Raw genomic sequence first — 57,671 nt, forward strand, 5'->3', positions numbered from 1 at the left:
TCGCAATCACATGGGCCTATCGATGTGCAACCCAAACCATGGGTATGAAGGCCATCAAGCGAAAGGCCCACGGCCGATGCGAAAAGTCATGGTTCCGCATCGGACTAGACGCCCTCAGGGCATGGATCAACTTCTCACCCCAAAACGCGCTAACCGCATGGCTCAGCACTTTCCCTAAGACCATCAAAACCCAATGAGTCGTGTACTGTGGAATCCGCTTCAGCGCGACACGCTTTAAGCCTTTGTTTTCATGCATGTCGTTATCGCAAAACCGCTGCACACTTTTGCGCGACATGCATTAGTTCCTGCTCCGGTCTGTCGAGCGGTGCGTAACGCTCACCTTCGTGTCGTCAAGCCTCAATGCTGTCGGTCCATGCTCAGGCGGTAGACCTGAACGTCGGTCACCTCCAGTACGAGCGTTGCCGGGGTCGAACTGTCGTAGGCCGTGTGCCAGCCAGACGCGCTGCTGTTGGCGATACTCAGACTAATGAGCAGGGTCATGGCACCGGCCGGCACGTTCTTAGTGACGGTTCGCTTGAGCACACCATCGAAATAGAACTTGATTGACACGCCCGGTATGTACTCCATGCCCCAGACGTGATAGCCGGCCGACAGGTCCACACCAGCATCGAAGAACCGCTGCTCGTTGGTGGCAGCCAACAAAGCGTTTGCCAGCACTGCGTTGGCCGACACGGAGCTGCTGAGGAACCCGCCCTCCTGCGTGTCGATCTCGGCCCCGCCCTCGAGATGCCAGAAGCCTGGCCATCCGCCAGTGCTGACGTCCGGTTGCTTCATGCGTATCTGGGCGTAGCCACCGGCAAACGTGAACTTGCCGTGCGTGCAGATAGCGCCCGACTTCCACGTGTACCCCGCGAACCGGTTGCTTCTCGTCGCAACGATCTTCAGGCCTGATGGACCAGTGCTGATCTGAGCCGGGTCGAAGTACTCGGCGTCGAACCCGCCAGCGTTCATCGCGGAGTACGGCGACGGCACGCTCTGCTGCCAGATACCGTTCTGGTCCGCGATCGCAGGTATCCACTTCGTGGAATCGAGCGAGTGCCCCGTGAAGGTGTCCTCGAATATCAGCTGACTGGTAGTGTACCCAGCTGGCGGTGGCAGCGACGACCCACCGCCTCCACCACTCGTGTCGCACGAGACGATCATGAGCGTTATCAAAGAAATGTACTTCGAGATACTTTTCATATGCCCCCCTCGTAACGAGGGCTTGACCAGGATGCGATTGCAATGGTCACCGCCGCTCACCAATCCTAAAGCGAAATGACGAGGACCGGATAGTCGACCGTGACCAAAAGAGGATACCTCGACTATATTGCGGCGCGGCAGATGGGCCTCGATGCGACCATGGGGCCACGCCAGCCGGTGATGCGAGGAAGTGCTCCTGATGTTCGTAGTTGGGAAACTTCCGGCTTGTGGCGGTGGCGGCATTATCCAGCCAAGTGGTCTTGGGGCGGCGTGTCGATGCTGATCTTCGGGGTGGTACCTCTTTAATTCCGCGATCAGACCTTGATCGAGTGATAAGGTCTGCAAAACTGAACGAAGATCGTTGTGATGCCGCCGTCCGAGCCGCCTCCTCCGAGCGGGCCCCTCGACAAGCCACTGGCAATAAATCCTGCACCGGTGTCATTGGATGGTTTCTGAATGCTCATAGTTTTGCTGAGAGATTCGGCTATCAAGCTGTATGTGCTGACCGCCAAGCTCGGCCTGCAGCGTCTTCCGATTTTCCACCGCGCCTATCTTGCGCTTTATCCCCCTACAAAAGGTATTTTGAAGCAGGCCCGATCGATCAGCTCAGGGAATTCGTGCCAGGCGGATCGCTGGTCATCGACGTCGGCGCCAATGTCGGCTTCTTCACGCTCCGCTTTGCCGAATGGGTCGGCGACAGCGGAAAGGTGATCGCCATCGAGCCGGAGGATCAGAATTACAGCGGCCTGATTTCCGCGATCGAGCACGCAGGGTTCCTTGGCCGCGTTGAGGCGCTGAGGGCGGTCGCCGCCGCCGAGCCCGGCACGACCTTTCTCGAAATCAACCCGCTTTACCCGGCCGACCACAAGCTTTCCCGGAACGGCACCGGCGTGCCGGTCACCGCCGTGACGCTCGACGGGCTGCTTGCGGACAAGGGACCCCGGCGCCCGGCGCTCGTGAAAATCGATGTGCAGGGTGCCGAACTGCTGACGCTTCAGGGCATGATCGAGATCCTGAGGTTCGCCCGGCCGGCCCTGTTCGTCGAACTTTCCGACCAGGGATTGAACAAGTTCGGGGCGGTTTTGGTAGTCCTGCGCCTCTTGTCGGATAACGGATACGAGGGATACTTGCTGACCCGGACCGGGCGCCGAAAGGCAAGCCAATCCGAGATCGAGGCCAGAACAACCGGAACCAAATCTGCCGATGTGCTGTTTCTTCCTGACAGGCCGGCGAACAGCGCTTCGCACAGCGCCTTGAACTGAACGCCGTTCGTTAGCCTCTTTCGGAAACCTCCCCGCTGCGAAGCTTCGTCGTACTTCTGAGTGACGGAGGAATCGTCCGAGAATTTCATCGCGACTTCCATGGCGGCCTTGGCAGCGCCTTGGTAAGGTAGCGCTGGATGTTGGTTTCCCGGTCGCGCTTGCTCGCTCACACTTGCTGGCTCAGGGATCCTTGCTGGCTCAGGGATCGCCTCGAATTGCGCCCTCTGCTGGTCATTCAGCGTGGCATAGAATCCTCAAGCGCGGCGCGCACCGATTTGACGCCATTCAGCATCACATCAAACCGCTTGCGGACCCCAGCCCTTCGCGCCGGCTACGTCATCACATCACTTTCGGCAATTGAAGCTTCGACCGCGTCGCTCAGGCTTGCGCGTTCGAGCATCTCAAGTGCGTCCGCACAACGCGATCCGTCTTTCAAGTCTGGAGCGGCGACGGGGGCGATTCTTCGTGCACGAGGCCGGCGGCAGAACCAGATTTTATGGCGAAGGCCAAAGTCAAGGCCGCGCACACGCCCTCGATGCTGGTGGCGAGCGTCCAGCCCAGAACCAGGCCTTCAAGTCCACCGAGCCTCGCTCCAGCTATCACCAAGCCCAGCTCCAGCAATCCGCCAAGCGCGAACCAGGGAGATGCCTTGCGCATCCTGTCGCCCAACCGCGCCAGCGTACAGGCATGAAATTTAAGCGCTGTTCCCAGCAGGCTGAAGCCAAGGAAGCGCAGGCTCGAACCGGCGATTTCAGCATAGGCCGGATTGAAGACCGCAAGGATCCTCTGCGAATAGGTGAAGATGAAAACGGCGCAGACCAGCGAAAAAAGCAATGACGCCATAACCGATACAAGGATGTCGTGTCTGGATTGTTTCGGGCTCGCTCTCACCACGGGGAACAGGACTGTAGCCATGGCCGCGGGAATCAACGAGGCGATGGTGACCAGCATCCATAGGGATACGAAAGCGGCATTGATGGCCGGAGACAGGAGAACGAGCACAACGTAGGGCATGATGATGCCGGGAGCCTGCAAGGCCACGTCGAGCACGTAGTGGTCGAAGACCTTGCCCCGCAGCGTACGGAGCAGTTGGAAATCGGGAGACCCAACGAGGCGACGCGCACCGCCCCGGGTCAACAGGTCCACGCCGATGATGGACGCCAGAAGACCGGCCACCCAGCTCAGAAGAAGCGCGGTATGGGAGGTGTAGCCGCCAACCGCGGCGGTGGCGATCAGCATCAGCTTCAACGTGCAGAACAGCACTTGCCGGATCATCCTGCTGGTGGCGCGCAGGGTGCCCAGGAACGCCTGGTCGACCAAGATGGCGAGAACGGTCAGACCGCAGCCGAGGACGAACACAACACCCACGAACCAGCCGCCGATCAGTTCGGTAGAGCTGCTGAAACACGCATGCCCGAAGACGAACAACACGGCCAGCCCGACCCCCAGTGTCACCCCGACGCACGCTGCCGCGGCCACCAGGCCGCGTTCCTTGCCGGGATTCCGGACGATCTCGCCGACCAGCATGGTCCCGATTCCTGCCTCGCCGAGCGTGCCGATAAGCCCCATCACGGACAGGAGGGCAGATGTGTAGCCGATCACCTCCGGCGGAAACAGCCGCGCTGCAAGCCACCAATAGACAAACCCGAGACCGGCCGCTGCAACCGTTCCGGTTGCCATGGCGCCGGAATTCATCACGAACGCGGCGCTCTTTCGAAGCTCTCGGCGCACGCGAGCAACGGCCGTCCAGGAGTGGTCTACCGACGTCATTGCTATCCCGAACCTTGCTGTGCCGGCACCGCGGATCTTCCGGGGGCTGGGCGCAGGACGTCCCGGTAAACCTGCTCGATCCGGTTCACGACCACTCCGGCCTTGAGGCGCTCGATCCTGGCGAGGCCTGTCGCCTCCAGGCGGGCGAGCAGGGCGCGGTCCTCGATAAGTGTCTGCATTGCGCTGGCGAGGGCGCGCGCGTCACCGCTCGGCACGAGAAGGCCTGTTTCGCCATGATCGACGATATCCGGCATGCCGCCGATGTCGGTTGCAACAACTGCCTTTCCGGACGCCATCGCTTCCATGATCACTGTCGCGCAGGCTTCTGGCCCCACCGACGGCAGCACGCCGAACAGTGAGCGCCGCCACGCATGCATGATGGCGGAATGCGGCCACATGCTGAAGACTCGAACGTTCGGCGGAAATTTGGTTGGCGTATCGGCGACCTGGCGCCCGATCAGGACAAGTTGTGGCGCTCGCTCCAGACTGGCATAGGCCTGCAGGAGAACGTCAATGCCCTTGAGGCGCGTCAAGTCACCGACGAACAGGATGAATCCATCCCCGGGAAGCTCCCGCAGGCAGGCATCTTCTGGGCCAAGCACCCCGACATCGTCGGGCACGAAGTTGGGGATAACGTCGTAAGGGGCGTGGCCTTGGGTGAGTCCGTTGTGACGGGCCACCGCGTGGCTCACCGCGATAAAGCGGTCCACCACGCGCCGAGCGGCGAAGCTCGACGCCCAATTACCCAAGGTGGTCACAGCTGCCTTCACCGCTCCGTAATGCCCAGTGGCACAAGGCAGGCACTTGGCCGCCGCGGGGCCACTGCAGAGCTGGGCGCCCAAGTGCATGAAGTTCTTCTTCGCGCAGACAAGGCCGTAATCATGGAACGTAACCACGAGGCGTGCCCCACTCAGACCTTTGAGCGGCAGGAAGGACGCGTAAATCCAGTTGTGGGCGTGAACGATGTCCGGCTCCTCCTGGGCTACCAGCCGCTTCAGGGCAAGCACCAGTTCGGGATCCGGGAAGGGCGGCGCATGGCGGCGCTCGGGATCGGCGTGAAGGCCCGACAGACGCTGGAGCGTGCCGCGCAGGCGATGCACGCGGACCGCGCCGTCAAGCTCAGTTTCGGGCGATCCGGGATGCATCGAGGTCCCGACGCTGACATGATGGCCCCGCCGCGCCAGCGCCGCGCCCAGATTGCGGACGTGCCGCTCCTCTCCCCCGATTACCGGAGGATAGAATTGCGATAGCAGCAGGATGCGCATGATCGAGCCTTCATTTCAGAAGCGCGGCACTAGCGTCGAAACGCTGCGATACAGCCGGTTGTCTTGCGGTCGATAGAGCCGGGCTTCGGCCCTCTGGCGGATTGCTGCGGCGGGCACTGGGATTTCTCGCGCCCAAGTATCGCCCGGCGCGACGGCGACCGATCGGAAAACGGCGAACGGTTGCCCATCAAGGGTGATTTCCACGTCGAACCGCTGAGTTTGGGTCTCGGCGCTCCTGATGCCAACCGTGATCCGGTCGCGCTCGCCACTGGCTGATGGCAACAACCAGAACTCGGTGTATTTGAATTCCCGGTGGGCCGCTTCGTCTCTGACGGCAAACGCATAGGCCCCGGTCGCCACAAGCACCGCCAGCATGAGCACGGCCCCCTGCCAAACCCGGACCCGCGCCAGAGCCGGCCAAGCTGGCAGATCGGGAGTGTCGCGGCGGACGGCGGCCACCAGTGCAGCGGCGGCCGTCACGATCCAAAACCACAGCGCCCAGCCGAGCGGCGTCAGGAAGCCTGCGGCGTTCAGTGCAAAGCCTCCAACGATGCCGACGGCGAGGCTTGCTCCGACCGCGTAGACGATGTGTTGCAACGCGGAGGTCGTACTGACGCCGATGGCCCGCAACACCGTGTGGCCCGGGACGAGGAACACCACGGGTGCGCCCAGGGCAACTCGGAGGAGCGCGCTGTCGCTGAAAGCAACGGCCGCCACCGCGGCCCCCGCCCAAAGGTATGCGGCCAGAAGGTCCCGCTTGCTAATGGTTCTCATGCAATTCCCTCACGTCGTAGATGACGATCCACCCATTGTCGTAGATGCGGGTGACGCCCTTGACGTCATTGAACTTAAGGAGCGCTGCACCCGAGAGCGGCGTTCCCTGCCGCCGTTGCCACGGCTGAAAGTAAAAGCCGAGCACTGGCGGAGCCGTGCTCAGGCGCCGGTCAACCAGCAGGAAATCGATGTTGCTTTCCGCCAAAGCCCAAAACTCCCCTGGCCCCAATGTCTCGCCTTCGAATATGCTCGCGGAATCGATGCCTTCTCTGATCTTGACCCTGACGTCCTGCCGGCCGTAGCTCGCAAGCAGAATGCTGTTGATGCGGTCGGAGATGAAGCGGTTGCCGGCACCGAGCCATTCCTTGGCCCAGCGTGCCGTTTCGATCCCCATGGGCTCGATTGATTCCTGATCGGCCGCCACTCTATAGCGCCCATCGATCGGATTGATCGTGGAGCTCGCGACGCCGCCCAGGACGATGACCGCCAGAGCACCGGCGGGCGCGATGCGGCGCCACCCGCGCGGCGCGCGGCCCTGCCAGAAGTGGACGATGCTCACCGCGACGACCAGCCCAACGCCGATGAACACGAACGTTCCCATGCGGTTGCCGATTTCCCATCCGGTGGCGGTCAGTCGGAAGGCCACAGAGATCGGGAGCCCGAAGGCCAGCAAGGTGAGGAGCAGGAGGCGGCTGTCACGCCAGCGGCATTTGAGAATGTCCCGGATCGGAAGCCAACCCGGCCGCGCACCACCGAGCGCTGCGATGGCGAGTGACCGAAAGAATCCCGTTGACAGTCCGAGTGCCAGCAGCAGGAGCGCCAGCAAGGTGGTCAGTTGCAGGTAGAAGGCCTTGGCCGGCGCTTGAAGATGTTCCGACGCCGGGGTGGCGGTGCCAAGGATCATGCCAAGCAATGACTGGAAGCCGGCCCCGATCACCGGACCGAGATAGCCTGCGAGAGGGATGCCACGGAACTGCATCCACAGGAGCGGCAGGGCTATGGCCAGGATCGCCGTGAGACCCACGCCGATCCTGGCCTCAATCCGCATGGGATCGTGACGGCGCAAAGCTTCGAGACCCGCCAGCGCTCCGAAATAGATGGCGGCGAAGGCGGCCGAGACGTGATGTGTGACCGCGAGGCTTGCCAGCAGCAAGGCTATCAGCCCCAGCGACTTGAGCCTCAGTCTCCCGACGAGATTCTTGGACGCCGCTTCGACCGCGAAAGCCAGCACACACAGCACGATGCCGAGGCTCTGGTAGGAGAAACTTGAGTCGAACAGGAAGAAGGTTGAGCAGCCCATGTAGGCCAGACAGGCGATAGCCGCGATACGCGGCGATCCGACGATGCTTTCGAGGAACAGAAACAGGGCACCGATGAACGTGCCCTTGAGGATGGCCAATAGGAGCATTCCCGCCACTAACAAGGGCAGTCCCGTCAGATCGACGATCGCCGTCGTCACGATTTCCAGGGCAGGATACGTTGGCCCGATCGGGAAAAGCGGGTTGGGCAGAAACAGCCGGCGAGCAGTGATGAGATCTTCGGCTGCGATCCAATGCAAGAACTCGTCGTAACCGCTGAAGCTCGTCGGGGAATAGACCTTCTTGCAATAGAACAGAGCTTCGACAAGCAGGAACAGGAGGAACAGGCGCTCACCTCGGGCTGTCGTCGGCCAAGCGATGCGGAGGCTGGTCGGAACGACCAGGAGGACCATACCGGACCAAAAGAGCGCGGGCGCCACGTCATAGGCCCGGCGCCCGGCTGCGTGCCCGGCCACGACCAGGAGCAGAGCCGTGGCGACGGTCAGGCACAGTATCGCGATCCAACCGTATTTGGCCCGTTGCGGCGGGGCATCGGCGCTGCCGCCGTGAAGATCGGGACCGATAACGGCCGATAAAAGCCGTATCCCGGCCTGGAGTGGTTTGATCCTGGTTCCCGCGGTGAAATGAGCCTGCGTCATCAGCATCATACCCTCGTCGCGGGAGGCCAGGATGTCATGCCGCCGGGGGCCGAGCGAACCGTGGATCGGCTGCTCAGGACATCACAATAAACGTCGCTCAGTGCTTGCGCGCAGGCGTCCCAGTCGGGCAGCGCCAAATCCGGGATCTCCCGATGGGCCTCCAGTTCCTCGGCCATGGCGGCGGCCAGCTCTCGCGGATCGGCGTTGCGCGGAATCGCCCGGCACAGGCCATTGGCGGCCAGTTCCCGCAGACCGGACGTGTCGCTGACGAGGACCGGACGGCGCAGCGACAGGGCTTCCATCACGGCCACCGGATGGGCTTCGTATTCGCTGAACAGCACGAACAGCGCGGCGCTCGCCAATAGATCTGCCATTTCCTGCCGCTCCGAGGCGCGGATACCAGCAATTGTGACCCGCCTCTCGAGGCCGAGCGTCGCGACGAGGCGCCGCAATTCTCCCTCGTACGGGCCAGTACCGACGATGTGCAGTCGCACGTCCGGTACCCGGCGGATCAGTTCGGGCAAGGCTGCGATCGCCCGGTGATGGCCCTTATAGCGCTCCAGCCTGCCGCCCGAGACGATCAGGTGCGGATCGACCTTGACGCCGGGGCTCGGAGCCGGCATCGCGGCGCCGTTCGGGATGACGGCAAACCGCTCCCGCGGCACGCCCATCCTCCGGCTGAAGAAGTCGGCTTCGAATTCGGAGACGCCGATCAGCCGCGCGGCCTGGGCTACCAGCGGCCGAAGCAGCATATGCTGGGTGCTGCGTATGGCGTTGCGCAGCCGGGAGGAATGCCCGCCGCTGTGGAAGGTCAGGACGAACGGCAGCTGCCCGCGGACGGCCGCGAGCAGTCCGATCGGCACCACGAAAGTGCTATAACCCTGGAAGTGGATCAGATCCCAAGCCCCGCGCCGGATCGCGGTATAAATGCCGGGTGCCACATAGAGGTCCAGTTCCCTTGGCCAGGCCGGCACGCGCCGTACACGCATGCCGCGCACCTCCTCCTCAACCGGCAGCTCCCCCGAGGGATCGGTAGTGAGCACGTCGACCGCGTGGCCACGCGCTGCCAAGCGGGGACCGACTTCCTGGATGTGAGTTTCAGTGCCGCCCATGAAGGGGTAGCAGCGAGCGGCAACCATCAGGATTCGCATCAGGCTTACCCGCCATCATCACAGGCTGTCGCGCCCCGCCCGTGTTGTTGGTACACCCACTCACGCAAGATGGTCTTGAGGACGCGCCAGCCGTCTGGGATGGCGCGCAGATGGCTCACACCGCTGATGCGCGGAGCCTCGAAACTCGCCACCTCGACGATATTGAGGTGGTTCTTCAAGGCCCGCACGTTGATGAGGGTCTCGATCTCGAACCCATCGCAGTCGCAATTGAGCGTGCTGACGTGCTTGGTCCAGAAGGCGATGTATCCGTAGCATAGATCGGAGAACCAACCGCCATAGAGGAGCCGCACGAACAGGGTCAGCCCCCTGTTGCCGAACATCCGGAACAGCGACATGTCGTCGGTGCCGGCGCCCTGGATAAAGCGTGAACCCTTGACGAGATCCGCGCCGGCCATCAGCGCACTGACAAAGACGATCGCCTCCTCCGGGACCATGGAGCCGTCAGCGTCCAGCATGACGATGATGTCGCCGGTGGCGGCCCGGAATCCCGCTTGCAGTGCGGCGCCCTTGCCCCGCCGGGGCTCCATGACAACTTTCACGTCCTCGCGTAGGCGGCGCGCGACCGCGACGGTGTCGTCGGTCGAACGGCCATCCACGATGATGATCTCGTGCGCCCAGTTGGGGATGCGCGGCAGAAGCCAAGGAAGGTTCTCGGCCTCGTTGAGCGTCGGCACGATGAAGCTTACTCGGGGCAGAGCCAGCGATTGCCGCAGCCCGAACTTAATTGGGTCAGGCGGCGATACAGCACTGACGGGGGTGAGTACACTGGAGAGACCGGCATTCATGGCAGCGCTGCACGGTCGAGCGATGGGCCGCAGGGGGCGGGCTGGAAACGCGCCAAGACTGCCGATAGGCGCCCGGCGCGATGATGGGCCGAACGATAGGTTCCGGAAAGGAACCGACACAGAATTGCAGCCACGCCCCCGGGTGCAACTGTTCTAATCATACGCAGACTCCCAGACATGCTGAAAAGATCAGATGAAACAAGAACGTGAGTTAAGTGAGCATTGCTGATGGGACCCCGCAATGGAAGCTCCAATAGATGGTTAGAAAGCACCATAGGTGATTAGCTCTTTGTGGTTATCCCTTCAGGTTAGCTCGGGGCCAAGCAACCAAGGCAGATGGCACGGTGGCGGCACGATCACCTTCACCAGTTGCGTCGGCAGCGCTGCCAGACGTGAGGAACCGACAGCAGCGCGATGCCTTCACGCCAGCGAGGACAATCATCGACCTGCGGCCTGGATCCCGGGCGACAGGCTCTCCGGGCAAGCAGTGTAGAATGCGGCGAACATCGCCGGCGCGATTAACCTCGCGCGCAACGCCGACATTGCCATTGGCCAGAACTGCGAGGCTCCGCATGTGGGCTCGCTTCTTCATTCGGCCGTGATTTCCGGGGCTACCCCTTAATCTTACGCGCGAGAAGGGTCGAGGCCGCCCGGCCCTTCGCGGGCGGCGTCGTGGGCCCGATCAACTGGCCACGCCAACTGTCCCGGACGAGAGAGGGGCCACCCATGCGACGTTGAGGCCGGCACCTCGGGTGCAAGCGGCCGATACGAGGTCGTGACCTGGCGCAAACCACGGACATGACCGAACAGGTCGATCACCTCCAGGCCAGACCGGCGGTTGTAGGTGTGACACCCGAACGCTTCGGACCAAATGCCACCGACCGGGGTCTGGGCAAACGCCGACGCGCCGAGCGCATCGATCCGGCAGAACGTCACCGCGCCGCCATAGCTGCGAGCGCAGTCCTGGACCGGGCGTAGCAGGCGTCCGCCGTGTCGGATGACAGCGCCTGCGGGGCGGCTGAGCGCAGCATCGAGCAGGACGGGGTTTGCGGCATGGGGCGTCCAAGGCCCCGTCAGGCTCTCGCCATGGTAGAGGCTGAGGACATCCCAGGACGTGGACCTCCACAGCCTTGGGCTGACGAAAAACCAAAAGCCGCCCTCATGGCGCAGCGGCGTGGTGTCGTAGCCCTCAATGCCTTCCAGGAGGCAGGCCTCCCGCTTCCACCGGTACGGGAATTCGACTGCCCTGTAGAGACTGACATTCCTTGCCGCCCCCGATTCGGGGATCATCCAGACCTGCCCGTCCTGCTCGAACACGAACGGGTACGAGAGGTGGTGCGGTTCCTCCAAGACGATCTGAGGTGCGCCGGCGGTCCCGCTCCGGTCAGCTGTCACGACCGCAATGCACCCCCGGTTCTTTGAGTAGAGGTACTGTTCGACGAAGATGAAATCCTGCCCCAGATACCGGAACGGGAACGGGTCGGCAAGGAAGCTGCCGGTGTCTCCGGTGAGCACGCTGAAAGCTGCTTCGCCTTTGTCGAGCAGACTCGCCGCCTGGTCGAAGCGCCAGCCGATCCCCCACGATCTGCCGCCTCTCGCCAATCTGTCCAAGAACGCGATTGCCTTCGATGCCGCCGTGCCAGTCTCCCATGCAATGGCCGAAAGCGCGCCGAGCGAAGGCGCGGCCGTCGGCGGACTGGGGACACCGGACGGAGCTGAACTGGTTTCCTCGCGCAAGGCTTTTAGAATCAGCGCCACAGCGCAGGAGAGGACGCTGTCGAGACCCGCTGCGAACACTTTACGGTCCACACTGGCCGGACGCGCCATCCACGGCTGCGACGGGCGCGCCGTATCGTAGAGGTCGACGACAAGGTCCTGATCATTCGCCAAGGCCGTCATGACTCCAATCTCGCTCGGTAGCCCGTTGAAGAGTGGAGTGAGCACCCGTCGTCCCGACGGGAGCGGCTCTTCGCCGCTCAAATTGATCACCACATCCACTTGGTCGGCCGGCGGCGGCGGCAGGGATCGCAGCTCCGCCTCGACGGAGCCGGTGACACCATTGACACGGTAACCATAGAGTAGTCGTTCGAGTTCGATCAACAGGCGGAAGATCAACGGCAGCGGGCGGCAGCCAGCCGCGAAAGCGCAGGAGACATCGTTGCCGGGCACTTCAGCAAGCGCCTCCGCCAGCCACAGATGCCAGCGCAGCAGCCGCGACGGATCGAGACTCAAGCAAATGCGCATTGTTGTTCTCACGGCGAATTTCAAGCAGACGACAGCTTTGACGAGCACCCGCAGCCAGGCACCACTATGCCCGATCAATGCGGGGCTGTGCGAGGCCAGAGGAGGTAATCCTTAGGGGCCGTTGCACTCGGCGGCCGGCGAGAGCCACATGCAGGGATGATGGCTGGCTGGCAACGGGCGAAATACTGGCTGCGCAATGCTTCCGGAACGAACTTCACGTTGGACGGCAAGCCGTTCTTCGTGACCGGCGTAAACAACCACTATCTGACCTACGGATCGCAGGACGAGGTCACCCGCGTTCTCGCCAGCGTCGTGATCTGTGCCGACCACACTCGATCGTTCGGACGATTTGAACGACGACGCCGCGGCGGTGCGCCGCCGGACCATCGCCCGGTTTATCGAAGAGTTTGGGAACACATTGGCAGCTCAAGTCGGGAGAATTCCTAAATGCGTATTGCGCAATCGGGTCCACCGATCGGCGTTGGCCAGGAAAGCCACGTCCGCAAGCCAAGTATCGGTCTCGCCCGCCGCAAACCTGACGTTGCCGCTGCCACAACCGGTCAGCCTGGATCGCGAACCGAGCAGCCCGAGGATGGCGTCGGCAGCGAGCGCCGGCAGATTCCCCCCACGATCTCGGTGATTATCTGTGCCTACACTGAGGAACGATGGGAGCTGATGCTCCAGTCGGTGGCCTCGGCACAGAAGCAGACCTTGCAACCCTGCGAGATCATCCTATGCGTCGATCAGCCCTTGTTCCGCCGTTGTGCCGCCCAGTGGGCTGACTTCGCCGCATCCACCCCTCCGGTACGGGTGATCCAGAACAAGCATGACGGGCATCTGGGGTCGGCGCGAAACACCGCAGCCGAAGCCGCTGCCGGAAATATCCTGGCGTTCCTGGATGACGATGCAGCGGCCGACAAGGACTGGCTCGAGATTCTCACCGCCCCGTACCAGGATGAGCGCATCGGCGCCGTCGGCGGGCGCCCCATACCGGTTTTCGAGACCGGCCGTCCGGCCTGGTTCCCTGTGCAGTTCGACTGGGTGTTCGGATGTGCTTATGATGGCCTTCCGACCAGCCGAGGCCCTTTGGCCCGCCTCATAGGAGCCAATATGTCGGTGCGGCGGATCTTCCTCGAGCAGGTGGGAGGGTTCCATTCCGACAGGCACGACGACATGGACATGTGCCACCGCGTGGCGCACATCAAGGGCAGTGAGGCGGTCATCTATGAACCGGCGGCGACCGTCCGCCACTTTGTACCCGCCTCACGGGCGACCTGGAAGTACTTCTGGCGTCGCTGCTTCTTCGTCAACAAGGGGAAGGTCGAGGCCTTTGCCCAGATGGGCGACGCCGCCACGCTGAGTGCAGAGGCCCGTTTCGTCTGGCATGCGCTGACCAAGGGTGTGCCGAGGGAGATTTTGCAAGCGGCCAAGGGTGACGCCGCCGGACTGGCCCGGTCCGCAGCAATCGTCGCTGGCGTGGGGCTGGCCGCGGCAGGCCACATCGCCGGCCGGATCGAGCTGGTGCGGCGCTTTCGCCGGCGGCGCCAACAGGCAACCAAGCAGATACTGGACACAGCCGCGCAAGGCGGTGGCCGCGGGAAGTAGATGCCGTCTTCGATAATCATTGGTTCGGGTCCGGCTGCAGCCGCCGCCGTGTTGGCGCTGTCCGAGAAACCGGACGAGAAGATAACCGTGTTCGATCCGGGCACCGTGCTGGAGGCGGAGACGCAGGAGGTGATCTCCAGGCTGTCCAAGCTGCGTGTCGACGACTGGGACGAGGAGGACGTCCGCCGGATCAGCCTGCAACCCAAGCGGCTCCAATCCGATTCGCTGCCTGAAAAGAGAAGCTACGGATCCGATTTCCCTTTTGCCAACAAGGGTCAGCTCGACGGCGTCCACTCCGAGGGTAGAGTCAACTCGGCTGTCATATCAAGCGCCTACGGGGGGTTCAGCAACGTTTGGGGGGCCCAGATCATGCCCTTCAGCGCCGCCACGTTGAAGGGATGGCCGTTCGACTTCTCGGATATGGAAGAGCACTATCGGACGATCCTGGGTCACATTCCTTTCGCTGGAGAGTCCGATGATCTCGAGGAGTGGTTCCCGCTCATCGGATCCCCGGACCCGCTTCCGCCGCTGGCGCCGCGCACGCAGATGGTCCTGGCCAACTACGACAGGCACCGCGATCGAGTGCGCTCCACTGGAATAACGATAGGCCGCGCCCGGCTCGCCTTCTCGGCGCCCGAATGCCAGCCCTGCGGCCTATGCATGACCGGATGCCCGCGGTCGCTGATCTTTTCGGCCTCGCACAGCTTCGATCGCTTCAGGCGCAGCGGGAGGATCGACTACCATAGCGGGCTGCTCGCGGTGCGAGTCGACCAGGAGGGCGCCACGGCCGTCGTGCAGGCCCGGGAGCTGTCCAGCGGCCGGATCCGGCGATTCACAGCCGACCGGGTCTTCGTGGGCTGCGGAGCAATCGGGACCACCCGGCTGATCCTGGGCTCGCTCGGATCTGGCCAGCCGGTACATCTTTCGGAATCGGCCCAGTTCGTTCTTCCAATGATGTCCATGAAGCCGACCCCCGACCCACGCACAAGGCGCGAGTTCACGCTCAACCAATTCACCATGGCCATCGTCCAGGACGACGAGGGCTTCGATGTCTCATTGATTCACTTCTATCCGTTCAACCAGGCATACCAAGATGCGCTTCCCGGTTTCCTCCAACACCGCGCTGCCGCCTTCGCAACGGATCGGCTCCTGAGCCGGTTGACGGTAGGCCTGGGCTACTTGCCGTCCTGGGCGTCACCCAAGGTCCGGGTCAGCGCCCAGGTGTCCGCAGCTCCTGATGAGCTACCCCAGATCACCCTCACTTCGGAGGGCTTCAGCGAGGCCAAGGTCAGGGGCAAGAATGTGCCCCCGATGCTGCCTGACGTAATTAAGCGGATCCGCAGGGCTGCACCCTACCTTGACCTGTGGCCAGTCACGCCGCAGATGTTGTGGTCGGGCGGGGCCAAGAGCTACCACTTTGGCGGCAGCTTTCCCCATGCCAGAGAGCCGGATTGCGGACGTGCGACGACAGACCGCCTCGGGCGGCTGGCGCGCTGGGACCGGATCCATCTCATCGACGGATCGGTTTTCCCGAATGTTCCAGCTACCACCTTTACCCTGACTGTGATGGCCAATTCCCATCGCATCGCCTGCGAAGCGATGCAGCTGACGGGTTGAGCGTTCCATGCGGGTCGGTATCACCGGAGCCAACGGATATGTCGGGACCATCCTGCGCGCCGCCTTCGCCGAAGAAGGGCATGAGGTCATCGGCTTCGCCCGTTCGAACCTGGCGACCTCCGAATCTGCCGCCGGCGTCGCCGAGTGGCGCCCATACGAGATCAGGCGCCCGCCATCGGGGGCTGCTCTCAGCGACCTGGATGTGCTCATCCACGGTGCATGGGACCTGACTCTCGTCAGCGCCGGTGAAGTGTGGGGTGTCAATGTGTCCGGCTCGCAGCACCTGCTCCGCAATGCCGCCGACGCAGGGGTTCGCCGGGTCATTTTTATCTCCTCGATGTCCGCCTATAAGGGAACCCGACAGTTGTACGGTCAGGCGAAACTGGCCTGCGAGCGCACGGCCAGCGGCCTGGGAGGTGTCTCCACCCGCCTCGGACTGGTGTACGGCCCCGGTTGGGGCGGGATGGCAGGCGCGCTCCGTAAGCTCGCCAACCTGCCGATGACACCTCTCATCGGGGCACGTTCCCACCAGTTCACCGTGCATGAAGTGGATATGGCGGCCGCCATGGTGCGTATTGCCGAGTCGGACATGCCCCTGCCGGAACCAGTGGGGCTGGCCCATCCGGAACCGGTACCGTTTCGAAGGCTCATGCAAGAGATCGCAGCGTCACAAGGCAGAACATTGCGTGCCGCTCCCGTTCCCTGGCAGATCGTCAGTGGGGTCCTGAAGGCAGCTGAGGCCCTGCATGTCCCCCTGCCCTTCCGATCCGACTCCATCCTTGGGCTTGTTCACCCGGCGGCGGAGGTTCCCGGCGTAGAACAGCTCAAGCAGCTCGGAATCGAGTTTCGGAGCTTCTCGCTGGGCCGCGATCGACCCTCATCAGGGACGTTGCGTCGATATCCTTGATCGAAGACCCGTCTCGATGCGCCAGCGACACAGACGGCGAAATTGTGCGGTTCGGCACGATCGCAAGGATCCGCGGCAGCATCGACATCTGCGCGAACTGCCGCGCACGCGCTCCGCGCGAACAGACCGTGAGCGCCTCGACCGTCCTTGGGATCGTTGTTGGCGTCGCCGCAAAGGCAAGCGCGGTGCGATTCAGTCCGGATCTGCAAAATGGGGCTACTCCTGAGGAATGATCGCGGATCGGAGAGAACCATGCGATGCTTGAGAAAGACGCATGAGACGCATGACCTTAACGACGAGCGAAGAGCTTAACGCCCAGCTCGGTCGAACTCCCGGCCCCAGCGAAAGCTTGCGCACTAGAGGAAGGCGCAATCCCATTGGCTGAATCGCGCGCTATTTTTGTATCGGGAGTTGCGGGCTTTGTAGGAAGCAGGCTTGCAAGGATCTTTGTTGATCGTGGATATCCGGTCTTTGGCTTTGACAACCTGTCGCGCGGTTCTCGCGAGAACCTGAACGAGCTTCTCACGCATGAGAGGTTCATTTTTGAGAAAGTGGATCTCTCAGACGCGGGTGCGGTGAGAAGCCGCTTCATGAATTGTCACAAACGCATTCCGATTTCCGAAGTCTGGCACATGGCTGCCAATTCCGACATTCCTGCGGGAATCGCCGATGCCTCTGTTGATCTACGCGATACCTTTCTATCGACGTTCAACGTGTTGGACGCAATGAAGGAAGCGGGGGTTCCGTTCCTTGCTTTTGCATCCAGCTCAGCCGTGTACGGCGATTTGGGGGAGGCTCCGATTAGAGAGGATGTCGGGCCGCTGCTGCCGATTTCCAATTACGGTGCCATGAAGCTCGCGTCGGAAGCGCTAATCAGCGCTGCCGTCGAGAACTGGTTAGCTCGAGCGTTGATCTTTCGCTTTCCGAACGTGATCGGTGTCCCAGCAACCCATGGTGTCATTCTGGATTTCGTCAGAAAGTTAAGGGTTTCACCAAGCAAGCTGAATGTTTTGGGATCGGGGCGGCAACGGAAGGCATATCTTCATGTCAATGATCTGATTGATGCGATTGTCTACTTGCGTGCAAACGCATCCGAGCGGCTTGGCTGCTACAATATCGGTCCTGAGGACAAAGGGGTAACCGTTAGCTTTATAGCGGAAACGACTGTCGAGGCTGTCGCACCGGGCGCGGGAATCGAGTACGGATTTGAAGATCGCGGTTGGACGGGAGATGTTCCCCGATTTTCCTATGACATAGCAAAACTCCGTGCGCTCGGTTGGCGGCCCCAGCTTGGTTCGGCTGACGCTGTTCGAAAAGCCGTCGTAGAGATCGTGCGGCAGGAAGGACACCCGTGATGCAGGCCCAGGCCGTTGTACTTGCGGGTGGTCGAGGGACGCGGCTCAGGGGCCGGATAGGTGATTTGCCTAAGTCGTTGGCCAGTATTGGTGGCAAGCCACTTCTTGAGCATCAAATCGTCCTCGCCAAGCAACACGGGATTGAGAGGATCTTGATCCTGGTGAACCACGCAGCCGAGCAAATCGTGGAGTTTTGCAATCAGCGCAAAAATTGGGGGATTGACGTTCGTTGCATAGATGACGGTGCGCCGCTTGGGACAGCTGGGGCAGTTTTGGCCGTTTTGGATCTGCTCGACGACGACTTCCTTACGATCTACGGCGACACGATGCTCGACATCGATCTGACCCGCTTTAAGTGCTTCCATGAAAAGCACAAGGCGGCGGCGGCAACCGTTTTCACCCATCCGAATGATCACCCACATGATTCCGATCTGATAGAAACGTCGGAAGACGGCGTGGTTACCGCGTTCCATCCATATCCACGCGACCCAGATTGCTATTATCCAAACAAAGTCAGCGCGGCTCTTTACTACATTCGAAAACAAGCTCTTCTCCGTTGGCGCGCGGCAGCAACTCCGCTCGATTTCGGCAAGGACCTGTTTCCCGAAATGCTTCGGGCCGGCGCGGAAATCAGAAGTTATGGCAGCCCCGAGTACATAAAAGACGCGGGAACTCCGGCGAGACTCGACAAGGTTTGCGCCGACTTTGAATCGGGCCTCATAGCACGGGCTTCACTCACCTCTCCGCAGAAAGCAGTCTTTTTGGACAGGGATGGGTGCATCAATGTTGACCATGGACACATCGATCGTCCCGAACGCTTCGAACTGATTGAGGGGGCCGCGGCCGCGATCGCCAGTTTCAACCGGGCCGAATACCGGACAATCGTCGTCACTAACCAACCCGTTGTGGCGAGGGGCGATTGCTCTGTACGAGACTTGCGGATGATCCATAACAAGATGGAGACTGAGCTTGGCCGCCGTGCAGCTTTTGTCGATGCCATCTATTTCTGCCCGCACCATCCAGACCGCGGCTTTATCGGTGAGGTGGAAGCGCTGAAGGTCCGCTGCAATTGTCGCAAACCTTCTACCGGGTTGGTTGATGAGGCGGTCCAAACATTCAATATCGATCGCAGTCAGTCCTGGATCATCGGCGATTCCTCTACGGACGTTGCTCTCGCAAAACGATCTGGCATCAGATCGATCCTAGTCGAGACGGGCGCAGGCGGGTTGGACAGCAAGTATCATGTAATGCCCGATTATACCGTCTCGGACTTGTTCGAGGCTGCCAAGTTCATTCTCACTGGTCACCCGATCTTGATAGACACAGCATCTGATCTGATCGCGCATGTGAAGCCGGGGGACGTCTGTTTCGTGGGGGGCCTTTCCCGGAGCGGAAAGAGCGTCCTTTCCAGCGCCATCGCGGAGGTTCTTCGCGGGCGCGGCTTTGATGCGCAGGTCGTTGCTCTTGATCGCTGGATACGGTCCGTCGCCAATCGCGAACCAACGGTGATGGGTCGCTATGATGTGAGCGAGATCAGGAAGGTTCTAAGCCGCTTGGTGGGAGTTCGTTCTCGCGAGACGCACGATCTGCCCTACTACGAAAAGCTGGGCCGCGTATCGCATCCGAAATCAGAAAAGATAACTATTTCTCCGGAAACCGTCCTGATCGTGGAAGGAGCCGTCGCTCTCTCGCTCTCCGATGTGGTTTTGCGCAGTCGTGCACACACGTTCTTCGTCGATATCGATGAGGAGCTGAGGAGGTGCCGAGTAACGCGAGAATACTCGCGGCGAGGCGTGGATCGAGAGGCTGCAGCGAGTATCTACCGTTCGCGCCAGGAGGATGAGGCACCGATCGTGCTGGCATCGCGAACGAGTGCCAATCATTGCGTCCGATTGCGGGCGATCGAGCTGATTGAGGCGGTCGGATGATTATCAGTCAGACGCCACTTCGAGTCAGCTTTGTGGGAGGTGGCAGCGATCTTCCTGCCTTCTATCGGCAGGAGGGTGGCGCCGTCCTAAGCGTTGCGATCGACAAGTACGTTTACGTTAACGTGAACCGTAAGTTCGATAACGGCACTCGAATCGCCTACTCAAAAACAGAAGAGGTAGAGAGCGTCGAGAATATCCAGCACCCAATTGTAAGAGCTACGATGGAATACCTCGGGATTCGCGGAGGTGTCGAGATAACAACCATCGCCGATATTCCATCGATGGGAACAGGACTTGGATCATCGAGCTCTTTTACTGTTGGCCTTCTGCATGCGCTGAACGCGTTTCGAGGGCAGTATGTTTCGAAGGCAAAGCTCGGTGCTGACAGTTGTTGCATAGAGATCGAACTTTGTGGCGCGCCCATTGGAAGGCAAGATCAATACGCGGCCGCCTTCGGCGGGTTGAATCTTATCGAGTTTCACTCTGATGATCGCGTCTCGGTGTCGCCGCTCATATGCCCACGTGATTTTATCGCTTCCATCGAGAAGCAAGTTCTTGTGTTTTACACCGGCATGACGCGCAGCGCGTCAGACATTCTCGTCCGACAATCGGAGGGCATCGCAAGGGCACCGGACAAGCGAAAAGCGCTGAGGCAGATGGTCGAGCTCACGTACCGCCTTCGTGATGAACTGCATCGATGTAACCTCAACGCCTTCGGCGAAATCCTCCACGAGAACTGGCTCTTAAAAAAGAGCCTCTCCGAAGAAATCACGAACGATGCGATCGATGGCTGGTACCGAGCTGCGTTACGGGCAGGTGCCACGGGCGGCAAGCTACTCGGAGCAGGCGCAGGAGGTTTTCTCCTGTTCTTCGCGCCTCTCGACCGCCACGACGCAATCAAAGTGGCTCTCGGGGAGCTAAAGCACTTTCCTGTGAAGTTTGACTTCGCCGGTAGTCGCATCGTTCATTATCAACCAACATCGGAGGCCACCCAATGAAACATTTTGGCGGCAGTGCTCAATCAACCGACATCCGAGCCAACCCAAAAAATCTTGACGGCAGCGCTCAAGCTTATTTCAAGAAACTTGAGATCGTCCTGGCTTCGTTGGACCACCAAAGCTTCGATAATGCGGTGGCCTTGGTCGCGCAGGCACAAGAGGACGGCAAGCAGATAATCACGCTTGGAAATGGTGGCAGTTCACTCACGGCGCTACATTTCATTACGGACTGGAATAAGAGCATCTATCTCTCTACGAAGCTTCCTTTTCGTGGCCGAACGCTGGTCGACAATGTGGGCCTCACATTCGCGTACGCGAACGATGTTTCTTTCCAAGATGTGTTCGTCGAGCAGCTGAAGAACATCCTGAACGAGGGCGACCTGGTTATCGCAATTTCGGGAAGCGGAAACTCAGAAAACGTTTTGCGCGCTGTTCGATACGCCAATGATCATGGCGCAGTTACGTTAGGTCTTTGTGGATATGGCGGAGGAACACTCCGGCAGATCGCCCAACACGTGGTTTGGGTCAATGTGAATGACATGCAACTAGCGGAAGATATACATTCTATGTTCGGGCATGTCGTTATGCAGCGTCTTTGTTTTGCAAGTACACAAAAGTGGAGCGATCGGCGACAACAGCGCCGCGCTGCTGGAGGTCTCAATACAAATGGAACTGGCGCCGAGACGAACTGGCAATCCTGATCGAGAACAAGCGATGCAGCACTATCGGCTCTACGTTCTGGACGAACGCGGCCAGTTCAAGGGCGGGATCAACCTTGCCTGCATAGACGACGTTGCGGCGAAAGAGCAGGCCAGGCGGTTGGCAGAGGGCCATGAGGTGGAGCTTTGGCGATTGGTCGCGCGGTTCAAATTTGACAATCCGCGGGGCGGTCCCGGGGCGACGAAGCGCCCTCGCGCCGTAGCGCCACGTTCCAGCCATTTCAACAAGCCACCCAAACGATCGCACTCTCCCCTTGGATGCGGTTGCACGTCTTGGCGCTGTTCAGATCTTGAAAAACACGATGCCGATGAGGCATCGTTGGCGTTGCGATCGAACGGCTGTCCAGCGCTATAGAGACCGCGCCCGATAACGGTGCCAGGCCTTCCGCCTTCGATCATTGAAAGCGGATGACGCGGGCATCGCCGCTGCGTGTTGGCGACGTCGCTCAGCAACACGTGTAGAGACTGGAGCGTGATCAACGGCGCAACGGCTGACCTCGGCCAAGCGCATCGGCGCGCCAACGGTGGTCGAACATCCGGGTCGGCAGCTCCAGCAATAGGCTCGACGGCTCGTCCGCCATGCAGCATCGGAAGACAATCCCGCCCACCCCTCTCGACGACCTCAAATGCGAACGGCCCGCTCGAACCAACGGGCGCCCAGCGAGCGCAACATCTCAGCGGACGGACACGGTTTTGGTAGGGCGTCCGCAAGGCCGTCTCGGTGCGGCCGTTCGATCACTTTCTATATTAGGACGTGTTTATAAGTTACATTAGGAATGTGTTAATAATACCGCACCGAGCCTCATTCTCGCCGCAAATGGTAGTATGGTCGCTCATGTCACGTACATCGTCCTCAAGTGATCAATTCACGCAGGTACAGATGGTGTGCGTGCGTAAATTAGAATGCGGAAATGCCTGTGTTTGCTTAGGGGCGCGGGTGGAATGAAAACAAAAAAAGACGCAATGAACTAAGGAACTGCTGTGCTTATACTAGATAGCACGCTCGGTGGCACGTCCACCGAGAGGGATGCGCTCAACTTTTATCCGGCTGCGGCTCAAACCGTTGAACTCCTTTCGCGCGTTGGTAGCGACACCGTTTATGGGCTCAAAGGCGAGCGCCTGACGAGCATTTCCGTCGACAAAAGTCGCCTTCGATGGTGGGTTCAACGTTGAGCTCGCTCGACCAGGATGTCTGGGGCGAGGACATCCAAATCTCCGCTACTTTGTAATCAGTCCGCGTTGTCTAGCTGCGAGTTTGAAATCCGTTCGCGTTGCCTGGCTGCGAGCTTGAAATCAGTTCGTTGCCTAGCTGCGAACATGCGACATGTCGCGCAGTTGGCGATGCGCGGCAGTGGAATTCTCTGTTTTCAACGCCAAAGAAGGATCACGGAATGGCTCTCTCCGCACCCGTAGGCTTTGCCTCTAGCGACCTCGTCTATCAGGAAAACTTCTCCGGTACGGCGCTCGGCAGCGATTGGCACACCTACATCACAAGCAAAGCCGCCAACGGCTGGCCATGGAATACCAACGGGTCGGGAGGAAGTACGCCGGGCGGCCCGTATAATGCCGATTACGATGTGCCGAGCCAGGTGTCCGTGAGCAACGGAACCTTGGATCTCACGGCGATCCGACAATCCATCAGCGGTGTCAATCAGGGGGGGACGGCACAGACATTCCCGGTCACGTCCGGCGCCGTCAGCAGCTACGGCAACTTCGAATTCAACGGGGGCTACCTTCAGATCAGTATGAAGGCGCCGAGCGGCGACGGCGCATGGCCGGGCCTTTGGCTGATGCCCGGCAATGGCTCGGGCAGCGGCGACAATTTCGAGCTCGATATACAGGAGGGTGGATTTACCGGTTCGGGACCGGCGGACCAGAATTTCTCCTGGCACCTCCACGGGCCGTCAGGGTGGGTCGGCGACACCATCGACAGCGGCATCGACCTCACGGCCGGCTTCCACACCTATGGCATCTACTGGGATCCTGGCAAATCGATCACCTGGTATCTCGACGGGAAGCAGATGGCGCAAGTGACCAGCGCACAGGTCGCGATCCCGGATGAACCGATGCAATTGATGATGAACAATGGGGTCGCGAATTCGAACGCGTCCGGATGGCATACGGCGCTGGATAGCTCGACCCCTTCGTCGATGCAGATGCAGATCGACCAGGTCCAGCTCTATCAAAAAGCGGGCAGCGGCGAGACCGTCACGGGTGCCAACGTCAGTCCCCAGACGATATCGTCAACCTCCACGACGCCGTCAACGACCCAGCCGGCAGTGACGCAGCCGGCAGTGACCCAGCCGGCGGTGACGCAGCCGGCAGTGACCCAGCCGGCAGTGACCCAGCCGGCAGTGACCCAGCCGGCGGTGACGCAGCCGGCAGTGACCCAGCCGGCGGTGACGCAGCCGGCAGTGACCCAGCCGGCGGTGACGCAGCCGGCAGTGACGCAGGTCGCCGCTTCACCGGCAACGGGGATCGAGCATACCGGCGATGCCATCACGTTGACGGTCGGCTTTAACAAGGCGGTGACCGTCACGGGTACGCCTGCACTGTCGCTCAATGACGGCGGAACGGCCAGCTATGTCGGCGGCTCGGGCACGAACGCGCTCACCTTCCGCACCACCGTCGCGCCGACGGACACGAATACCTCGGCGCTCGCCATTACCGGAGTCAATCTTCCGAGCGGCGCGAGCATCAAGGATGCATCTGGTATTGCGGCGAACCTCTCGGGCGCAGTGAAGACGTTCTCCGGTCTCCAGATCGATCCGGTCTTGCCGGCGGTGACGCAGGCCACAGCCTCGCCGGGAACCGGTACCGAGCACGTTGGAGACGCGGTCACGCTGACACTCGGCTTCAACGAGGCAGTGGCGGTATCGGGCACGCCGACGCTATCTCTCAACAATGGCGCGACCGCCACCTATGTGGGCGGCTCCGGAACGGGCGCGCTCAACTTTCGCACAACTGTCGCGTCGACGGACACCAATACCTCGGCGCTCGCCATCACCGGGGTCAATCTACCGAACGGTGCGAGCATCAAGGACGCGAGCGGTGTCGCTGCTAATCTTGCGGGCGCGGTGAAGACGTTCTCCGGTCTCCATGTCGCGACGTCATCGACAGCCCCATCGACCCCAACCACAACGCCAACGACGCCAACGACCCCAGCCACTCCAACCACCCCACCATCGATCGCGCCGGTCCTCACCATCGCGGATCCGACGCTCAACGTGAGCGGGCTGGGCGGTACGGTCGACCTAGGGGTCAAGGTGACAACGACCGACCCCAACGATGTCGTGACCGTGAAGGTGACGGGCTTGCCGAGGTACGAGAGGATCACCGACAAACTCGACGGCAAGACGTTTGCCGGCAAGAACATCACCTTGACGGCCGCGCAGGTCGACAGCGGATTGACGCTGCAATCGAACTATAAGGGCGCGGCTCATCCGGTGGCGACACTCACGCTGACTGCAACGGCGAAGGATCCGGTCACCGGCGCCGTCGCGACAGCCTCGCCACGGACCATCGCCGTAACGGATCCTCGGCCTTCGGCCACCACGACTTCGCCGCGGGTGATCGCCCAGACGGATCATGAGCATGCTCCCGCTACGTCGCTAGGGTCCTCGGCAACCCGGGGCCTTGCGCTGCTGCACGAGCATAAGAACCTGGTCGCCGGCCCCACTACGACCTTTGCGCCGCGAAACAGTGCCATGGCGGATCATCCGCTTGCGACCGGCACAGCCACGGCGTCCCTGGCAAGCCAGAGTTTTGCGGTGCTGAACCAGTATCTGGCCGGCCACTCGGGCCACGTCGACCCCGGTCAGATCGTGGCGTCCTTGTCGAATGGAGCCAACTGGAATCACGACTCGTACCTGACCAGACCGCAACATTGATCGCCTCCGCACCCAGGGGCTTCAGCGCCTGGGTGCGGCACCGTCAAGTTTGTGCTGAGAAGGAACATCGAACGCGGACGCGTATCCGCGAAGGGTTAAGCCGGAATGGCGATGCAGAACGAGAATGCCCACGCCGCAGACTTTGGATTTCGAGCCTTGGCTCTGTTCCTTCGCTTTCATGGCGTAAACGCTAAGCCCGACCAGATCCGCGATCGCTGTGGCGGCGGCGGTGCAATCGGCATCCGCGCGATGCTTCGTTGCGCCCGAGAGTTCGGGCTTAAGGTCGGTTCGCGCAAGACACGGTGGAAACAACTTGCGGGTATCCGGTTGCCCGGCATCGCTTCACTGCATGATGGCGGATTTCTGCTTCTCGGAAAGGTCAGCGACAAAGGCGCGGTTGTGCTGCATCCGCCCTCGTCAAATGCGAAGCTGATCACCCGCGCGGAATTCGAAGCAATCTGGGACGGCCGTTTGATCTTGGCTGGATCACAGAGCATTGCGCAGCGGGCGCTTCATGCCCTTATTGGCCGTGGGCGTGATCTGGCACGGCGCGCCTGCGATATCTTGATGCGTGCTCGTTTCGCCGATCAAGGCGATAAGGCCGCCCAGGCGGCGAGCACTGCATCTGAGAGCGGCGATGACTCAGGGCTCATCGCCTTGGCGATATTGCTGCGTTGCCATGGCATCGCGGCCGAGCCTGACCAAATCCGGCATCGCATGGGCGCGGCGCGAGTGGGTGTTACCGAAGTCCTGCGCTGTGCAAAAGATTTCGGACTCAAGGCTCGGGCACAGAGGACGAGCTGGAATCGGCTTGCGATTACTCCGCTGCCGGGAATCGCCGTGCTTCGGGACGGTGGATTCCTGATCCTCGGCAAAGTCGTCGACGACAAGCTCCTCGTTCAGCGCCCATCGTCGCCGCAACCCATTACAATGACCCGGGCCGAACTTGAGTCCATCTGGGACGGCGACATCATCCTGATGACCCGGCGCGCAGCCCTGACGGACCTGTCCCGGCGGTTTGACATCGGCTGGTTTCTCGGCGCGGTTCATAAGTACCGCCATCTTCTCGGCGAAGTGCTGATCGCGTCATTCTTCCTTCAGATCTTTGCCCTCATCTCGCCGCTGTTTTTCCAGGTGGTCATCGACAAGGTGCTCGTGCATCGAAGCATGAGCACGCTCGACGTCCTGGTCGCGGGCCTTATCGCGCTGACCGTTTTCGAAACTGTTCTCGGCACGCTGCGCGTCTATCTGTTCGCGCACACGACGAACCGCATCGACGTCGAGCTCGGCGCCCGGCTGTTTCGTCACCTGATGGCGTTGCCGATCGCATATTTCCAGACACGCCGCGTCGGGGATTCAGTCGCACGCGTCCGCGAGCTCGAGAATATCCGGCAGTTCCTGACGAGCTCGGCGCTCACGCTTGTGATCGATCTCATCTTCACCGTCGTTTTCATTGCGGTGATGTTCTATTACACGACTCCGTTGACGCTGATCGTCCTGTCGTCGTTCCCATTCTACATCGGCATTTCTGCGGGAGCTGCGCCGCTGTTTCGCCGGCGCCTTGATGAGAAGTTCGATCGCGGCTCGGAGAATCAAGCTTTCCTGGTCGAGACCGTCACGGGCGTCGAGACGCTGAAGGCCATGGCGGTCGAGCCGCAGATGCAGCGCCGCTGGGAGGAGCAGCTCGCCGCCTATGTGACCGCAAGCTTCCGCGTGCTCAGCCTGAACAATACGGCGAGCCAGGCGGTGCAGATGATCAACAAGCTGGTCGTCGCCGCAACCCTTTACTTCGGCGCCAAGCTCGTGATCGGCGGCGGCCTGACCGTCGGCGAACTCGTCGCATTCAATATGCTGGCCGCGCGCGTGAGCATGCCTGTGCTGCGGCTCGCGCAGATCTGGCAGGATTTCCATCAGGCCCGCCTGTCGATCGATCGTCTCGGCGATATCCTCAACACCATTCCCGAGCCAAGCTTCAATCCCGGCCGCGCCGCACTGCCGGCGATCCGCGGGCAGGTGACATTCGAGCACGCGACTTTCCGCTACCGAGTCGACGGCCCCGAGGTGCTGCACGATGTATCGTTCAGCGTCGAGTCCGGTCAGGTCATCGGCATCGTGGGCTCCTCGGGCTCGGGCAAGAGCACCATCGCCAAGCTGATACAGCGGCTCTATGTGCCGGAGAGTGGACGCGTGCTGGTCGATGGCGTCGATCTGGCGATGGTCGACCTAACCTGGCTTCGACGCCAGATCGGCGTAGTCTTGCAAGAGAACGTGCTCTTCAACCGATCCATTCGCGAGAACATCGCGCTCGCTGATCCGGCTATGCCCATGGAGCGCGTCATTGCAGCGGCCTCGCTTGCCGGCGCTCACGATTTCATCCTGGAGCTGCCCGAGGGCTATGACACCATCGTGGGCGAACGCGGCAGCAGTCTTTCCGGCGGGCAACGCCAGCGTGTCGCAATCGCCCGGGCACTCATTACCGATCCGCGCATCCTCATCCTCGATGAGGCGACCAGCGCCCTGGATTACGAAAGCGAGCGCGCCATTCAGCAGAACATGAAACGAATTTCTGCCGGCCGAACCGTCTTCGTCATCGCTCATCGGCTCTCGACCGTGCGCCACGCGAACCGGATCATCACGATCGAGCATGGACGCATCGTCGAGGATGGCACCCATGATGACCTAATCCGCTCGAACGGGCGCTACGCAAACCTACACTATCTGCAAGCTGGCATCCATGACGTCCGCTAGCCGAAACATCGTCCCATTTCCGAGAGCCCAAGTTCGCCGCCGGGAGCACGAAGTTGCGTTCCTGCCGGCAGCGCTCGAAATCACCGAAACGCCGCCGTCACCGATCGGCCGCGCGATCGCGGCGAGTATCGTCGCTGTCTTCTGCGTCGCGCTGGTGTGGGCATCGTTGGGCAGCATCGATATCGTCGCAACCGCGACGGGCAAGATCGTGCCAGACGGGCGCAGCAAGCTGATTCAGCCATTCGAGACGGGCGTTGTCCGCGCCATCAACGTACGCGATGGACAGAGCGTGAAGGCCGGCGACGTGCTGATCGAGCTGGACCCGACCATGACGGAAGCCGACCAGGAGCGCCAGAAAAGCGATCTTCTTTCGGCCGAACTCGACGTCGCCCGGCTGCGCGCGGCGCTCGCGGAGGATCCGCTCGCTGCCTTCCGGCCGCCGCAGGGCGCGGGCGCCGGGGAGATCGAGATGCATCGTCAATTTCTGATCAGTCAGGTCGGCGAACAGAACGCCAAGCTCGCGGAGATCGAGCGCCAGCAGAATCAGAGGGAAGCAGAACGATCGACTACGTTGGCAAGCGTCGCGAAGCTCCAGGCGACGACGCCGGTGCTGCAGGAGCGAGTCGACATTCGCAAGAAGCTCGTCGACAACGCGCTTGCTTCGAAGGTCGACTATCTCTCCGAGTATCAGGAGTTGGTCGGCCTTCAGCAGGATCTCAACCTGCAGCAGAGCCGGCTGCGCGAAGCCGATGCAGCCATCGCGGTGCTAAGGGAGACGAAGGAAAAGACCGCCGCGGAGTATCGGCGCGCGACCTATGACGCACTCGCGAAAGCCGACCAAAGGGTTGAGAGTGCCGAGCAGGAGGAGATCAAGGCAGAGCAGCGCACGAAGCTCCAACGATTGACCGCGCCGGTCGACGGCGTCGTGCAACAACTCGCCATTCACACGGTGGGAGGCGTGGTTACGCCTGCTCAGCCACTGGCCGTGGTGGTTCCGAGCGAGAGCCATCTCGAAATCGAGGCCATGCTCTCCAACCGAGATATCGGATTCGTCCACCCGGGACAGAAGACGGAAATCAAGGTCGACACATTCAACTTCACCCGCTACGGACTTCTTCATGGAGAAGTGCTCAGCGTGTCACCGGACGCCATACCTCGCGAGAGGCAGAGCGATTCGAACGACCGCGTATCGGGCGCAGAGCAGAGCGACAGTGAGCCGAGGGGTCAGGAACTGGAATATGCCGCACGCGTTTCGCTTGACCGTGCGTACATGCAGGTGGACGACAAGCTCGTCAAGCTCGGTCCGGGCATGGCGGTGACGATCGAGATCAAGACCGGCGCGCGCAGTATCATCGGCTACTTTCTCTCGCCGCTGGCGAAATACAAGCAGGAAGCGCTGCGAGACCGTTAAAAAGCGCACGAGACATCCTTGCGGCCGTCGGCAGGCATGCTTCAATTGTATGAGGGGGGTGAACCGGGGCATTTGGGCTACCCCCAATTCATGAAGAGAGCCTGGGCCCGGCTGCATGTTAGGATCGTACCGCACGCAATTGCGGATCAGAAACCGTGACGCTCAACATAGTCGGCCAGGCCAAGTCGAACACAGTCGCCTTCGAAACCAGTGCTCTCATCAGGGCCACTGGCTTCCGGGAATACGACGCGCGTTGGTGGTTCGGGCATCCGGGCTCCGAGCAAGAGCCCGAGCGCAACTTGATGGAGGTACAGGCGCTCGGCATGGGGCCCGGCACCATGATCCATCGAATGGGCGTAGGCCCTGACATCGTCACCGGCCATGACTTCCGCGGTTATTCCGTGGCGTTCCGGGCTCTCGATTCTGTCCTGCGCTGCAATCCAGAAATCGGCGCCTACAATCAGACATTCTGAGAGGAACTGGACCATGCCGGGCCGGATCGTATGTTTTGTCATGAGCGGGGGCGTTGGTTCACGGCTTTGGCCGCTCTCGCGCGAAGACAATCCCAAGCAATTCCACGACCTTTCCGGCGACGGATCCATGCTTGCGAAGACCGTCCGGCGTCTCAAGGCCCGGCCCGGAGGTGAGACCCCAATCTACCTGATAGCGTCCGAGCGGCATGCCGATCGCGTTATTTCCGACATCGGTCCACTCGGCTTGGACGGCGGCAGACCGATTTTTGAGCCAGTTGGCCGCAATACCGCCGCGGCAGTCGCTATAGCCACCCTGCAAACGATCTTCGAGCATGGCGGTGACGCGCTTGTGCTCGTGGTCCCCTCCGATCATGAGATATCAACCGAGGCGCAATTCTGGGAAACGGTCGAGGTGGGCCGGCCTGTGGCCGAGTCAGGACGCCTTGTCATATTCGGCATCAGGCCGACACATCCGGAAACCGGGTACGGTTACATCGAGGTTGCGGCAAATGCCGACGGCGTGGCCGCCGTTGCGCGCTTTGTCGAGAAGCCCAATGCCGAGACAGCTCGCCAATATGCGTCGTCGGGAAGGTTCTATTGGAACGCCGGCATCTTCCTGTTTCGCGCAGACACGATGCGGCGAGCATTTCTCGAGTTCCGGCCAGACATCTGGGACAGCGCCGAACGGGCCCATAAGACCGCACGGGACGACGTTTCGGGCATCTACCTGCCACAGAGTTTCTACTCGGCTGTCCCGTCGACCTCGATCGATTACGCCGTCATGGAGCATGCCCACGATACCGCGATGGTTACGGCCTCCTTCCGCTGGAATGATCTTGGATCGTGGCAGTCGCTGCTCGAAGCCAGCCCGACCGACAGCGACGGCAACGTCGCGATGGGGGACGTCGTCGCGATGGACTGCAGCAGTTCCTACCTTCGAAGCCAGGGCAGGCTGCTGACCGTCATTGGAATGAAGGATGTAGCCGTGGTGGCAACGCCAGACGCGGTATTCGTCGCCCCCGTCAGCCACAGCCAGAACGTCAAGAAGGTTGTCGAACAGTTGGAGAAGAGCGGACGACTCGAGACCAAGTTAACAGCGTCGGAAGACCGGGTCATCGTCAGCGGGTCATGGCGCAAGCGCGTCGAGCACTGGCTTTTCAACGAAACCCTGCCGGTGTGGTCCACTGCAGGCGTTGACGACGTGTATGGCGGATTCCATGAGTCGCTCGGTTTTGACGCGAGGCCGCTACGCAAGCCCAAGCGCACGCGGACGATGGCTCGTCAGATCTACGCTTTCGCGGTGGCCAAGGAACGCGGTTGGCCTGGACCCGCCGACAAACTTATCAACCACGGGATCGACTTCATCGCGAAATACGGTCGCACCGACCGCGGCGGCTGGGTACGCACCCTAAATTGCAACGGCAGCGTGGCTGACCCGGCGGAGGATGCCTACGACCAAGCCTGCGTGCTGCTGGCGCTTGCCCATGCTCATCGATGCGGCCACCAGGACGCCCTGCGGCTTGCACAAGAGACATTTCATTTCATCGACACGCATCTCGAGGACGGCAGCCTGAACGGCTTCCTCGAGAGCCCCGTCTGGAGCGGGGCGCGGTTCTCGAACCCGCACATGCACATGCTGGAATCCTTCCTTGCCTGGCATGGGGTCACGGGCGAGCGCGCATATCTGCGTCGCGCGGCACGCGTCATCGATCTCTTCCGATGCCATTTCTTCGACCAGGAGAGCTGGACAGTTGGAGAACGCTTCGACGTCGATTGGCTGCCGTTGCCGGGGGACGATGGACAGTGGACCGAACCAGGGCACCATTTCGAATGGGCCTCTCTCCTCGTCGATTTCGCGCGGGCGAGCGGCCAGAAGGACTTGGTAGCATATGCGAGAAAGCTCTATTCCTCGGCGGTTGCCAGCGGTTTGAACCGGGCCACGGGTCTGGCCTATGCAGCCGTCTCGCGCCACGGACTGCCCCTCGACCGGCTTTCGCGAAGCTGGCCGCAATGCGAGGCGATCAAGGCGGCCGTTGCCCTTGATGGTATTGGCGGGCCTGATTTGAAACCCGAGATCGAAGCGCGCGTCGCCCGGCTCTTCAGATGGCATATCGATCCCGCACCGCTTGGCTTATGGGTCGACAGGATTGATGAGCGCGGAAGGTCAGTGGCGACGGAGGTCCCCGCGAGCATCTTCTACCACCTGGTCACGGCGTTGATGCAGTATCTGGACAAGACCGGGGGACAGGTCGAAGCTTTCCCGCTGCCGGTTTCGGAAGTAGGCAAGTCCTCGCTTAGGCAGGTCTACGCCTGACTTGACGGTTCGTCATGCGGAACGCGGCGGGTAGCTTGGCCGTGACAATGGATTCGCTGGGTCGGCTCTGGTCTATTTGTCAGAGAACGCATTGCCCACGCTGCGTGCACGGCCATATAGGCAGGACGCGACTTAAAAGCGCGTCGCGCTGAAGCGGATTCAGGCGCTTTAAGGCTTTGTTTTCATGCATGTCGTTATCGCAAAACCGCTGCACACTTTGCGCGACACGCATTAGTCAGACGTAATCCAAGGCACAAACCTTGGCGGCTGGCGCTCATTGTTTGCGCAGGAATTCAAGTAGCCTTGGCCGAGCTGAGACTGACGCAACAAAGCATCCTTTTGGCTAAATTAGCAATTTCATGAATAGGGACTAAAGGTCGTTCTAGCCGGCACCGCCCAAAACGCTGGTCAGGCCCAGCGGCCGTCCAAGTCACCCCCGCGCCTGCTGGGCCGCTCCTTAACCCGCCGGCTATTGAAATTGCCGTATCAACTGAACGAGCGACAAACCGTTTGACGGCTGCAAAAAGCTCGAAGCGGTGATCTGATCCGCAAACCGTCCTGTATGCACGCCGTTGCCGCCGTTTACCGCATGCATCGATCGCAGGCATTCCGGCCTCATGTAACGGAGCTATGTGTGGGGAAGCCAGGTCGAGGAGCAGGAAACGTTGGAAGGTGGACAGAAGCGACAATCGGAAATTCGTTAGCAACATAAGTGACTTAGCGAATAGCCCGATGGTACCGTTGGCTGGGATCGAACCAGCGACCTCCGGATCCACAATCCGGCGCTCTAACCAGCTGAGCTACAACGGCGCGCTTGCCTGAGTTGGATCGAGGAAGCTTCTTTCTCCGCGATCCGCTCTGTCGTTCGGCGATGCGTCAAATACGGGCTATCGGATTCTAATTCAAGGGCTTTGATAAGGGAAAGGACGGGTTTCCTCATCCGCCGTTGTCAAGGCAAAAGAAAAGGCCGGCGGGAGGAGGTGCCGGCCTTTTCCTGTTACGAGCCAGCGGGAGGAGGTGCTGGCTGGTCACCCCGGAAACGGAGGGAGGAGGTTCCATCCCCGGGTATCTGGTTGTTCAACCCTATCGCACGACTATTTGTCTGACGAAATGCGACGTTTTGATGCATCGCAGGGTTGTGCGCGAAAATCAGGCAGCCTTGGCGTCCTTCATCGCCTTCTCAAAGGCGCTCTTTACCGGCTTGGAGACGTCCTCGACCGCCTTGGTGGTAACGGCCTGGAACTCCTTGGCCTGCTCGACGGCCATTTCGACGCGCTTGCGCAGGAAGGAGGTCTGCAGCTCGACGACTTCCGAAAGGGTCTTGGCGCCGACCAGGGCTTCGAGGTGCGAGAAGCTGGCCTCGGCATTGGCGCGCAGCGCGGCGATGGCCTTCAGCGAAACGTCGCTGGAAACGGTCTTGGCGGTCTCGTAGGTCGACTCCAGAACCTTCTGGGTCTCCTCGGCGCCGGTCTTCAGCTTCGCATAGGCTTCCTTCGACTGCTCGACGCCCTTCTCGGCGAAGGCGCGGATCTGGTCGGTGGCCTTGGAAGCATCGAAGCTCGGGAATTCGACGTTTTCGATGGTCTCGGCGGTCTTGGCAGTGGTCTTGGACATTTTCCAACCTTTCGGGGCAGCGGCTTTGACAGAAAGCCGTCTCGTTCATGTATGATGGCAATATAAAGGGTTTTTTGTGCATTGCAATATCTTTGTTGCACCGCACCATAAAATCTTCCCCGACGTCAGCCATAGGGCCGTTAACCAAGAGCCCAGAGATTTCGACCCATGCAAGCCTAGGCTTGTGGACCTTGGGGCCACAGGCTTTTATTAACAAAGCGTTAACTGAAAAAATGCCCGCTCCGGAGGGTTGGCCAGCGCATGCCGCCTGAAAACTACTCCTTCCTCGACGTTGCCGTACTCGACGCGGTGCGCCAGCGCTTTGCCGCCGGCGACGCGCTGGCCATTTTATCGACCGACCTCGAACAGGTGATCTGGGCGAACGGACCGGGGGCGTCGATGTTCGGCTATCCGGATATCGAGGCCATCATCGGCGCCTCAGCGCGGCTGCCGTTGGTCGCGCGCCGGCAGATCATGGCGACCAGCGGCTTTCCCAACATCGGCAGCGATCGCGCCATCACGGTGAGGCTGGCCACCGGCATGGTGAGCCGCGCAGCCGGCTTCCTGGCCAGCGCAGTGACGATGCCGGACGGCGAGACGGCAATCATGCTGGCGGTGCCGGCGGCGCAGATCAGTTCGCGCAGCGCCGGCGAAATCGCCAGCCGTGCAATCGGCGGCTTTACCGAGGCCGGGCATTTCATTGCCTTCGTCGACGCCCAAGGCGATGTCGAAGCAGCCTCGGACGGCTTTGCGGCGCTCGGCATCGAGCCGCGGACGCTGGCTGCCCTGGTTGCGGATGTGGCAAGCAGCGGCGACCGCGTCGTCAAACGCCTCGTGCCGGGCACCAACACCTCCTATCCGGCCGGGTTTGCACGGCTCACCGATACGCGCCATCTGCTGGTGGTGATCGACGAGGACCAACTCGACGACTCCGATGGCGGCCAAGACGATCAGCCAGTCGCCGACCAGGGCGATCAGACCGGCGATCAGCAAGTTGCGGCGCCCGAGGCGGTTAGCGCCCCGCCGCCAGGTGAAAGCCCGGCAATCGAGCCCGAGCCTCAGCCTGTCCAGGACAACCCAATGCCTATCGTGGCGGCTGGCGAAGGGGCCGAGCCAACGCCGGAGTCTCCCGACGGCGACGCACGGCCCGACGCGGAGAGCCGGACCCCGGCGCGCCAGCGGTCTACCCGGACCGACCATCAGGCCGACGCCGCCGACACCAGCCGGCAGGCCGCCGATGCCCGCGCCGGCCAGCACGATCATTGGTACTTCAATGCCGGCAACGAGGACACCGGACATGCTCAACCGGCAGCGCCGGCGGAGGACGCACCGGAGGGCGCCGCCACGGCCAAAGGTCAAGGGCAGGATGACGGCGAAACCGCCGCACGCGAAACCGCCACACCCGCCCAGCCGACCCCGCCCCGCGACATCGACCGCTCCGCGCCGCCATTGCGCTTCGTCTGGCGCACCGACGCCGAAGGCCGGTTCAGCGCGCTGTCGCCCGAATTCGCCGACATCGTCGGCCCGCCTGCCGCCGATGTGATCGGCCGCCGCTTCAAGGATGTTGCAGCCACTTTCGGCCTCGACGCCTCGGGCGAGATCGCCGGCCTGCTCGACCGGCGCGATACCTGGTCCGGCCGCTCGGTGCTATGGCCGGTGGCCGGAACCGGCCTGAAGATCCCCGTCGATCTGGCGGCGCTGCCCGTCTATGGCCGCAGCCGCGCCTTCGAGGGGTTTCGCGGCTTCGGCGTCGCGCGCAGCGCCGACGCCGTGGCCGATCCGGAGGCGCTTGGCATGGCCCTGGTGCCGAATGCCGCACCAGCCGGAGCCGCTGCTGCCGGGGCCGAGCCGTCGGTCGAGCAGCCAGGCTCGGAACAGACCGAACAGCCGAAGCCTGAAGACCCCTTCCAGGGCGAAGTGCCGGCATTGACCATCGTACCGAAGCCGGAGCGGCGCTTTGCCGACAAGGTGATAAGGCTGGCCGAGCATCGCCAGCCGGCCAACGACAAGCAGCCGGGAAGCGACACGCCGGCAAATCCGAGGAGCCTGTCGATCCTCGAGCGCAGCGCCTTCCGCGAGATCGGCGAGCGGCTGCGCAAGGACAGTTCCGCCCCTGCCGAGGAACGCGCCGCCGAAGCCGACAAGCAGCCAGATGCGGCCGCCGCCGGCGAGGGCGCGGCGACGGTGAAGGAACCGGCCAACGAAGCGAAGGCCGACGCAAACCAGCCGCTTGCGCCCGACACAACGGAGGACGACGGTTCCGAGCGGGAAGCGAGCTTGGCATCCGCAGCGCAAGCCCCGGAAGCCGATGACGCGAAGGCCGATGCGGAGACCGCGGAAGCGGAGACCGAAGCGGAAGACCAGGAAGACCTGGCGCGGCTCAATGGCATCGATGGCGCCGCCGAGGCAGACGACACCGGCCAGGCCGAGACCTCGGCGGTTTCCGGCTCGCTGCTCAACTTTGCCGATGGCGAGAAACCCACGGAAGACGCCGGCGTCGCGCCGGTTTCCCAGCCCGAGCAGGCAGAGGGCACCCGTCAGGCCGACGAATCTGCTTCCACGGAACCGCGGCAGCCGGTCGAACAGCCTGAGGCAGAGCCGGTCGCGGCCGGGCAGTCCGGCCCCGATGCGACGGCCGACGACGACAGCATGACCGCCGACGATTTCCTCGATGCGCAAGACAATGAGGATTGGGCAGGCTCCGACGCGAATACCGCGGCGGCGGCGGAAGAACAGCCGGCAGCGCCGGCGCGGCCGCGCCTCGACGTGCCGCCGCTCAAACTGTCGGGTTTCGTACCGTCCGCTTTTTCGACCGGAGAGGAAGCCAAGGCGCCCGATACACCCATCCTCGCCAGGCTGCCGGTGCCGCTGCTCATCCATTCGGGCGACGTGCTGCATTATGCCAACGAAGCCTTCCTCGAACTCACCGGCTACGGTGCGCTGGACGACCTCGCGGATGCGGGCGGCCTGGGCGCGCTCTTCGCCGATCCATATGCCGAGGACACCGCGGCGGACGAAAGCGACCACTCGCTGAAGCTCAAGACCCGCAACGGCCAGGAATTCCCGATCGATGCGCTGCTGCGCTCAGTGCCGTGGCGCGGCGGCAAGGCGCTGATGCTGGTGGTGCGGCGTTCCGGCGAGGACGACGCGGCGCATTTCACCGCCGCCAATGACGAACCGGCGCTGCAGCCGGACGTGCCGGAACTGAAGTCGCGCATTGCGGAAATGCGCACCATCATCGACACCGCCACGGACGGCGTCGTGCTGATCGGCCGCGACGGCGACATCCGCTCGATCAGCCGGCCGGCGGAGGCGCTGTTCGGTTTCGACAGCGACGAGGTCGCCGGCAAGCCCTTTGCCTCGCTGTTCGCCATCGAGAGCCAGCGCGCGGCGCGCGACTATCTCGCCGGCCTTTCGGAGCCGGGGGTGGCGAGCGTCTTGAATGACGGTCGCGAGGTCATCGGCCGCGAGGCGCAGGGACGTTTCATTCCGCTGTTCATGACCATCGGCCGGCTGCCCAACGACAGCGGCTTCTGCGCCGTGGTGCGCGACATCACGCAATGGAAGCGTGCCGAGGAAGACCTGACGCAAGCGCGCGCGGTGGCCGAGCGCGCCTCCTCGCAGAAGACGGATTTCCTGGCCCGCATCAGCCATGAGATCCGCACCCCGCTCAACGCCATCATCGGCTTTTCCGAGCTGATGGTGGACGAGAAATTCGGCCCGATCACCAACGACCGCTATCGCGACTACCTGCGCGACATCAACCGCTCGGGCAACCATGTGCTCGACCTCGTCAACGACCTGCTCGACATCTCGAAGATCGAGGCCGGTCAGCAGGAGATGGATTACGAGGCGGTGTCGCTCAACGACACGCTGGCCGAGACGGTGGCGATGATGCAGCCGCAGGCCAATCGCGAACGCGTCATCATCCGCTCCAGCTTCGCCTCGCGACTGCCGGAAGTGGTGGCGGACCTGAGAAGCGTGCGCCAGATCGCCCTGAACGTCCTGTCCAACGCCATCCGCTACACCCAGGCCGGCGGCCAGGTGATCGTCTCGACCGCTTACGAAGCCTCGGGCGATGTCGTCATGCGCGTGCGCGACACCGGCATCGGCATGACCCAGGCCGAGATCGAGCAGGCGCTGAAACCGTTCAAGCAGATCAACGCGTTGAAGCGCGGACGCGGCGACGGCACTGGCCTTGGCCTGCCCCTCACCAAGGCCATGGTGGAGGCGAACCGCGCCCGTTTCGCCATCACCTCGACGCCTGGCGAAGGAACCCTGGTCGAGGTCGCCTTCCCGTCGACCCGCGTGCTCGCGGAGTAACCTGCCGACGAGCCGCGCCAAAGAAAAAGGCGTCCTGGGGGACGCCTTGAGAAATGGGATGCTGTCACAACGGGGGCTTGAGCTGAACCTCAGGGACGAGGAACGGGATTTCTCCCTCAAGTTACACGCGACTATCGGGGTCGTCCCTTAACAAGTCCTTACCGGGTGTCAAAAAAATTTACGAATGTGTACCATCCGTGAAATCTAGGTAAATTCGCCGGACAGATTTCGTTAACCACGGCATGCCGTCAGCCCGCAAGCTGCGGCAGGTCGCGGAACAGCTCCAGCGCCTCGGGATTGGCGAGCGCTTCCTTGTTCTTCACAGTGCGGCCGTGGACCACGTCGCGCACCGCGAGCTCGGTGATCTTGCCCGACTTGGTGCGCGGGATGTCTGTGACGGCGACGATCCTGGCCGGCACGTGACGCGGGCTGGCGCCGGTGCGGATCCTGGCGCGGATGCGCTTTTCCAGATCCTCGTTGAGGGTCACGCCAGCAGCCAGCCGCACAAACAGCACGACGCGCACGTCGTTGTCGAAATCCTGGCCGATGCAGAGCGCCTCGAGGATTTCCGGCATCTGCTCGACCTGGTTGTAGATCTCGGCCGTACCGATCCTGACCCCGCCCGGATTGAGCGTGGCGTCGGACCGGCCGTGGATGATCATGCCGCCATGGGCGGTCCATTCGGCGAAGTCGCCATGGCACCAGACATTGTCGAAACGCTCGAAATAGGCCGCGTGATATTTCTTGCTTTCGGGGTCGTTCCAGAAACCGATCGGCATCGACGGGAAGGCCCTGGTGCAGACAAGCTCGCCCTTCTCCTGCCGGATCGGCTTGCCGTCGTCGTCCCACACGTCGACCGCCAGGCCAAGGCCTGGGCCCTGGATCTCGCCGCTCCAGACCGGCTCGGTCGGCACGCCGAGCACGAAGCAGGACACGATGTCGGTGCCGCCCGAGATCGAGGCCAGATGCACGTCCTTCTTGATCCCGTCATAGACGAAGCGGAAGTCCTCCGGCGACAATGGCGAGCCGGTGGAAGAGATGGTGCGCACGCTCGACAGATCGTGGCTCGCGATCGGCTTCAGACCGGCCTTGCGGACCGAATCGATGAATTTGGCCGAGGTGCCGAAATAGGTCATCTTCTCGGCATCGGCGAAATCGAACAGCACATTGCCGTCGGGGTAGAAGGGCGAGCCGTCATAGAGCAAAAGCGTCGCGCCGGAGGCGAGGCCCGAGACCAGCCAGTTCCACATCATCCAGCCGCAGGTGGTGAAGTAGAACAGGCGATCGCCGTCGAGCAGGCCGGCATGCAGCCGGTGCTCCTTGACGTGCTGGATCAGCGTGCCGCCGGCCGAATGCACGATGCATTTCGGGATACCGGTCGTGCCCGAGGAGAACAGGATGTAGAGCGGATGGGCGAAGGGCAGCCGCTCGAAGCTGACAGTCCTGGCGGCAAAGGGCGAAAGCGCCTCTTCGAGCGCGGCTGCCTTGTCGATGGTGGCGGCGACATCGCTCGAGGTGCCGAGATAGTCGACGATGAGCACCTTGCGCACGCTCGAGAGTTTCTCGGCCACGGCGCGCACCTTGTCGGCCACCTCGATCGCCTTGCCGTTGTACCAATAGCCGTCCGGCGCGATGAAGACGACCGGCTCGATCTGGCCGAAACGGTCGAGCACGCCCTGCTCGCCGAAATCGGGAGAGCATGACGACCAGACGGCGCCGATCGAGCTTGCCGCCAGCATCGCCGCGATCGTCTCGGGCATATTCGGCATCATGGCGGCGACGCGGTCGCCGGCCTTGACGCCGAGCGACAGGAAGAGCTGCTGCAGCCGCGAAATCAGCGCATGGAGCTCGTTCCAGGAGAGCCGCCGCTCGACCTTGTCCTCGCCGCGGAAGACGATGGCCGGGCCGCCGCCGGTCTTCTGCAAAAGGTTCTCGGCGAAATTGAGCCTAGCGTCGGGAAAGAAGCTGGCGCCGGGCATCTTCTGGCCGTCGACGAGGTGCCGCTCGCCCTTGTCGCCGACAAGCCCGCAGAAATCCCAGACCAGGCTCCAAAAGGCTTCGCGGTCGTCGATCGACCAGCGATGGAGTTCGGCATAGCCGGAGAACGACAACTCGGCCTTCGCTTGCGCGGCCTTCATGAACGCGGTCAAAGGCGCTGCGTCGATCCGCTCCTGCGTCGGGGTCCACAAAGGTGTGTCGGCAGCCATGATCGCTCCTCCCAAAGCGCGTCGCGTTCGAGCCAATTAAACTCATCGTCGCATCTGCCATCGTCCCAGAAACGGCGCGCGATTGCGGATCGGGATCGTGCAGACCGCTTATGCATATTGCAGCGCAGCAGAGCAAGATTTTGTTCGGAATAGCCACGGCTGTCGCTGCGCAAATGCCATCGCAAGGCCATAAAGACTTGAAAAGCGTCGGCGCTCGGTTACACCCGTCGGGCGATTTTGTCGGCAATGAAAGCATACGGGGCGAAATGCCATCATCTCTGATCCGGCGCGGGGTGTGGGCGATCGGCCTTGCCGTGCTTATCATCACGCTCGCGGTCGCGGCGCTGCCGCTGATTGCCTCGACCCGCATCGTGCGCGACCGCATCGCCTGGGAATTGAGCGCCTGGAGCGGCTTCAGGGTGACGATCGACGGCTCGCCGCGCATCGAGGTGTGGCCGAAGTTCCGCGCCATCCTCAGCGACGTGACGCTGTCGCAATGGACCGAGACCGACGCGCCGCCGGTGGTCGAGGCCGATCGCGTGGAAGTCGATCTGTCCGCCATGGCGGCCTTGCAGGGCAACGTCGCCTTCTCGACCGCGAGGCTGGTGCGCCCGACGATCAGGGTCCAGCGCATGGCGAGCGGCTTCTATCTGCCGCCGCTTCCGACCGGGGGGCGCATCACGCGCTCGATCGATACCGCGCGCGGCGTGGTCACCGCCAACCCGCAGAAGCCGGATCTCGGGAAATTGCCGTCCGATCCGTTCGGCACCGTCGAGTTCCGCGATGGCCGCGTGGTGACTTCGGTCGACGGCAAGGACGCCGAAGTCCTGAGCAGCCTGAACGGCCAGGTGAACTGGGAGGCGATGAACAGCGAAGCATCGCTGACCGCGACCGGGATCTGGCGCGGCGAAAGCGTGCAGCTCGATTTCTCCTCGACGAAACCGCTGGTGCTTTTTGCCGGGGGAGCCGCGCCCGTCACCCTTTCCTTCAAGGCGGCGCCTGCGACATTCTCCTTCGACGGAACGGCCTCGATGTCGGACAATGCCTATCTGGACGGCCAGGCGAAGTTCGCCGCGCCGTCGCTGCGGCGCGTGCTGGAGTGGTCGCAGGCAGGCATCGCGCCCGGTGCTGCTATCGGCGCGGTCTCGATCGCCAGCAAGGTGAACGCGTCGGCGGGGCGTGCGAAATTCGAGAACACCACCGTCACGCTCAACAACAATCCGGGCATGGGAGCGCTGGATTTCTCCTTCGCCGAGGGCAGTCCGGTGATAGCCGGCACGCTCGCCTTCGACACGCTGGACCTGAGATCCTTCCTGTCGGCTTTCACGCCTGTCGCGCCCACCGGCGAGGCCGGCCCGGGCGACATCGACACGAGCTTCGCCGACCGCATCAACCTCGACCTCAGGCTGTCGGCGGCCCATGCCACGGTGGGACCGATCCAGCTTGCCGACGTCGCGGCCACCGCACAGGTCAAGAACGGCCTTGCCGTCTTCGACATATCCGACGCGTCGGCCTTCAACGGCAACATCCAGAGCAGCCTGCGTTTCGACCGCAAGCCGGAAGGCACGCAGGTCGAGATGCGGCTCCTGGCATCGGATGTGGATACGGGAGCCTTTGCCACAGCGGCGGGAATGACGCGGCTGGTGCCGGCTGGCACCGGGACGGTGTCGATCATCCTCAAGGGACCGGGCAAGGCCTGGAACTCTATCTTCGAGAATGCCGACGGATCGTTCTCGGCGACTTTCGGGCCGGGCACGCTCAACGGGCTCGACCTGCCGGCCTTCCTCAAGCGCAACCAGCAAGGCGGCTTCTTCGCGCTCGATGACGTCGCCAATGGCTCGCTGCCGATCGACGGCGCCGAGATCAAGGCGAGCATTTCGAAGGGAGTGGCGCGCCTCGACAAGGCCGAGATCAATTCGCAAAAATACAAGATCTGGCTATCCGGCATCGCCTCCTATGTCGGACGCGGGCTGGCGCTTTCGGGCGGAGTGGTACCCAACGGGCAGCCGGCACAGCAGCCCCAGGCCAACGGCCAAGCGGCCAGTCCGGCTCCCGCGCCGCCGAGCCAGTCGCTGTTCTTCGTCGGCGGCAACTGGAGCGCGCCGTTCATATCGCCGATCGCTCCCGGCGTTTCGGGCCAGTAGATGCGGGGGCGCAAAGCGCCCTCGCTCCTATCACTCAACCGCGCTGCGCGGCCTGCTCGTCGAGCTGGCGCTGGATCTCGCGGCGCTTGTTGGCTATCGAGGCGATGATGACGCCGATCGCCACCACCGCGATCAGGATGGTGCAGGCGGCGTTGATTTCCGGCGTCACGCCGAGGCGCACCTGGCTGTAGATCTTCATCGGCAGCGTGGTGGCGCCGGGACCCGAGGTGAAGCTCGCGATGACCAGATCGTCCAGCGAGAGCGTGAAGGCCAGCATCCAGCCGGAGATGATCGCCGGCAGGATGACCGGCAAGGTGATCTGGAAGAAGGTCTTCACCGGCGGCGCGCCGAGATCCATCGCCGCCTCCTCCAGCGAACGGTCGAAGGAGACCAGCCGCGACTGCACGACGACGGCGACGAAGCACATTGTGAGCGTGATGTGGGCGAGCGTGACCGTGAGGAAGCCACGGTCAAGGCCGACAGCGACGAAGAGCAGCAGGAGCGACAGCCCGGTGATGACTTCCGGCATGACCAGTGGCGCAAACACCATGCCGGAAAACAACACCCTGCCGCGGAAGCGCGTGAAGCGCGTCAAGGTCAGCGCGGCCAGCGTGCCGAGCACGGTCGCCACCGTCGCCGAGATGACGCCGACGCGCGCGGTCACCCAGGTGGCGTCCATCAGGCCCTGATTGTGGAACAGCGACACGTACCATTTGGTCGAGAAGCCGCCCCAGACGGTGACGAGCTTCGATTCGTTGAAGGAAAAGACGATCAAAAGCACGATCGGCAGATAGAGGAAGGCAAAGCCCAGCACGATTGAGGTGATGTTGAAGCGGCTCCAGGTCGAGTTCATCTGCCCTGCTCCTGTGCCTTGGCCTGCGCCTGCTGGAAGAACATGATCGGGATGGTCAGCACCAGAAGCAGGATGACGGCCACCGCCGATGAGACCGGCCAGTCGCGGTTGGAGAAAAATTCGTTCCAGAGCGTCTTGCCGATCATCAGCGTCTGCGAGCCGCCGAGGAGGTCGGGAATGACGAACTCGCCGACCGCCGGGATGAACACCAGCAGGCAGCCGGCGACGACGCCGGGCAGCGACAGCGGGAAGGTGATCTTCCAGAAGGCGCCGGTCGGCGGACAGCCGAGGTCCTGCGCGGCCTCGATCAGCGAATAATCCATCTTCTCCAGCGAGGAATAGAGCGGCAGCACCATGAAAGGCAGGTAGGAATAGACGATGCCGATGAAGATCGCCGTGTAGGTGTTGAGGATCACCAGCGGCTGGCTGATCAGGCCCGTGGCGAGCAGGACCTGGTTGAGCAGGCCCTCGGGCTTCAGGATACCGATCCAGGCATAGACGCGGATCAGAAACGAGGTCCAGAACGGCAGGATCACCAGCATCAGTAGGGTCGGACGGATCGTCGCCGGCGCCCGCGCCATGCCGTAGGCGATCGGATAGCCGACGATCAGGGTAAGTATCGTCGAGATTCCGGCGATGATCAGGCTCGTCACATAGGCGTTGAAATAGAGCGCGTCCTGAGTGAGCCAGGTGTAGTTATCGAAGTTGAGCTCGCGGACGCCCGCGAAAAATCCCGAAACGCCATCCTTGAAGCCGAGCACCGGCGTATAGGGAGGCATCGAGATCGCCGTCTGCGACAGCGAAATCTTGAAGACGATGATGAAGGGAACGAGGAAGAAGAACAGCAGCCAGAGATAGGGGACGATGATGACGAGGCGGTTGACGAAGCCTTTCGCCAGCCTCGCCGGCAGTGTTGTGGTTTCAGTCGATGGAGCGGCAGTCGCTGCGATATCCGTCATCTCAGCCTCCTACCTGGCCAGCACGACGCCGGCATCGGGCCGGAAGGAGACCCAGGCACGGTCGTTCCAAGTGAGCGGATCCTCAGTCACGCGCGAGGCGTTCAACGCGCTTGCCCGCACGATCTGACCGTCGTCCAGCCTGATGTGGTAGACGGTCATGTCGCCGAGATAGGCGACGTCGTAGACCTCGCCTTCGAGCGCGTTGACGGCATCGGCCGGCTTTTTGGAGGAAACCCTGATCTTCTCCGGCCGGATCGCGAAGACGATGTCGGAGCCGGCAGCGGCGTTGCTGCCATTGTCGACGACGATCTCAGCGCCGGTCGCGCCGGTGATGCGCGTGGTGCTTGCCGTGCGTTCGGCAACCTTGCCTTCGAACATGTTCACATTGCCGACGAAATGCGCCACGAAGCGCGAGGCCGGCGCCTCGTAGATTTCCGCCGGCGTCGCGACCTGCATCACCTCGCCCTTGTCCATGATAGCGATGCGGTCGGCCATCGTCATGGCCTCTTCCTGGTCGTGGGTGACGACGACGAAGGTAAGGCCGAGTTCCTGCTGCAGGTCCATCAGTTCGAACTGCGTTTCCTCGCGCAGCTTCTTGTCGAGCGCGCCGAGCGGTTCGTCGAGCAGCAGAACCTTCGGCCGCTTGGCGACCGAGCGGGCAAGCGCCACGCGCTGGCGCTGGCCGCCGGAGAGCTGGTGCGGCTTGCGCTTGGCGAACTGCTCGAGCTTGACGAGCTTGAGCATCTCGGCGACGCGCTTTTCGACATCGGCTCCGGGCATGCCTTCCTGCTTGAGGCCGAAGGCGATGTTCTTTTCCACCGTCATATGCGGGAACAGCGCGTAGGACTGGAACATCATGTTGACCGGCCGTTTGTAGGGCGGGATGCCGCGCAGGTCCTGCCCATCGAGCAGGATGCGGCCCGCCGACGGCTCCTCGAAGCCGGCGAGCATCCTGAGCAGGGTCGACTTGCCGCAGCCGGACGCGCCGAGCAGGGCGAAGAATTCGCGCTCGAAGATGGTCAGCGACAGGTTGTTGACGGCGGTGAAGTCACCGAACTTCTTGGTGACCTTGTCGAACTGGATATACGGCTTGGCGTTCGGGTCGTTCCATGGCGCGAAATCCCTGCGGATGCTGCCAAGCGATTTCATGATCCCCACTCCGTTATTTCTTAAAAATTCCCAAAGGAAAGCGACCCCGGCAGTTGGCTGCCGGGGTCGTGGTCTCAATGCTTACTGGCCGGTGACGATCTTGGTCCAGGTGCGCGTGATGATGCGCTGTGTCTTGGGATCGTATGGCGCAACTGTGTACAGCTTCTTCGTCGTCTCTTCGTCCGGATAGACCGAAGGATCTTCCAGGATCGCCTTGTCGATGAACTGCTGCGAAGCCTTGTTGCCGTTGGCGTAGAGCACGTAGTTCGACGACTTGGCGATGACTTCAGGCGTCATCATGTAGTTGATGAACTCGAGCGCGTCGGCGACATGCGGCGCATCCGCGGGGATCGCCATCTGGTCGAACCACATCTGGGCGCCTTCCTTCGGCACCGAATAACCGATCTCGACGCCCTGCTTGGCTTCCTCGGCGCGGTTGCGCGCCTGGAAGACGTCGCCCGACCAGCCGATCGCCATGCAGATGTCGCCGTTGGCCAAAGCGTTGATGTATTCGGACGAATGGAACTTGCGGATATAGGGCCGGACCTTCAGCAACGCTTCCTCGGCCTTTGAAATGTCATCGGGCGAGGTGCTGTTGGGATCGAGCCCGAGATATTTCAGCGCCGCGGGAATGATGTCGGCCGGGGAATCCAGCACATAGACGCCGCAATCCTTCAGCTTGGCCAGCTTGTCCGGATTGAAGAACACGTCCCAGCTGTCGATCTTGTCGGTGCCGAGCGCGGCCGTCACCTTCTTGACGTTATAGCCGAGGCCGACCGTGCCCCACATGTAGTTGACCGAATATTCGTTGCCCGGATCGTATTTGGCGGTGCGCTCGGAGATGACGTCCCACATGTTGGAGATGTTGGGCAGTTTCGACTTGTCGAGCTTCTGGAAGACACCCGCCTGGATCTGGCGCGCCAGGAAGTTGGCGCTCGGCACGACGACGTCATAACCGCTGCCGCCGGCAAGCAGTTTCGTCTCCAGTATCTCGTTGGAATCGAAGGTGTCGTAGACAACCTTGATGCCGGTCTTCTTGGTGAAGTCGTCGATGATCGAGCTGTCGATATAGTCCGACCAGTTGTAGACATTGACGACGCGGTCTTCGGCATGGCCGCTTAAGGTGAAAAGCGTCAGAAATGCCGAGGTCGCCGAAAGCCATAGAGCTTTGCGGATCATGGTGTTCTCCTTTGGTGAGTGTTCCCTCGCCGGCTCGTCGCGGTATGGCGGGGCGGCGTTGGTTTAAGACTATTGAGCTTTCCGGAGAGCGACAAGCGTGAACTGTCGACGCCAGGCTCGGTAGCGACATCAGGGTTCGAGACAGTTTGGCCTTCCCGGCAAGGCACCCGGGCGGCGTCAGCGGCATTGACCGCGGCGTATGCATAGCTATCACGATGCTGTCCGGTCCCGAGCGGGCCGGCGGAGACACTTGGCAAGATACGCCTGTCTTGTTGTTGCCGTAATTGCAGCCTGCCCGCCCGGCAACTGGGTTGTCAATGGGGAAGGCTGCGTATCGTCAATTGGGCGACGGCAGGCCGGTGACGCCGGGACGCGCCGGCCGCGTCTGGCGCTTGAACTCCAGGCCGATATGGACGAGCAGCGCCGTGACCACGACCGCGCCGCCGATGATGGTGCGCACCGACGGCACTTCGGAATGGACGAGCCAGACCCAGATCGGCCCAAGGATCGGCTCGAAGGTGCCGAGCAGCGCCGCGATCGCCGCCGGCACCAGCCGCGCGCCCATGGCGAAAAAGGCGAGGCCGACGCCAAGGTTGATGACGCCGAAGGCGAAGAGAAAGCCCATATCCCGCCCCGAAACCGCGAACGCCGAGGCCTGGGAAGCGGCGAAAGCGCCGGCGAAAAGCGCCGCGAGACAATTGGCCGGCACCATGCGCACATGGGCAAAGCGCCGGGTGATAACGGTCGCCACCGAGAACATGACCGCGATCAGCAGCGCCAGGCCGTCGCCGATCGGCGAGACGGCGCCGCCCAGGGATTCGGAGACCATGATGGCAACGCCGGCGATGACGGCGGCAATCGCGATCCAGGTCGCCGGGCTTACCCGTTCGCGAAACAGGAGCCAGGCAAGAAGCGCCGCCAGCAGCGGCACGCCGGCCTGCATCAAGAGGATGTTGGCGACGGTCGTGTAGGCAAGTGCCACCACGAAGCTGGTCGAGGCGGTGGCGAAGCAGAAGGCGACGCCGAGGCCGGGCAGGCCCATATGCCGGAAGAGGTTCAGGGTACCGCGCCAACCGTCGCGGAACAGCATGAAGGCGATGAGAAAGGCCACGGCCCACAGCGAACGCCAGAACACCACGGTCCAGCTGTCGCCGACATGGATGAAACGGGCGATGGTGCCGCCGAAGCTCCACATAAGCGCCGAAAGAAAGACCAGGAGCATGCCGATCCGCTCCTCGCGCGGCGAGACGGCTGGCAAAGCGACTGGCGACGGGGCGACAGGCGACGGGACGACGGGGGACGGGGCGGTATCGGTCATGGACATGACTTGTCAGCGAGTTGCGTTCGACACGATGCACCAAGTACAACAGGGATTCTGTGTCTCAAACGACGGGACTGTGTCTCAATCGCGTAGCGCAAAGTACAAAGCCATGCGTGATCCAGCATTCGCTCAAATGTAGGACAACCTCTCCGCGGTTTACTTCGACACAGTCAGACCCCAGACCGATGCGCAGGCTCGGGCGACATATCATCCCTGAAAATCGAAGGCGCTGAGGCCCGTCACCATCTCGTCGAGGCCGAGCGGGCGCGTCACCGGCGGCTCGGCGCGCGCAAGGCAGCCTACGCGCTCGCAAAGCCGGCAGGCGGGGCCTACCGGCGTGGCGAAGCCTTGCCCGGACTTGCCGGCGGCTCCGGCCGGCAGCGCCGCGCCGTAGACGATCTCGTCTCGGAAGCCGATATCGCAGCCGAGCAAGAGCGCGGTGCGACGCGGCCGTTCGGAGAAGGCGCCTTGTGGACCTTCCAGCGTGCGGGCGATGCACAGGAACTCGGCGCCATCGGGCATTTCCAGCGCCTCGACCAGGACCTGGCCCGGCTGCGAGAAGGCCGCATGGACCGGAAGCTTGGGGCAGCCGCCGCCGAAGCGGCTCTGAGGGTAGCCCTGGCTGCCGGCCTTGCGGAAGCGGTTCCCGGCATTGTCGACTTCCAGCATGAAGAACGGCACGCCCGATGCGCCCTGCCGCTGCAGCATGGTCAGTCGGTTGGCCGCCTGTTCGAAAGAGACGCCGAAGCGGGAACGCAAGACGTCGATGTCGTAGCGGGCGCGAACGGCCGCCGCATGGAAAGCCTGATAGGGCATCATCAGCGCATGCGCGGCATAGCGGCCGAGCTCGAAGCGGGCGAGCCGCCGGGCCTCGTCGGTGCCGAGCTTCAGCGCCTGGAGCTCGCCCGCGATGGCCACCGACATGCGCATCAGGCTCGCCTCCATGGCGATTTCTCGCAGCTGGTCGAAAGGCGACAGCCGCTCGGAGAGGAACAGGCGCTGCGAATGGCGGTCGTAACGGCGGCGCCAGTTGGGCATGGTGGCGACCGGCAGCACCTTGACGACGATGCCATGCTCGCGCCTCAGCCAGGCCTTGAGCGCGCCGGACAGGTCGTCGCCGGGTTCGAGCACCGATGTGAAAGCTTCCGCCTCCTCCTCCAGCGAAGCGAAGTGGTTCGGCCGGCGCTCGAACACTTCGTGGACTTCATCGGCAGGCAGGCGCGTGCCGGACAGCGCGGTTGCCCTGCCCTCCTTGGCCAGAAGCTGGTTGAGGTCGGACAGGCGCTCAGCCTGTTCGCGGTAGGCGCGAAACAGTTTTACCATCGCCGCCGAGGCGTTCGGCGCGGTCTCGGCGAGATCGATCAGTTCCTGATCGCCAGGCAGTTCGCCGGCAAGAAGCGGATCGCTGAACGCTTCGCGCAACGCCGCGATCGAGCCTTTCGTCTCTCCTTGCAATTCATGCGGATCGACCTTGTAGACAGAGGCCAGCTTGAGAATAAGCTGCACCGTCAGCGGGCGCTGGTTGCGCTCGATCAGGTTGAGGTAGGACGGCGAGATGCCCAGTCCCTCGGCCATCGCCGTCTGGGTCAGGCCTCTGGCGTTGCGCAGCCGGCGCAGTCGCGGACCGGCGAAGATCTTCTGGTCGGCCATCCGTGCCATCCTTGACAAGAATTTACATGGATATCGAGTCCGGTGTCCGTTACGCCGTTTTTACAATCGTGACAAATTTACAGAGATAGCCTGTCAATGACAACACAGCTTTTCCTTTATTTTCAGTGCCGAATGGTGGTTTTTCTGGGCGCTTTTCGCGCTGCAATGTAAATGATGTCACACGCAGACATCGCAAGGCTATAGGATTGCGATGTCGCGCTGAAGCAGTTTCCAAACGATCCGGAGTGACCAATGACCGATTTTTACAACCTCGTCCCCTCCGCGCCGGAAGGCCGTTTCGACGGCATCGAGCGTCCCTATTCGCCAGAGGACGTGAAGCGGTTGCGCGGCTCCGTGCAGATTCGCCAGACGCTGGCCGAGATGGGCGCGAACCGGCTCTGGAAGCTCATCCACGAGGAGGACTTCGTCAACGCGCTGGGCGCCATGTCGGGCAACCAGGCCATGCAGCAGGTTCGGGCCGGGCTGAAGGCGATCTATCTCTCGGGCTGGCAGGTGGCCGCCGACGCCAACACCGCGTCGGCGATGTATCCGGACCAGTCGCTTTACCCGGCCAATGCGGCGCCGGAACTGGTCAAGCGCATCAATCGCACCTTGCAGCGCGCCGACCAGATCGAGACGTCCGAAGGCAGGGGGCTATCGGTCGAGACCTGGTTCGCGCCGATCGTGGCCGATGCCGAAGCCGGCTTCGGCGGCCCGCTCAACGCCTTCGAGATCATGAAGGCCTTCATCGAAGCCGGCGCCGCGGGCGTCCACTATGAGGACCAACTGGCGTCGGAAAAGAAATGCGGCCATCTCGGCGGCAAGGTGCTGATCCCGACGGCGGCGCATATCCGCAACCTCAACGCGGCGCGCCTTGCGGCCGACGTCATGGGCACGCCGACACTGGTCGTGGCGCGCACGGACGCCGAGGCGGCGAAGCTTTTGACCTCCGATATCGACGAGCGCGACCGGCCTTTCGTCGATTACGATGCAGGCCGCACGGTCGAGGGCTTCTACAATGTGCGGAACGGCATCGAGCCTTGCATCGCGCGCGCCGTAGCCTATGCGCCGCATGCCGACCTGATCTGGTGCGAGACCTCGAAGCCCGATCTGGCGCAGGCCAGGAAATTCGCCGAGGGTGTGCACAAGCACCATCCGGGCAAGCTGCTCGCCTACAATTGTTCGCCGTCCTTCAACTGGAAGAAGAACCTCGACGACGCCACGATCGCGAGGTTCCAGAAGGAGCTCGGAGCGATGGGCTACAAGTTCCAGTTCATCACGCTGGCCGGCTTCCACCAGTTGAACTTCGGCATGTTCGAGCTGGCGCGCGGCTACAAGGACCGGCAGATGGCCGCCTATTCGGAACTGCAGGAGGCCGAGTTCGCGGCGGAGGCCAACGGCTATACGGCGACCAAGCACCAGCGCGAGGTCGGCACCGGCTATTTCGACGCCGTGTCGATGGCGATCACCGGCGGCCGGTCTTCGACCACCGCCATGCATGAATCGACCGAGCACGCCCAGTTCAGGCCGGCGGCCGAGTAACGGATAGCAACCAGAGGAAACGCCCGCAGGGCATCTACATCGAGGAGAAGAGCAATGGCATCGATAAGCCGTGTCAAGGAAAGGGCAGAAGAACAATCGAGCGCGATGAGCGTCGACCAGCAGGCGACGATCCGCATGCTCGCCAACGATCTGCACCGACTCAACCAGTCGGTCATGAAGGCAGTCGAGGCCGGCGTCTCGGTGGAACTGGTCCGCTCGGCCAGGCACCACGGCGGCGACGGCAACTGGGGAGACCTTTTGATCCCGGTGATCGTTACCCAGCAGAGCCACACTTGACGTAACGTCAACAGTCTCGGCGATAGTCTCCCACGCGCTATACGTTCGGGAGACTATCGTCTTTTTTCGGTTTGCCTTCACCGTCAAGTGGTACGACTTGCTCTGAATCTCGGATTTCTTGCTATATTTTCGACCTCGACCGTTTCAGCTTGACACCGGCCGCGATCTCACCCAATTGTGCCTCAGGTTTCAACCCTGCATTGAACCAGAGTGTCAGCCCGCCGATGTGTCCCCCCGACCGTGACGACCACTCCGAAAAACGCTCGAAACCGGCAGCCCGGACAGGCGCGATCGCTGCGGATTTTTCCAAAGTGCTCGTCGTCGGAAAATCGTCGATCAACCGCGTCGTGGTGTCGAAAATCGTCGAGAAATCGGGACTGAAGCCGATCTCGGAACCGCCCGAGGCCGCCGAGAAGACGCTGACCGGCCAACTGCCCGGCGCCGTCATCCTGGACGGCGGCCCGGACAACAAGGATTGCGACCGGCTGATGTCGGCCATCGACGCGCTGCGGCGCGCCTCCGGCAAGCCGTTACCCGCGGTGATCCTGCTTTCAACCCGAAGTGGTACGCCGGAAAGTCTCGGCCTGTCGAGCGTGATCGATGCGGTGGTTGCCAAGCCGATTACGCCCGAGAGGCTGCAACCGGTGGTCGATCGCCTGGTCGGGCGCGGCTAAGACCCCCTAAAGCTGGTCAGCCTGCAGCGGCGATGCCTTCGATCAGCGCGGGCAGTTCGCTCAGGTCGGCGATCTGCCGGAAACGCGGCGCCGCGACCGGCGCTTCGGCGTGCTCGGCCGCCCAGGTCAAATCGTGCGGGACATAGATGCCCCAGCCGCCCGCGTCGATGGCCGGGATGACGTCCGACTTCAACGAGTTGCCGACCATCATGCTCCTTTGCGGTCCGTCGCCATGGCGGCTGAAGATGCGGGCATAGGTGGCGGCGCTCTTGTCGCTGACGATCTCGACGGCGTCGAAAAGCTCGCCCAATCCCGATTGCGCAAGCTTGCGCTCCTGATCCATGAGGTCGCCCTTGGTGATCAGCACCAGGCGATAGCTGCCTGCCAGCCTCTCGACCGTCTCGCGCGCATGCGGCAGCGGCTCGATCGGGTGGCTGAGCATGTCGCGGCCGGCAGCCAGGATTTCCGCGATCGTCGAGGCCGGAACGCGGCCTTCGGTAACCTCGATCGCCGTCTCGATCATAGACAGCATGAAGCTCTTTATGCCGAAGCCATAGACGCCGAGATTGCGCTTTGCGGCTTCAAGCAGGTTCGCGGAAATCCGGCTTGCGTCGCCGTGCTCGGCAAGCATGGCGATGAAGCGCTGTTCGGTCATGCGGAAGAACTGCTCGTTCTGCCACAACGTGTCGTCGGCATCGAAACCTATCGTGGTAAGAGCGGACATTGCGACGTCATCCTCCTTCGAAACGGTGGTGTAGACGCGTTCGCCGGGCACTGCTAGCTCTAGCCGGAGATCGGCAAAGCTGGGGTGCATGCTGAATTCGTGGAAAGGCGAGCTGGAGCGTATCCTGGAAAGCTCCCAGGACAGCGATCCGATCCAGCTCGTCATGGCGCTTCGAGAACTCGCGTAAACCGCCTCCCCTTCCCTTCCCCCATAGCGCCCGGCTATAGTTCGAAATCCGCAACACAATCTGGTGAATGATGCCGCCTGAAAAAAAGGAAGTCCGTCCGTCAAGCCGGGGGGGACGCGCCCGCACGCCTGCATTCCTGAAAAACCAGCGTGGTGTGAAGAACTGGAAGGAAGCCAGCGCCTGGCTCGAATGGCGCGGCATCGAGGACATCGAGTGCATCACGCCCGACCAGGCGGGCGTCGCCCGCGGCAAGATGATGCCGTCCAAGAAATTCACTTCCAACACCTCGCTGGCGCTGCCTTCGGCCGTGTTCATGACGACGATCTCCGGCGGCTATCCCGAGGACGGCAACGGCTTCCATTATCCCGAGGACGACGGCGATCTGAAGCTGCTGCCCGATCTTTCGACGCTGACCGTCGTGCCCTGGGAAGAGGACCCGACGGCCGCGGTCATCTGCGATCTCGTTCACCAGGACGGCCGCTCGGTCGAGTTCACGCCCCGCAACGTGCTGAAGCGCGTGCTGGCCGCCTATGACGAGCGCGGGTTGAGACCGGTGGTGGCGCCCGAGATCGAATTCTACCTGGTGCGCAAGAACCCCGATCCGGACTATCCGCTGACGCCGCCGGTCGGACGTTCGGGACGACCGATCGGCGGCGGCGCCGGCTATTCGATCGCCGGCGTCAACGAGTTCGACGAACTGATCGACGACATCTACCATTTCTCGGAACGGCAAGGCCTGGAGATCGACACGCTGATCCATGAGGAAGGCGCCGGCCAGCTCGAGATCAATCTGCGCCACGGCAATCCGATCGAGCTCGCCGACCAGGTCTTCATGTTCAAGCGCACCATCCGCGAGGCGGCGCTGAAGCACGAGATCTATGCCACCTTCATGGCAAAGCCGATCCAGGGTCAGCCGGGCTCGGCCATGCATATCCACCAGTCGGTCGTCGACAAGAAGACCGGCAGGAACATCTTTTCGGCCGAGGACGGCTCGGAGACCGATGCGTTCTTCCACTTCATCGGCGGCATGCAGAAGCATGTGCCGAACGCGCTGGTGATGTTCGCGCCCTACGTCAATTCCTATCGCCGGCTGACGCAGCAGGCTTCGGCGCCGGTCAACAACAAATGGGGCTACGACAACCGCACCACCGCCTTCCGCGTGCCGCGCTCGGATCCGGCGGCGCGACGCGTTGAAAACCGCATCCCTTCCTCCGACGCCAACCCCTATCTGGCGCTGGCGGCCTCGCTTGCATGCGGGCTGGTCGGCATGAGCAACAAGATCAAGGCGGAACCGCCGGTGCTGACGACCGCCAACGCGGATGAAATCGACCTGCCGCGTGGCCTTCTGGAGGCCGTCGGCCTGTTCGAGGACGATAAGGAGCTCGGCGCCATCCTGGGCAAATCCTTCGCCGCCACCTACACCGCGATCAAGCGCGCCGAGTTCGAGACCTTCATGGAAGTGATCAGCCCGTGGGAGCGGGAGTATCTGCTGCTGAATGTGTAAAGACAGTAGGGGAGTAAGGCAGTAGGGCAGTAGGGGACGATGGCGAAGATCGAATCGTATAGAGATTTGGTCGTCTGGCAGCAGGCTATGGACCTCGCAGTTTCGATCTATGAAACGACACGAGCCTGGCCGAAGGAAGAGCTCTATGGATTGACAACCCAGCTACGCAGGGCAGCCGCTTCCGTGCCCGCCAACATCGCCGAGGGCTATGGACGAGAAAGCCGAGCTTCCTACCAACAGTTTCTTAGAATTGCACAGGGATCGCTTAAAGAGTTGGAAACTCACTTATTGATCGCGCAGCGCGTCGGAATCACCTCCAACGAAGCAGCCCAACAATTGATGACGCGCAGTGAGAGCGTTGGGACACTCTTAAGGCTTCTGATCCGTAAATTGTCGCCCGAGTAGCGCCCTACTGCCCTACTGCCCTACTGCCCTACTGCCCTACTGCCCTACTGCCGAGAATCATGTCCTACCAATCCCCCATCTCTCCTGGCCGTTCCTGGTACGAGGATACGGCCGGGCCTCGGCCCGAATACCCTTCGCTAGATGGTGATCGCCAATGTGACGTCGTCATTATTGGCGGCGGCTTCACTGGCCTCTCGGCAGCCGCGCATCTCGCCAAAGCCGGCGCGAATGTCGTGCTGATCGAGGCCTATCGCTTCGGCGACGGCGCGTCGGGGCGCAATGGCGGCCAGCTCGGCACCGGCCAGCGCGCCTGGGCGGAAGAATTGGAGGCCGAGTACGGCCTCTCCCGTGCCAGGGCGCTGTTCGACATGGCCGAAGAAGCCAAGGCGCATCTGTTCGACTTCGCTGCCGCCAACGCCATCGACATCGACTACATGCCGGGCCAGCTTTCGGTGGCGCACAAGCGGCGCTATGTCGACGACTACAAGCGCCACGCCGAGATCATGGCGAACCGCTTCGGCTACCCGCATGTCAGCTTCATGGACGCGGCGGAGACAGCGGAGCGGCTCGGCGCGACACGCTACTTCGGCGGCGCCCGCGACACCGGCACCGGCCACATCCACCCGCTGAAGCTGGTGATCGGCACGGCGAGAGTGGCTGCGGCCGCCGGCGCGCATCTCTTCGAGCAGACGCCCTCCACCGCCATTGTCTCCAATGGCGGCAAGGTGACGGTCACGACGCCCAGGGGCACGATCGCAGCCGACAGATGCCTGATCGGGGTCAATGCCTATGGCGGCAACCTGGAGCCGGTGAGCGCGGCTCACATCATGCCGATCGGCTCCTTCATCGGCGCGACCGTGCCGCTCGGCGCCGCCTCCAAGGTGCTGCCGGGCGGCGAGTCGGTCGACGATTCCCGTTTCGTGGTGCGCTATTTCCGCAAGTCGAAAGACGGACGGCTGTTGTTCGGCGGCCGCGAGGTCTATGCCGTCAACGATCCGAAGGACATCCATATCCACATCCGAAGGCAGATCGCCGAGCTCTACCCGGACCTGAAGGATGTCGAGATCACGCATGGCTGGGGCGGCTATGTCGGCATCACGGTGCCGAGAAAGCCGTTCGTCCGCGAGGTGATGCCGAAGGTGATTTCGATGGGCGGCTATTCCGGCCACGGCCTCATGCTGTCGAACTTCTTCGGCAAGCTCTATGCCGAGACCGTTGCCGGCAATCGCGACCGCTTGAAATTGATCGAGGATCTGAAAATTCCCGCCTTCCCGGGCGGTCGGCGTTTGCGGGCGCCGCTCTTGTTCCTGGCGCTGAACTGGTTCGCGCTACGCGACAGGATTTGAAGCCGGCAGGCCAGCCGAAGCCGCCGATTCGAGGCTGGCAGCCTCCACGCGGCAGGTTGTGGAAGCCTTAACAGGCGCGCAGAATTTCGCAAATTGGCTCACTCATGCCATAATCAGCAGTAAAAGATGCAATTATGGGCGAAAATCCGGGGATTTCGCGGGCCTGCCCGCAAAGATTTCGGGACCGATGCCGATCGAAGCCAATCGTTACGGCAATGATCGAAAGAACGTCGGCCCGCTTGTTGGAGGTGGTTTGAGTGAACGAGCCCTTCAGTTTCGGCGCGCCGGAACGGCAGCGCTTTACAATGCAGTTCGGCTATAACGTACGGCCATCCTTCTGGCAGAAGGTACAGTCGAACGCGCATCTGGTCATTGCAGCGGTCGGCACCGCCGCGCTGCTCGGCGTGGCCGCGGTGGCGCTGTGGCTGTGCGTTCCGGGCAGTGACCGGCAAGTGACTGCGGCAAATGCCGCGCAGATCGTTCCGACAATTCCGGTGAAGACCACGAAAGTCGCTCCGGCGGCAGCGGCGGTCACTGTGGCGACGGCGCCGCAGGCCGCGCGCAAGGGGGATGCGGTAACGCCCACGACGCCGGCCCGCGAAGCCAACATTCCGGCCTTGGCATCAAACAACCCTCGCTGGACGGCTTCCGATGCCAAGACGCCACCTGCCCCGGCCGAGAACCAGCAGGCCGCCGACGCGGCCCCCGCGCAATCGACCGATACGGCCTTTGCCGAGGCCGATGCCGAGAACGACGCTTCGGACGCGCTGTCGCAGGTCGCCGGTTCCGCCAGCGAGACAGCAGCGGCAGCGAAGAAGCCGGGCGACACGATGGACGGCGCCCAAACCGCCGCCATTCCCGAAGCCAAGCCGCAGGTTCCAGATCCGCAGCCGGCAGCGACGGACAGCTCGGCACAGCCTGAGCCGAAAGCTCAAAGAGCCAGCGCGGCCGCAAACGGGCGCGTCTTGAGGGCTGTGACCATGCGCTCAGGCCCGAAGAAGGGTGCATCCGCAATCGCCACGGTGCCGGCCAAGGCATCGGTGCAGGTGATGAATTGTAAGAAATGGTGCGAGATCGTCTATAACGGCAAGCACGGCTGGGTCTACAAAAGCTACATCAAGACCGGCGCATAAGGCCCAATCCGCCAAGCAGCCGTCCGAGCCGACCTTTCCTGCGCTCAAGCCTGAGATCCGCGA

At 62.3% G+C, this 57,671-nt stretch carries 40 protein-coding genes, 1 tRNA gene and 2 pseudogenes (1 of these 43 running past the window's edge); 24 read left to right on the plus strand and 19 right to left on the minus strand.

Annotated features, from left to right (window positions below):
- Nucleotides 1-197, plus strand: a pseudogene (locus FJ418_RS32200) (hypothetical protein); the annotation flags it as partial.
- 160 nt (nt 198-357) lie between these two features.
- On the opposite strand, the gene FJ418_RS25815 reads toward FJ418_RS32200, so the two are convergent.
- A complete protein-coding gene (locus FJ418_RS25815; protein ID WP_181167090.1) occupies nt 358-1,203 on the minus strand; it encodes a glycoside hydrolase family 16 protein in 846 nt (281 codons plus the stop codon).
- A gap of 227 nt (nt 1,204-1,430) precedes the next feature.
- On the opposite strand from FJ418_RS25815, the gene FJ418_RS25820 reads away from it, so the two are divergent.
- Nucleotides 1,431-2,465 (plus strand): FkbM family methyltransferase, encoded by a 1,035-nt coding sequence (locus tag FJ418_RS25820; protein ID WP_181167091.1) that lies wholly within the window; start codon nt 1,431-1,433, stop codon nt 2,463-2,465.
- A gap of 432 nt (nt 2,466-2,897) precedes the next feature.
- Here the strand turns inward: FJ418_RS25820 and FJ418_RS25825 are convergent, their stop codons facing one another.
- The 7 genes from FJ418_RS25825 to FJ418_RS25855 all read right to left on the minus strand — a co-directional run bounded on the left by FJ418_RS25825 (nt 2,898) and on the right by FJ418_RS25855 (nt 12,432).
- Entirely contained in the window at nt 2,898-4,235 is a 1,338-nt protein-coding gene (locus tag FJ418_RS25825) for a hypothetical protein (protein ID WP_140782696.1), read from the minus strand.
- A gap of 2 nt (nt 4,236-4,237) precedes the next feature.
- The gene (locus tag FJ418_RS25830) at nt 4,238-5,500 is read right to left on the minus strand and encodes a glycosyltransferase family 4 protein (protein ID WP_140643753.1); all 1,263 of its coding nucleotides are present in this window, start codon (nt 5,498-5,500) and stop codon (nt 4,238-4,240) included.
- A 15-nt stretch (nt 5,501-5,515) separates the two neighbouring features.
- The gene (locus FJ418_RS25835; RefSeq protein WP_140659330.1) at nt 5,516-6,274 is read right to left on the minus strand and encodes a DUF1616 domain-containing protein; all 759 of its coding nucleotides are present in this window, start codon (nt 6,272-6,274) and stop codon (nt 5,516-5,518) included.
- The gene (locus FJ418_RS25840) at nt 6,261-8,237 is read right to left on the minus strand and encodes a hypothetical protein (protein ID WP_140870483.1); all 1,977 of its coding nucleotides are present in this window, start codon (nt 8,235-8,237) and stop codon (nt 6,261-6,263) included. Before FJ418_RS25840 ends, FJ418_RS25835 begins: the two co-directional genes overlap by 14 nt.
- On the minus strand, nt 8,237-9,382 hold the full coding sequence (locus tag FJ418_RS25845; protein WP_140870486.1) for a glycosyltransferase family 4 protein: 1,146 nt from the start codon (nt 9,380-9,382) through the stop codon (nt 8,237-8,239). Before FJ418_RS25845 ends, FJ418_RS25840 begins: the two co-directional genes overlap by 1 nt.
- Nucleotides 9,383-9,387: 5 nt before the next feature.
- Nucleotides 9,388-10,188, minus strand: coding sequence for a glycosyltransferase family 2 protein (locus FJ418_RS25850; protein WP_140709935.1), 801 nt, complete (start codon nt 10,186-10,188; stop codon nt 9,388-9,390).
- Nucleotides 10,189-10,812: 624 nt separating this feature from the next.
- On the minus strand, nt 10,813-12,432 hold the full coding sequence (locus FJ418_RS25855; RefSeq protein ID WP_140870489.1) for a hypothetical protein: 1,620 nt from the start codon (nt 12,430-12,432) through the stop codon (nt 10,813-10,815).
- Nucleotides 12,433-12,591: 159 nt separating this feature from the next.
- On the opposite strand from FJ418_RS25855, the gene FJ418_RS32725 reads away from it, so the two are divergent.
- The 13 genes and pseudogenes from FJ418_RS32725 to FJ418_RS25925 all read left to right on the plus strand — a co-directional run bounded on the left by FJ418_RS32725 (nt 12,592) and on the right by FJ418_RS25925 (nt 32,397).
- The gene (locus FJ418_RS32725) at nt 12,592-12,879 is read left to right on the plus strand and encodes a hypothetical protein (RefSeq protein WP_140643741.1); all 288 of its coding nucleotides are present in this window, start codon (nt 12,592-12,594) and stop codon (nt 12,877-12,879) included.
- Nucleotides 12,880-14,037, plus strand: a complete 1,158-nt coding sequence (locus tag FJ418_RS25865; protein ID WP_140870492.1) for a glycosyltransferase — start codon at nt 12,880-12,882, stop codon at nt 14,035-14,037.
- 48 nt (nt 14,038-14,085) lie between these two features.
- On the plus strand, nt 14,086-15,654 hold the full coding sequence (locus FJ418_RS25870) for a GMC family oxidoreductase (RefSeq protein ID WP_210243165.1): 1,569 nt from the start codon (nt 14,086-14,088) through the stop codon (nt 15,652-15,654).
- 7 nt (nt 15,655-15,661) lie between these two features.
- Nucleotides 15,662-16,561 (plus strand): NAD(P)-dependent oxidoreductase, encoded by a 900-nt coding sequence (locus FJ418_RS25875; RefSeq protein WP_140870499.1) that lies wholly within the window; start codon nt 15,662-15,664, stop codon nt 16,559-16,561.
- 377 nt (nt 16,562-16,938) lie between these two features.
- Entirely contained in the window at nt 16,939-17,916 is a 978-nt protein-coding gene (locus FJ418_RS25880) for an NAD-dependent epimerase/dehydratase family protein (RefSeq protein ID WP_181167092.1), read from the plus strand.
- Entirely contained in the window at nt 17,916-19,844 is a 1,929-nt protein-coding gene (locus FJ418_RS25885) for an HAD-IIIA family hydrolase (protein WP_140870502.1), read from the plus strand. The genes FJ418_RS25880 and FJ418_RS25885 overlap by 1 nt, the downstream gene beginning before the upstream one ends.
- Nucleotides 19,841-20,842 carry a GHMP kinase gene (locus FJ418_RS25890; protein ID WP_140659320.1) on the plus strand — a complete coding sequence of 334 codons (1,002 nt, stop codon included), beginning with the start codon at nt 19,841-19,843 and terminating at the stop codon, nt 20,840-20,842. The genes FJ418_RS25885 and FJ418_RS25890 overlap by 4 nt, the downstream gene beginning before the upstream one ends.
- Complete coding sequence (locus FJ418_RS25895; protein WP_140643725.1) at nt 20,839-21,543, plus strand: SIS domain-containing protein; 705 nt, start codon at nt 20,839-20,841, stop codon at nt 21,541-21,543. Before FJ418_RS25890 ends, FJ418_RS25895 begins: the two co-directional genes overlap by 4 nt.
- A 1,409-nt stretch (nt 21,544-22,952) precedes the next feature.
- The gene (locus FJ418_RS25905; RefSeq protein WP_140870505.1) at nt 22,953-25,451 is read left to right on the plus strand and encodes a glycoside hydrolase family 16 protein; all 2,499 of its coding nucleotides are present in this window, start codon (nt 22,953-22,955) and stop codon (nt 25,449-25,451) included.
- Nucleotides 25,452-25,556: 105 nt separating this feature from the next.
- Nucleotides 25,557-28,199 (plus strand): type I secretion system permease/ATPase, encoded by a 2,643-nt coding sequence (locus FJ418_RS25910; protein WP_181167094.1) that lies wholly within the window; start codon nt 25,557-25,559, stop codon nt 28,197-28,199.
- Nucleotides 28,186-29,610 (plus strand): HlyD family type I secretion periplasmic adaptor subunit, encoded by a 1,425-nt coding sequence (locus FJ418_RS25915; protein ID WP_140870508.1) that lies wholly within the window; start codon nt 28,186-28,188, stop codon nt 29,608-29,610. Before FJ418_RS25910 ends, FJ418_RS25915 begins: the two co-directional genes overlap by 14 nt.
- 155 nt (nt 29,611-29,765) lie before the next feature.
- Nucleotides 29,766-30,041: pseudogene (locus FJ418_RS25920) on the plus strand (phosphomannomutase/phosphoglucomutase); the annotation flags it as partial.
- A gap of 55 nt (nt 30,042-30,096) precedes the next feature.
- Nucleotides 30,097-32,397 carry an AGE family epimerase/isomerase gene (locus FJ418_RS25925; protein ID WP_140856109.1) on the plus strand — a complete coding sequence of 767 codons (2,301 nt, stop codon included), beginning with the start codon at nt 30,097-30,099 and terminating at the stop codon, nt 32,395-32,397.
- Between the two features lie 733 nt (nt 32,398-33,130).
- Here the strand turns inward: FJ418_RS25925 and FJ418_RS25930 are convergent.
- A tRNA-His gene (locus tag FJ418_RS25930) sits at nt 33,131-33,207 on the minus strand.
- Between the two features lie 339 nt (nt 33,208-33,546).
- Nucleotides 33,547-34,011 (minus strand): phasin, encoded by a 465-nt coding sequence (locus FJ418_RS25935; RefSeq protein WP_140655391.1) that lies wholly within the window; start codon nt 34,009-34,011, stop codon nt 33,547-33,549.
- Nucleotides 34,012-34,272: 261 nt separating this feature from the next.
- On the opposite strand from FJ418_RS25935, the gene FJ418_RS25940 reads away from it, so the two are divergent.
- Nucleotides 34,273-38,334, plus strand: a complete 4,062-nt coding sequence (locus FJ418_RS25940; RefSeq protein ID WP_140870514.1) for a PAS domain S-box protein — start codon at nt 34,273-34,275, stop codon at nt 38,332-38,334.
- A gap of 248 nt (nt 38,335-38,582) precedes the next feature.
- Here FJ418_RS25940 and FJ418_RS25945 read toward each other — a convergent pair whose 3' ends face one another.
- Complete coding sequence (locus tag FJ418_RS25945) at nt 38,583-40,541, minus strand: acetoacetate--CoA ligase (RefSeq protein ID WP_140870516.1); 1,959 nt, start codon at nt 40,539-40,541, stop codon at nt 38,583-38,585.
- 266 nt (nt 40,542-40,807) lie between these two features.
- Between FJ418_RS25945 and FJ418_RS25950 the strand changes: the two genes are divergently transcribed.
- A complete protein-coding gene (locus tag FJ418_RS25950; protein ID WP_140870519.1) occupies nt 40,808-42,685 on the plus strand; it encodes an AsmA family protein in 1,878 nt (625 codons plus the stop codon).
- 34 nt (nt 42,686-42,719) lie between these two features.
- On the opposite strand, the gene FJ418_RS25955 is transcribed toward FJ418_RS25950, so the two are convergent.
- The 6 genes from FJ418_RS25955 to FJ418_RS25980 all read right to left on the minus strand — a co-directional run bounded on the left by FJ418_RS25955 (nt 42,720) and on the right by FJ418_RS25980 (nt 49,796).
- Nucleotides 42,720-43,538 (minus strand): ABC transporter permease subunit, encoded by an 819-nt coding sequence (locus tag FJ418_RS25955; protein WP_140643701.1) that lies wholly within the window; start codon nt 43,536-43,538, stop codon nt 42,720-42,722.
- Complete coding sequence (locus tag FJ418_RS25960; protein ID WP_140870522.1) at nt 43,535-44,497, minus strand: ABC transporter permease subunit; 963 nt, start codon at nt 44,495-44,497, stop codon at nt 43,535-43,537. Before FJ418_RS25960 ends, FJ418_RS25955 begins: the two co-directional genes overlap by 4 nt.
- 9 nt (nt 44,498-44,506) lie before the next feature.
- The gene (locus tag FJ418_RS25965; protein WP_140870526.1) at nt 44,507-45,646 is read right to left on the minus strand and encodes an ABC transporter ATP-binding protein; all 1,140 of its coding nucleotides are present in this window, start codon (nt 45,644-45,646) and stop codon (nt 44,507-44,509) included.
- An 81-nt stretch (nt 45,647-45,727) separates the two neighbouring features.
- Nucleotides 45,728-46,825, minus strand: a complete 1,098-nt coding sequence (locus FJ418_RS25970) for a polyamine ABC transporter substrate-binding protein (RefSeq protein WP_140655374.1) — start codon at nt 46,823-46,825, stop codon at nt 45,728-45,730.
- A gap of 337 nt (nt 46,826-47,162) precedes the next feature.
- Nucleotides 47,163-48,143, minus strand: a complete 981-nt coding sequence (locus tag FJ418_RS25975; protein WP_140870529.1) for a DMT family transporter — start codon at nt 48,141-48,143, stop codon at nt 47,163-47,165.
- Between the two features lie 210 nt (nt 48,144-48,353).
- Nucleotides 48,354-49,796 (minus strand): XRE family transcriptional regulator, encoded by a 1,443-nt coding sequence (locus FJ418_RS25980; protein WP_140870532.1) that lies wholly within the window; start codon nt 49,794-49,796, stop codon nt 48,354-48,356.
- A 252-nt stretch (nt 49,797-50,048) separates the two neighbouring features.
- Here FJ418_RS25980 and aceA point away from each other — a divergent pair, with 252 nt between their 5' ends.
- From aceA to FJ418_RS25995, 3 genes are all read left to right on the plus strand, one after another.
- Nucleotides 50,049-51,338 (plus strand): isocitrate lyase, encoded by a 1,290-nt coding sequence (gene aceA / locus FJ418_RS25985; protein WP_140782717.1) that lies wholly within the window; start codon nt 50,049-50,051, stop codon nt 51,336-51,338.
- 54 nt (nt 51,339-51,392) lie between these two features.
- Nucleotides 51,393-51,635, plus strand: a complete 243-nt coding sequence (locus FJ418_RS25990) for a hypothetical protein (RefSeq protein WP_027168360.1) — start codon at nt 51,393-51,395, stop codon at nt 51,633-51,635.
- A 290-nt stretch (nt 51,636-51,925) separates the two neighbouring features.
- The gene (locus FJ418_RS25995) at nt 51,926-52,309 is read left to right on the plus strand and encodes a response regulator (protein WP_140655498.1); all 384 of its coding nucleotides are present in this window, start codon (nt 51,926-51,928) and stop codon (nt 52,307-52,309) included.
- A 16-nt stretch (nt 52,310-52,325) separates the two neighbouring features.
- Here FJ418_RS25995 and FJ418_RS26000 read toward each other — a convergent pair whose 3' ends face one another.
- A complete protein-coding gene (locus FJ418_RS26000) occupies nt 52,326-53,033 on the minus strand; it encodes an HAD family hydrolase (RefSeq protein ID WP_140870605.1) in 708 nt (235 codons plus the stop codon).
- Between the two features lie 257 nt (nt 53,034-53,290).
- Between FJ418_RS26000 and FJ418_RS26005 the strand changes: the two genes are divergently transcribed.
- The 4 genes from FJ418_RS26005 (at nt 53,291) to FJ418_RS26020 (ending at nt 57,608) form a co-directional block, all read left to right on the plus strand.
- The gene (locus tag FJ418_RS26005) at nt 53,291-54,724 is read left to right on the plus strand and encodes a glutamine synthetase family protein (protein ID WP_140647700.1); all 1,434 of its coding nucleotides are present in this window, start codon (nt 53,291-53,293) and stop codon (nt 54,722-54,724) included.
- A gap of 39 nt (nt 54,725-54,763) precedes the next feature.
- Nucleotides 54,764-55,129: a four helix bundle protein gene (locus FJ418_RS26010; protein ID WP_140870535.1), complete on the plus strand. Its 366-nt coding sequence runs from the start codon at nt 54,764-54,766 to the stop codon at nt 55,127-55,129.
- A 59-nt stretch (nt 55,130-55,188) separates the two neighbouring features.
- Nucleotides 55,189-56,475, plus strand: a complete 1,287-nt coding sequence (locus FJ418_RS26015; protein ID WP_140870538.1) for an FAD-binding oxidoreductase — start codon at nt 55,189-55,191, stop codon at nt 56,473-56,475.
- 257 nt (nt 56,476-56,732) lie between these two features.
- Nucleotides 56,733-57,608 (plus strand): SH3 domain-containing protein, encoded by an 876-nt coding sequence (locus FJ418_RS26020; RefSeq protein WP_140870542.1) that lies wholly within the window; start codon nt 56,733-56,735, stop codon nt 57,606-57,608.
- On the opposite strand, the gene FJ418_RS26025 is transcribed toward FJ418_RS26020, so the two are convergent.
- A protein-coding gene (locus tag FJ418_RS26025) for a Mur ligase family protein (protein ID WP_140870545.1) crosses the window boundary here: on the minus strand, nt 57,592-57,671 show its 3' end. 1,240 nt of this gene lie beyond the right edge of the window; the window shows 80 of its 1,320 coding nt (coding positions 1,241-1,320); the start codon falls outside the window, past its right edge; it ends in the stop codon at nt 57,592-57,594. The genes FJ418_RS26020 and FJ418_RS26025 overlap by 17 nt on opposite strands.

The organism is Mesorhizobium sp. B2-8-3 (assembly GCF_006440815.1).
Classification (GTDB): Bacteria; Pseudomonadota; Alphaproteobacteria; order Rhizobiales; family Rhizobiaceae; genus Mesorhizobium.

Coding starts and splice junctions, on each gene's coding strand:
- FJ418_RS25945 (WP_140870516.1), bottom strand. CDS start 40,541: ATGGCTGCCGACACACCTTTGTGGACCCCGACGCAGGAGCGGATCGAC.
- FJ418_RS25990 (WP_027168360.1), top strand. CDS start 51,393: ATGGCATCGATAAGCCGTGTCAAGGAAAGGGCAGAAGAACAATCGAGC.
- FJ418_RS25965 (WP_140870526.1), bottom strand. CDS start 45,646: ATGAAATCGCTTGGCAGCATCCGCAGGGATTTCGCGCCATGGAACGAC.
- FJ418_RS25940 (WP_140870514.1), top strand. CDS start 34,273: ATGCCGCCTGAAAACTACTCCTTCCTCGACGTTGCCGTACTCGACGCG.
- FJ418_RS25950 (WP_140870519.1), top strand. CDS start 40,808: ATGCCATCATCTCTGATCCGGCGCGGGGTGTGGGCGATCGGCCTTGCC.
- FJ418_RS25885 (WP_140870502.1), top strand. CDS start 17,916: ATGCAGGCCCAGGCCGTTGTACTTGCGGGTGGTCGAGGGACGCGGCTC.
- FJ418_RS25890 (WP_140659320.1), top strand. CDS start 19,841: ATGATTATCAGTCAGACGCCACTTCGAGTCAGCTTTGTGGGAGGTGGC.
- FJ418_RS26010 (WP_140870535.1), top strand. CDS start 54,764: ATGGCGAAGATCGAATCGTATAGAGATTTGGTCGTCTGGCAGCAGGCT.
- FJ418_RS25915 (WP_140870508.1), top strand. CDS start 28,186: ATGACGTCCGCTAGCCGAAACATCGTCCCATTTCCGAGAGCCCAAGTT.
- FJ418_RS26005 (WP_140647700.1), top strand. CDS start 53,291: ATGCCGCCTGAAAAAAAGGAAGTCCGTCCGTCAAGCCGGGGGGGACGC.
- FJ418_RS25840 (WP_140870483.1), bottom strand. CDS start 8,237: ATGCTGATGACGCAGGCTCATTTCACCGCGGGAACCAGGATCAAACCA.
- FJ418_RS26000 (WP_140870605.1), bottom strand. CDS start 53,033: ATGTCCGCTCTTACCACGATAGGTTTCGATGCCGACGACACGTTGTGG.
- FJ418_RS25815 (WP_181167090.1), bottom strand. CDS start 1,203: ATGAAAAGTATCTCGAAGTACATTTCTTTGATAACGCTCATGATCGTC.
- FJ418_RS25960 (WP_140870522.1), bottom strand. CDS start 44,497: ATGACGGATATCGCAGCGACTGCCGCTCCATCGACTGAAACCACAACA.
- FJ418_RS25850 (WP_140709935.1), bottom strand. CDS start 10,188: ATGAATGCCGGTCTCTCCAGTGTACTCACCCCCGTCAGTGCTGTATCG.
- FJ418_RS25910 (WP_181167094.1), top strand. CDS start 25,557: ATGGCGATGCAGAACGAGAATGCCCACGCCGCAGACTTTGGATTTCGA.
- FJ418_RS25825 (WP_140782696.1), bottom strand. CDS start 4,235: ATGACGTCGGTAGACCACTCCTGGACGGCCGTTGCTCGCGTGCGCCGA.
- FJ418_RS25905 (WP_140870505.1), top strand. CDS start 22,953: ATGGCTCTCTCCGCACCCGTAGGCTTTGCCTCTAGCGACCTCGTCTAT.
- FJ418_RS25830 (WP_140643753.1), bottom strand. CDS start 5,500: ATGCGCATCCTGCTGCTATCGCAATTCTATCCTCCGGTAATCGGGGGA.
- FJ418_RS25845 (WP_140870486.1), bottom strand. CDS start 9,382: ATGCGAATCCTGATGGTTGCCGCTCGCTGCTACCCCTTCATGGGCGGC.
- FJ418_RS25895 (WP_140643725.1), top strand. CDS start 20,839: ATGAAACATTTTGGCGGCAGTGCTCAATCAACCGACATCCGAGCCAAC.
- FJ418_RS25955 (WP_140643701.1), bottom strand. CDS start 43,538: ATGAACTCGACCTGGAGCCGCTTCAACATCACCTCAATCGTGCTGGGC.
- FJ418_RS25980 (WP_140870532.1), bottom strand. CDS start 49,796: ATGGCCGACCAGAAGATCTTCGCCGGTCCGCGACTGCGCCGGCTGCGC.
- FJ418_RS25970 (WP_140655374.1), bottom strand. CDS start 46,825: ATGATCCGCAAAGCTCTATGGCTTTCGGCGACCTCGGCATTTCTGACG.
- FJ418_RS25835 (WP_140659330.1), bottom strand. CDS start 6,274: ATGAGAACCATTAGCAAGCGGGACCTTCTGGCCGCATACCTTTGGGCG.
- FJ418_RS25875 (WP_140870499.1), top strand. CDS start 15,662: ATGCGGGTCGGTATCACCGGAGCCAACGGATATGTCGGGACCATCCTG.
- FJ418_RS26015 (WP_140870538.1), top strand. CDS start 55,189: ATGTCCTACCAATCCCCCATCTCTCCTGGCCGTTCCTGGTACGAGGAT.
- FJ418_RS32725 (WP_140643741.1), top strand. CDS start 12,592: ATGGCTGGCTGGCAACGGGCGAAATACTGGCTGCGCAATGCTTCCGGA.
- aceA (WP_140782717.1), top strand. CDS start 50,049: ATGACCGATTTTTACAACCTCGTCCCCTCCGCGCCGGAAGGCCGTTTC.
- FJ418_RS25935 (WP_140655391.1), bottom strand. CDS start 34,011: ATGTCCAAGACCACTGCCAAGACCGCCGAGACCATCGAAAACGTCGAA.
- FJ418_RS25855 (WP_140870489.1), bottom strand. CDS start 12,432: ATGCGCATTTGCTTGAGTCTCGATCCGTCGCGGCTGCTGCGCTGGCAT.
- FJ418_RS25865 (WP_140870492.1), top strand. CDS start 12,880: ATGCGTATTGCGCAATCGGGTCCACCGATCGGCGTTGGCCAGGAAAGC.
- FJ418_RS25925 (WP_140856109.1), top strand. CDS start 30,097: ATGCCGGGCCGGATCGTATGTTTTGTCATGAGCGGGGGCGTTGGTTCA.
- FJ418_RS25975 (WP_140870529.1), bottom strand. CDS start 48,143: ATGACCGATACCGCCCCGTCCCCCGTCGTCCCGTCGCCTGTCGCCCCG.